The sequence below is a fragment of the Nocardia sp. NPDC057668 genome (genome assembly GCF_042799795.1).
In the GTDB taxonomy this organism is placed as follows: domain Bacteria; phylum Actinomycetota; class Actinomycetes; order Mycobacteriales; family Mycobacteriaceae; genus Nocardia.
Genome location: NZ_JBHVIC010000007.1, coordinates 115,344 through 170,021, shown reverse-complemented (window position 1 = coordinate 170,021; position 54,678 = coordinate 115,344). Strand labels below are relative to the sequence as shown.

At 68.8% G+C, this 54,678-nt stretch carries 56 protein-coding genes, 5 tRNA genes, 1 other RNA gene and 1 riboswitch (2 of these 63 running past the window's edge); of the genes, 24 read left to right on the top strand and 38 right to left on the bottom strand.

The window, feature by feature from the left end; translation table 11 throughout:
• The 9 genes from ACFVBH_RS34145 to ACFVBH_RS34105 form a co-directional block, all read right to left on the bottom strand.
• Nucleotides 1-427 carry the start of an ABC transporter permease gene (locus tag ACFVBH_RS34145; RefSeq protein WP_379008096.1) on the bottom strand. It extends 533 nt beyond the left edge of the window, so only the first 427 of its 960 coding nucleotides appear in the window; the start codon lies at nt 425-427; its stop codon lies off the left edge, out of view.
• Nucleotides 428-431: 4 nt separating this feature from the next.
• Complete coding sequence (locus ACFVBH_RS34140) at nt 432-2,036, bottom strand: ABC transporter substrate-binding protein (protein ID WP_354989357.1); 1,605 nt, start codon at nt 2,034-2,036, stop codon at nt 432-434.
• Complete coding sequence (locus ACFVBH_RS34135; protein WP_379008732.1) at nt 2,033-3,103, bottom strand: LLM class flavin-dependent oxidoreductase; 1,071 nt, start codon at nt 3,101-3,103, stop codon at nt 2,033-2,035. The genes ACFVBH_RS34140 and ACFVBH_RS34135 overlap by 4 nt, the downstream gene beginning before the upstream one ends.
• An 8-nt stretch (nt 3,104-3,111) precedes the next feature.
• Nucleotides 3,112-3,206, bottom strand: a riboswitch (SAM riboswitch).
• A 79-nt stretch (nt 3,207-3,285) separates the two neighbouring features.
• Nucleotides 3,286-4,464, bottom strand: coding sequence for a YeiH family protein (locus tag ACFVBH_RS34130; protein WP_379008094.1), 1,179 nt, complete (start codon nt 4,462-4,464; stop codon nt 3,286-3,288).
• Nucleotides 4,464-4,613, bottom strand: coding sequence for a hypothetical protein (locus tag ACFVBH_RS34125; protein ID WP_354989360.1), 150 nt, complete (start codon nt 4,611-4,613; stop codon nt 4,464-4,466). Before ACFVBH_RS34125 ends, ACFVBH_RS34130 begins: the two co-directional genes overlap by 1 nt.
• A 107-nt stretch (nt 4,614-4,720) precedes the next feature.
• Nucleotides 4,721-5,266: a flavin reductase family protein gene (locus ACFVBH_RS34120; RefSeq protein ID WP_354989361.1), complete on the bottom strand. Its 546-nt coding sequence runs from the start codon at nt 5,264-5,266 to the stop codon at nt 4,721-4,723.
• A gap of 152 nt (nt 5,267-5,418) precedes the next feature.
• A complete protein-coding gene (locus tag ACFVBH_RS34115) occupies nt 5,419-6,123 on the bottom strand; it encodes a hypothetical protein (protein WP_379008091.1) in 705 nt (234 codons plus the stop codon).
• A gap of 135 nt (nt 6,124-6,258) precedes the next feature.
• A complete protein-coding gene (locus tag ACFVBH_RS34110; RefSeq protein ID WP_354989363.1) occupies nt 6,259-6,972 on the bottom strand; it encodes a hypothetical protein in 714 nt (237 codons plus the stop codon).
• Nucleotides 6,973-7,087: 115 nt separating this feature from the next.
• Complete coding sequence (locus ACFVBH_RS34105; RefSeq protein ID WP_354989364.1) at nt 7,088-7,666, bottom strand: HhH-GPD-type base excision DNA repair protein; 579 nt, start codon at nt 7,664-7,666, stop codon at nt 7,088-7,090.
• Between the two features lie 115 nt (nt 7,667-7,781).
• On the opposite strand from ACFVBH_RS34105, the gene ACFVBH_RS34100 reads away from it, so the two are divergent.
• The 4 genes from ACFVBH_RS34100 (at nt 7,782) to ACFVBH_RS34085 (ending at nt 11,922) form a co-directional block, all read left to right on the top strand.
• Complete coding sequence (locus ACFVBH_RS34100; protein ID WP_354989365.1) at nt 7,782-8,141, top strand: YciI family protein; 360 nt, start codon at nt 7,782-7,784, stop codon at nt 8,139-8,141.
• A complete protein-coding gene (locus ACFVBH_RS34095) occupies nt 8,138-9,352 on the top strand; it encodes an RNA polymerase sigma factor (RefSeq protein WP_379008089.1) in 1,215 nt (404 codons plus the stop codon). Before ACFVBH_RS34100 ends, ACFVBH_RS34095 begins: the two co-directional genes overlap by 4 nt.
• Before the next feature lie 64 nt (nt 9,353-9,416).
• A complete protein-coding gene (locus ACFVBH_RS34090; protein WP_379008087.1) occupies nt 9,417-10,934 on the top strand; it encodes an alpha/beta fold hydrolase in 1,518 nt (505 codons plus the stop codon).
• 148 nt (nt 10,935-11,082) lie between these two features.
• On the top strand, nt 11,083-11,922 hold the full coding sequence (locus ACFVBH_RS34085) for a methyltransferase domain-containing protein (protein WP_379008730.1): 840 nt from the start codon (nt 11,083-11,085) through the stop codon (nt 11,920-11,922).
• A 69-nt stretch (nt 11,923-11,991) separates the two neighbouring features.
• On the opposite strand, the gene ACFVBH_RS34080 is transcribed toward ACFVBH_RS34085, so the two are convergent.
• On the bottom strand, nt 11,992-13,287 hold the full coding sequence (locus ACFVBH_RS34080) for an aminotransferase class I/II-fold pyridoxal phosphate-dependent enzyme (RefSeq protein WP_379008085.1): 1,296 nt from the start codon (nt 13,285-13,287) through the stop codon (nt 11,992-11,994).
• Nucleotides 13,288-13,421: 134 nt separating this feature from the next.
• Nucleotides 13,422-13,516, bottom strand: an RNA gene (gene ffs / locus ACFVBH_RS34075) — signal recognition particle sRNA small type.
• Between the two features lie 100 nt (nt 13,517-13,616).
• Here ffs and ACFVBH_RS34070 point away from each other — a divergent pair.
• Together ACFVBH_RS34070 and ACFVBH_RS34065 are read left to right on the top strand one after the other, a co-directional pair.
• Nucleotides 13,617-14,654, top strand: coding sequence for a hypothetical protein (locus tag ACFVBH_RS34070; RefSeq protein WP_379008083.1), 1,038 nt, complete (start codon nt 13,617-13,619; stop codon nt 14,652-14,654).
• 84 nt (nt 14,655-14,738) lie between these two features.
• A tRNA-Ser gene (locus tag ACFVBH_RS34065) sits at nt 14,739-14,823 on the top strand.
• 121 nt (nt 14,824-14,944) lie between these two features.
• Here ACFVBH_RS34065 and ACFVBH_RS34060 read toward each other — a convergent pair.
• Together ACFVBH_RS34060 and ACFVBH_RS34055 are read right to left on the bottom strand one after the other, a co-directional pair.
• Nucleotides 14,945-15,181 (bottom strand): hypothetical protein, encoded by a 237-nt coding sequence (locus tag ACFVBH_RS34060; RefSeq protein WP_354989371.1) that lies wholly within the window; start codon nt 15,179-15,181, stop codon nt 14,945-14,947.
• Nucleotides 15,182-15,587: 406 nt separating this feature from the next.
• Nucleotides 15,588-17,036, bottom strand: a complete 1,449-nt coding sequence (locus tag ACFVBH_RS34055) for a WS/DGAT domain-containing protein (protein ID WP_379008080.1) — start codon at nt 17,034-17,036, stop codon at nt 15,588-15,590.
• Between the two features lie 100 nt (nt 17,037-17,136).
• Here ACFVBH_RS34055 and ACFVBH_RS34050 point away from each other — a divergent pair, with 100 nt between their 5' ends.
• On the top strand, nt 17,137-18,771 hold the full coding sequence (locus ACFVBH_RS34050) for a cytochrome bc complex cytochrome b subunit (RefSeq protein ID WP_354991532.1): 1,635 nt from the start codon (nt 17,137-17,139) through the stop codon (nt 18,769-18,771).
• Nucleotides 18,772-18,867: 96 nt separating this feature from the next.
• On the opposite strand, the gene ACFVBH_RS34045 is transcribed toward ACFVBH_RS34050, so the two are convergent.
• Nucleotides 18,868-19,077 (bottom strand): DUF397 domain-containing protein, encoded by a 210-nt coding sequence (locus tag ACFVBH_RS34045; RefSeq protein WP_354991533.1) that lies wholly within the window; start codon nt 19,075-19,077, stop codon nt 18,868-18,870.
• Nucleotides 19,078-19,470: 393 nt separating this feature from the next.
• Here ACFVBH_RS34045 and ACFVBH_RS34040 point away from each other — a divergent pair, with 393 nt between their 5' ends.
• The 3 genes from ACFVBH_RS34040 (at nt 19,471) to ACFVBH_RS34030 (ending at nt 21,830) form a co-directional block, all read left to right on the top strand.
• A complete protein-coding gene (locus ACFVBH_RS34040; RefSeq protein ID WP_379008077.1) occupies nt 19,471-19,986 on the top strand; it encodes a DUF309 domain-containing protein in 516 nt (171 codons plus the stop codon).
• Between the two features lie 107 nt (nt 19,987-20,093).
• On the top strand, nt 20,094-21,014 hold the full coding sequence (gluQRS, locus tag ACFVBH_RS34035; RefSeq protein WP_379008074.1) for a tRNA glutamyl-Q(34) synthetase GluQRS: 921 nt from the start codon (nt 20,094-20,096) through the stop codon (nt 21,012-21,014).
• A 51-nt stretch (nt 21,015-21,065) separates the two neighbouring features.
• Nucleotides 21,066-21,830, top strand: a complete 765-nt coding sequence (locus tag ACFVBH_RS34030; RefSeq protein WP_354991536.1) for an RDD family protein — start codon at nt 21,066-21,068, stop codon at nt 21,828-21,830.
• Between the two features lie 121 nt (nt 21,831-21,951).
• Here ACFVBH_RS34030 and ACFVBH_RS34025 read toward each other — a convergent pair whose 3' ends face one another.
• Nucleotides 21,952-22,659: a DUF4190 domain-containing protein gene (locus tag ACFVBH_RS34025; RefSeq protein ID WP_354991537.1), complete on the bottom strand. Its 708-nt coding sequence runs from the start codon at nt 22,657-22,659 to the stop codon at nt 21,952-21,954.
• 49 nt (nt 22,660-22,708) lie between these two features.
• Here ACFVBH_RS34025 and ACFVBH_RS34020 point away from each other — a divergent pair, with 49 nt between their 5' ends.
• A complete protein-coding gene (locus ACFVBH_RS34020) occupies nt 22,709-23,479 on the top strand; it encodes a queuosine precursor transporter (protein WP_354991538.1) in 771 nt (256 codons plus the stop codon).
• Between the two features lie 56 nt (nt 23,480-23,535).
• Here the strand turns inward: ACFVBH_RS34020 and ACFVBH_RS34015 are convergent, their stop codons facing one another.
• The gene (locus ACFVBH_RS34015; protein ID WP_354991539.1) at nt 23,536-24,138 is read right to left on the bottom strand and encodes a YceI family protein; all 603 of its coding nucleotides are present in this window, start codon (nt 24,136-24,138) and stop codon (nt 23,536-23,538) included.
• Nucleotides 24,123-24,497, bottom strand: a complete 375-nt coding sequence (locus ACFVBH_RS34010) for a hypothetical protein (protein ID WP_379008070.1) — start codon at nt 24,495-24,497, stop codon at nt 24,123-24,125. The genes ACFVBH_RS34015 and ACFVBH_RS34010 overlap by 16 nt, the downstream gene beginning before the upstream one ends.
• Before the next feature lie 193 nt (nt 24,498-24,690).
• Here ACFVBH_RS34010 and ACFVBH_RS34005 point away from each other — a divergent pair, with 193 nt between their 5' ends.
• Nucleotides 24,691-25,602: a LysR family transcriptional regulator gene (locus tag ACFVBH_RS34005; RefSeq protein WP_379008068.1), complete on the top strand. Its 912-nt coding sequence runs from the start codon at nt 24,691-24,693 to the stop codon at nt 25,600-25,602.
• Here ACFVBH_RS34005 and tgt read toward each other — a convergent pair.
• From tgt to ACFVBH_RS33980, 5 genes are all read right to left on the bottom strand, one after another.
• Nucleotides 25,599-26,855, bottom strand: coding sequence for a tRNA guanosine(34) transglycosylase Tgt (tgt, locus tag ACFVBH_RS34000; RefSeq protein WP_379008727.1), 1,257 nt, complete (start codon nt 26,853-26,855; stop codon nt 25,599-25,601). The genes ACFVBH_RS34005 and tgt overlap by 4 nt on opposite strands.
• A gap of 231 nt (nt 26,856-27,086) precedes the next feature.
• Nucleotides 27,087-29,048 (bottom strand): ABC transporter ATP-binding protein, encoded by a 1,962-nt coding sequence (locus ACFVBH_RS33995; RefSeq protein WP_379008065.1) that lies wholly within the window; start codon nt 29,046-29,048, stop codon nt 27,087-27,089.
• Nucleotides 29,045-30,778, bottom strand: a complete 1,734-nt coding sequence (locus ACFVBH_RS33990) for an ABC transporter ATP-binding protein (protein ID WP_354990632.1) — start codon at nt 30,776-30,778, stop codon at nt 29,045-29,047. Before ACFVBH_RS33990 ends, ACFVBH_RS33995 begins: the two co-directional genes overlap by 4 nt.
• 62 nt (nt 30,779-30,840) lie before the next feature.
• Entirely contained in the window at nt 30,841-31,356 is a 516-nt protein-coding gene (locus tag ACFVBH_RS33985) for an Rrf2 family transcriptional regulator (protein ID WP_354990633.1), read from the bottom strand.
• Between the two features lie 34 nt (nt 31,357-31,390).
• Nucleotides 31,391-31,975: a helix-turn-helix domain-containing protein gene (locus ACFVBH_RS33980; RefSeq protein ID WP_354990634.1), complete on the bottom strand. Its 585-nt coding sequence runs from the start codon at nt 31,973-31,975 to the stop codon at nt 31,391-31,393.
• 202 nt (nt 31,976-32,177) lie between these two features.
• Here ACFVBH_RS33980 and ACFVBH_RS33975 point away from each other — a divergent pair, with 202 nt between their 5' ends.
• Nucleotides 32,178-34,484, top strand: a complete 2,307-nt coding sequence (locus ACFVBH_RS33975) for an MMPL family transporter (protein ID WP_379008061.1) — start codon at nt 32,178-32,180, stop codon at nt 34,482-34,484.
• An 86-nt stretch (nt 34,485-34,570) separates the two neighbouring features.
• Here ACFVBH_RS33975 and acpM read toward each other — a convergent pair whose 3' ends face one another.
• Complete coding sequence (gene acpM / locus ACFVBH_RS33970) at nt 34,571-34,876, bottom strand: meromycolate extension acyl carrier protein AcpM (protein WP_354990636.1); 306 nt, start codon at nt 34,874-34,876, stop codon at nt 34,571-34,573.
• A 71-nt stretch (nt 34,877-34,947) separates the two neighbouring features.
• Here acpM and ACFVBH_RS33965 point away from each other — a divergent pair, with 71 nt between their 5' ends.
• On the top strand, nt 34,948-35,871 hold the full coding sequence (locus tag ACFVBH_RS33965) for a MerR family transcriptional regulator (RefSeq protein WP_354990637.1): 924 nt from the start codon (nt 34,948-34,950) through the stop codon (nt 35,869-35,871).
• A gap of 2 nt (nt 35,872-35,873) precedes the next feature.
• On the opposite strand, the gene ACFVBH_RS33960 is transcribed toward ACFVBH_RS33965, so the two are convergent.
• The 4 genes from ACFVBH_RS33960 to ACFVBH_RS33945 all read right to left on the bottom strand — a co-directional run bounded on the left by ACFVBH_RS33960 (nt 35,874) and on the right by ACFVBH_RS33945 (nt 37,783).
• Entirely contained in the window at nt 35,874-36,392 is a 519-nt protein-coding gene (locus ACFVBH_RS33960; RefSeq protein WP_354990638.1) for a hypothetical protein, read from the bottom strand.
• 245 nt (nt 36,393-36,637) lie between these two features.
• Nucleotides 36,638-36,725 (bottom strand) — tRNA-Ser (locus tag ACFVBH_RS33955).
• Between the two features lie 54 nt (nt 36,726-36,779).
• A complete protein-coding gene (locus ACFVBH_RS33950; protein ID WP_354990639.1) occupies nt 36,780-37,235 on the bottom strand; it encodes a nucleoside deaminase in 456 nt (151 codons plus the stop codon).
• A gap of 8 nt (nt 37,236-37,243) precedes the next feature.
• A complete protein-coding gene (locus tag ACFVBH_RS33945; protein ID WP_354990640.1) occupies nt 37,244-37,783 on the bottom strand; it encodes a tRNA adenosine deaminase-associated protein in 540 nt (179 codons plus the stop codon).
• Nucleotides 37,784-37,841: 58 nt separating this feature from the next.
• Here ACFVBH_RS33945 and ACFVBH_RS33940 point away from each other — a divergent pair, with 58 nt between their 5' ends.
• On the top strand, nt 37,842-38,789 hold the full coding sequence (locus ACFVBH_RS33940) for a prephenate dehydrogenase (protein ID WP_379008056.1): 948 nt from the start codon (nt 37,842-37,844) through the stop codon (nt 38,787-38,789).
• 48 nt (nt 38,790-38,837) lie between these two features.
• Here ACFVBH_RS33940 and ACFVBH_RS33935 read toward each other — a convergent pair whose 3' ends face one another.
• The gene (locus ACFVBH_RS33935) at nt 38,838-39,440 is read right to left on the bottom strand and encodes a putative glycolipid-binding domain-containing protein (RefSeq protein WP_354990642.1); all 603 of its coding nucleotides are present in this window, start codon (nt 39,438-39,440) and stop codon (nt 38,838-38,840) included.
• A 166-nt stretch (nt 39,441-39,606) separates the two neighbouring features.
• Between ACFVBH_RS33935 and ACFVBH_RS33930 the strand changes: the two genes are divergently transcribed.
• The 4 genes from ACFVBH_RS33930 (at nt 39,607) to ACFVBH_RS33915 (ending at nt 42,838) form a co-directional block, all read left to right on the top strand.
• Nucleotides 39,607-40,749, top strand: a complete 1,143-nt coding sequence (locus tag ACFVBH_RS33930; protein WP_354990652.1) for a DNA (cytosine-5-)-methyltransferase — start codon at nt 39,607-39,609, stop codon at nt 40,747-40,749.
• Between the two features lie 127 nt (nt 40,750-40,876).
• Nucleotides 40,877-41,362, top strand: coding sequence for a very short patch repair endonuclease (locus ACFVBH_RS33925; RefSeq protein WP_379008053.1), 486 nt, complete (start codon nt 40,877-40,879; stop codon nt 41,360-41,362).
• A 25-nt stretch (nt 41,363-41,387) separates the two neighbouring features.
• Nucleotides 41,388-42,125, top strand: a complete 738-nt coding sequence (locus ACFVBH_RS33920; RefSeq protein WP_379008051.1) for a DUF998 domain-containing protein — start codon at nt 41,388-41,390, stop codon at nt 42,123-42,125.
• A complete protein-coding gene (locus ACFVBH_RS33915) occupies nt 42,122-42,838 on the top strand; it encodes a maleylpyruvate isomerase family mycothiol-dependent enzyme (RefSeq protein ID WP_379008049.1) in 717 nt (238 codons plus the stop codon). Before ACFVBH_RS33920 ends, ACFVBH_RS33915 begins: the two co-directional genes overlap by 4 nt.
• 120 nt (nt 42,839-42,958) lie before the next feature.
• On the opposite strand, the gene ACFVBH_RS33910 is transcribed toward ACFVBH_RS33915, so the two are convergent.
• The 3 genes from ACFVBH_RS33910 to ACFVBH_RS33900 all read right to left on the bottom strand — a co-directional run bounded on the left by ACFVBH_RS33910 (nt 42,959) and on the right by ACFVBH_RS33900 (nt 43,978).
• A tRNA-Arg gene (locus tag ACFVBH_RS33910) sits at nt 42,959-43,031 on the bottom strand.
• Between the two features lie 40 nt (nt 43,032-43,071).
• A tRNA-Ser gene (locus ACFVBH_RS33905) sits at nt 43,072-43,161 on the bottom strand.
• An 88-nt stretch (nt 43,162-43,249) separates the two neighbouring features.
• Entirely contained in the window at nt 43,250-43,978 is a 729-nt protein-coding gene (locus ACFVBH_RS33900; RefSeq protein ID WP_354990646.1) for a dienelactone hydrolase family protein, read from the bottom strand.
• A gap of 215 nt (nt 43,979-44,193) precedes the next feature.
• Here ACFVBH_RS33900 and hisC point away from each other — a divergent pair, with 215 nt between their 5' ends.
• A complete protein-coding gene (gene hisC / locus ACFVBH_RS33895; protein ID WP_354990647.1) occupies nt 44,194-45,267 on the top strand; it encodes a histidinol-phosphate transaminase in 1,074 nt (357 codons plus the stop codon).
• 84 nt (nt 45,268-45,351) lie between these two features.
• Here the strand turns inward: hisC and ACFVBH_RS33890 are convergent, their stop codons facing one another.
• The 6 genes from ACFVBH_RS33890 to ACFVBH_RS33865 all read right to left on the bottom strand — a co-directional run bounded on the left by ACFVBH_RS33890 (nt 45,352) and on the right by ACFVBH_RS33865 (nt 49,749).
• Entirely contained in the window at nt 45,352-46,410 is a 1,059-nt protein-coding gene (locus ACFVBH_RS33890) for an alpha/beta hydrolase family protein (RefSeq protein WP_354990648.1), read from the bottom strand.
• Nucleotides 46,411-46,432: 22 nt separating this feature from the next.
• Nucleotides 46,433-47,464 carry a HoxN/HupN/NixA family nickel/cobalt transporter gene (locus ACFVBH_RS33885; RefSeq protein ID WP_379008725.1) on the bottom strand — a complete coding sequence of 344 codons (1,032 nt, stop codon included), beginning with the start codon at nt 47,462-47,464 and terminating at the stop codon, nt 46,433-46,435.
• Between the two features lie 164 nt (nt 47,465-47,628).
• A tRNA-Ser gene (locus ACFVBH_RS33880) sits at nt 47,629-47,713 on the bottom strand.
• 12 nt (nt 47,714-47,725) lie between these two features.
• A complete protein-coding gene (locus ACFVBH_RS33875; protein WP_379008722.1) occupies nt 47,726-48,205 on the bottom strand; it encodes a MarR family winged helix-turn-helix transcriptional regulator in 480 nt (159 codons plus the stop codon).
• A 150-nt stretch (nt 48,206-48,355) separates the two neighbouring features.
• Entirely contained in the window at nt 48,356-49,528 is a 1,173-nt protein-coding gene (locus ACFVBH_RS33870) for an alpha-hydroxy-acid oxidizing protein (protein ID WP_379008045.1), read from the bottom strand.
• A gap of 83 nt (nt 49,529-49,611) precedes the next feature.
• A complete protein-coding gene (locus tag ACFVBH_RS33865; RefSeq protein ID WP_379008043.1) occupies nt 49,612-49,749 on the bottom strand; it encodes a hypothetical protein in 138 nt (45 codons plus the stop codon).
• 158 nt (nt 49,750-49,907) lie between these two features.
• Between ACFVBH_RS33865 and ACFVBH_RS33860 the strand changes: the two genes are divergently transcribed.
• Nucleotides 49,908-50,894, top strand: coding sequence for an NAD(P)H-quinone oxidoreductase (locus tag ACFVBH_RS33860; protein WP_379008042.1), 987 nt, complete (start codon nt 49,908-49,910; stop codon nt 50,892-50,894).
• Between the two features lie 3 nt (nt 50,895-50,897).
• On the opposite strand, the gene ACFVBH_RS33855 is transcribed toward ACFVBH_RS33860, so the two are convergent.
• Complete coding sequence (locus tag ACFVBH_RS33855; protein WP_354991870.1) at nt 50,898-52,100, bottom strand: cysteine desulfurase-like protein; 1,203 nt, start codon at nt 52,098-52,100, stop codon at nt 50,898-50,900.
• Between the two features lie 107 nt (nt 52,101-52,207).
• Between ACFVBH_RS33855 and ACFVBH_RS33850 the strand changes: the two genes are divergently transcribed.
• From ACFVBH_RS33850 to ACFVBH_RS33840, 3 genes are all read left to right on the top strand, one after another.
• Nucleotides 52,208-52,801 carry a bacterial proteasome activator family protein gene (locus ACFVBH_RS33850; protein WP_354991869.1) on the top strand — a complete coding sequence of 198 codons (594 nt, stop codon included), beginning with the start codon at nt 52,208-52,210 and terminating at the stop codon, nt 52,799-52,801.
• 240 nt (nt 52,802-53,041) lie between these two features.
• Nucleotides 53,042-53,860, top strand: coding sequence for an ABC transporter permease (locus ACFVBH_RS33845; protein ID WP_354991836.1), 819 nt, complete (start codon nt 53,042-53,044; stop codon nt 53,858-53,860).
• A gap of 7 nt (nt 53,861-53,867) precedes the next feature.
• Nucleotides 53,868-54,678, top strand: the 5' portion of a protein-coding gene (locus ACFVBH_RS33840; RefSeq protein ID WP_354991835.1) for an ABC transporter ATP-binding protein. It continues 5 nt past the right edge of the window; the window shows 811 of its 816 coding nt (coding positions 1-811); the start codon lies at nt 53,868-53,870; its stop codon lies beyond the right edge, outside the window.

The following is a 54,678-nucleotide window of genomic DNA, read 5'->3' as shown; positions in this document are numbered from 1 at the left end:
CCAGCGGAGGCAGGGCGGTCAGCAGCCCGCGCAGCCAGGGCCGGCGCGTGTAGGAGGCGGCCAGCGCCAGTGCCGTGCCACCGAGCACCGCGAACAGCAGGGCGGTGCCCGCCAGCGCCAGCGTGGCGGGCAGCGCCTCACCGAGCGCGCCGGTCACCGACTGCCCGCTGCCGATGGAATGGCCGAGGTCGCCGCGCACGGCGTGTGAGATCGCGGTCCAGTACTGCTCCCAGACCGGCTGGTCCAGACCGTATCTGGCGCGGAGTTCGGCCAGCGCCGCCGCGTCGACCGGGGTGCCCGGGGTGGAGTTGGCGACCAGCTCCACCGGGTCCGAGGGCAGCAGGTACAGCACCACGAAGGACAGGCTGAAAGCCGCCCACAGTACCCCCGCCGCCTGCAGGATTCGCCCGATCACGTAGCGGCGCACGGCGTTACCGCCGGATCCAGGTGTCGTGGAACTGCAGCCGGGCCGAGGCCTCGAACTTCACGTCCGCGACGTTCTTGCCGACGCCGATGGCCTGGGACAGCTCCACCGTGGGAATCCACAGGCCCTCGTCGAGCACCGCGCCCTGCGCCGCGCTCAGCAGGCGGGTGCGCTCGGCCGGATCGGTGGCCGAGAGCTGTCCGCTCAGCAGCGCGTCCAGCTTCTCGTTCGGACCGCGGCCGTTGAGATTGCGCTGGTCCACCCCGAACGTCGTGCGCAGGATGTCACCGTCGGCGCGCGTGGTGTTGTAGTAGTTGAAATCGAAGTTCTTGGCGTTCTGCCGGGCGGTCGACTCCGCCACCGAGACCTGCTCCAGTTTCAGCTCGAAACCGATACCGCGCAGCTGCTGCTGGGTCAGTTCCAGAATCGCCTGGTTGCCCGCGAACGCCGGGGCGTACATCACCGAGGCGGCCAGGCGCTGACCGTCCTTGACCCGGATGCCGTCGGCCCCGGGCGCCCAGCCCGCCCGGTCGAGGATCTTCTTCGCCGCGTCCTGATCGAACTTCAGCCGATCCGACAGATCGGTGTAACCCGGTGTGCGCGAAGCGAGCACGCTGCTCGCGGTCTTGAACTGCTTGCCCAGGACGGTGTCCACCAGTTCCTGGCGGTTGATGCCGGTCAGCAGGGCCGTGCGCACGGCCGGATCGGTGAGCGGGCCGCGCGTCACATTGGGCTGCAAACCGAACGGCAGCCCCGGGTTCGAGGTGAACTGCACCCGGGCGCCCGCGGCCTCGAGTTGCGGAACATCCTGCGGCAGCGCGTCACTGATGGCGTCGAGCTGGCCGGAGGCCAAGCTGCCGGTGCGCACGCCCGATTCCGGGACCACGGTGAAGACGATCTTGTCGAGGTACGCCTCGCCCTGCGTGGCGAAAACCGAGGAGCCCCAGTTGTATCCGATCCGCTTGGCCAGGGTCGCCGAGGCGCCCTGCTTCCACTCCGCGTAGGTGAACGGTCCGCTGCCGACGTTGCCGCCGAGGCAGCGGTCGTCGGCCGACTTGGCGAGGGTCGCATCACCCTGGATGCCCAGCTGCGACGTCGAAGTCGCCTGCAGGAACTGGGTATTGGGCGCGTTGAAGTCCACCTGCACGGTGCGCGCGTCGATGACCTTGCTGCCGGCGTAGCCGGAGAGGTAGCTCGCCGCCAGCGGCGCCTTCGCACCGCCCAGCGCGACGATGGAATCGAAGTTCTTGGCGACCGAATCCGCGGTCAGCGGGGTGCCGTCGCTGAAGGTCACGCCCTCGCGCAGCTGGAACCGGAACGATTTGGCGTCCTGGCTGACGAACCAGCTCGAGGCCAGCCACGGCGTGATCTTGCCCGTCTCGGGATCCTGATCGGTCAGCGAATCCACGATCTGCCGGGTCACGTAGATCGTCTGATTCGTCCCCGACTGCGCCGGATCCGAGCAGGACGGGGCCGTCGACAGACCGTAGCGCAGGGTGCCGCCGGGCTGTGGCGGTCCCGACGGCTCCCCGCTGCCGCCATCGGCCCCACCGCACGCGGCGAGGGACAGGGCGGCGGCTACGGTGCCGACGAGGGCGAGGGGGCGTTTCATCGAGGGTCTCCGGAGGGGTAGCGATCGGCGCCGAGCGGACGGCTCGGAATGTGGCGGCGCAATTCGGGCGCCACCTCCGCCTGGAACAGTTCGAGGCTTTCGCGGTGCTGTTTGTCGGTGCGACCGTCGCCATCGGCGCTGAGGTGAACCACCTCGTGCCCGAGCGCCTCGTGATAGCGGTGCAGTTTGTCCAGCACCTGCGCGGGACTGCCGACCAGGGCCGAGGATCGCTCGACGAAATCCTCGACGGTGTCGAAAACTATGGGGATATCGAACTTTCGCGCCGCGGCCTGCCGGGCGGCGAACAGCGGGCGGTAGGCGTCCACGGCCTCCTGCGAATCCCGGGCCACCAGGAAACCGGCGGTACCCGCGCCCACCAGGGCCTGCGCCGGGTCGTGCCCGTAGGCGGCCCAGCGCTCGCGGTAGTGCGCGACCAGCTCGGCGTACGGCTGCACGGGATTGGTGACATTGGCCGAGAACAGCGGATCACCGTGCTGGGCCGCGTAATCCGCGGACTCGTGACTGGTGGCGCTGCCGTGCCAGATGCGCAGGCGCGGCTGCAACGGCCGCGGCAGCGCCTTGGCCGCGGCCAGCGGCGGCCGGAACTTCCCGGACCAGGTGACGCTGTCGCTGTCCCACAGTCGCCGGAACAGGTCGTAGCCTTCGCGATTGCGCTCCCACTGGTCATCGACGGTGACGTGGAACAGCTGGGCCTGCGCGGCCCCGTTGCCCTTGCCGATGATCAGCTCCAGGCGGCCGTCCGAGAGATTGTCCAGGGTGGAGTAGTCCTCGAAGGCGCGCACCGGATCCAGCAGGCTCAGCGTGGTGACGCCGGTGAACAGCGCGATGCGGGAGGTGACGGCGGCGATATGGCTCAGCACCACCGGGGGCGCGGCCGAGATGAAGGGGTCCTCGTGCCGTTCCCCCACCGCGAAGCCGTCGTACCCGAGATCCTCGGCCAGGCGCGCGCTGTCGACGACCCGGCGCAGGCGCGCACGCGCGGTCTCGGTGACGCCGGTGACGGGATCCGGGGTGTGCGTGATCAGCGTCAGCAGCAGGAACTTCATCGAATGGTCCTCCATCGGTCCTGACGGAAGCACCCGCACCCGGGAGCCCGGGGGGTTGCTGCGACTTCTGCGAGCCAGGTCTCTCGGTCGCTCTGGATGGTGCCGATGACGTTACGAAGCTTCGCCGCCGCTGTCGCCGGTCCGGATCAACGTGAATTCAACCCGGCCGGCGACGTCCGGGATCAGGGCTGGAAGCTGTGGAACAGCAGCACCGAAAGGCCCAGGCCCACCGCCAGATTCACCAGCGTCGCGGCGCCGAAGACCACGATGGGGCGCGGACCCGCCTCACGAATCCCCTTGGCGGAGAAGCCGAGACCGATGGAGACGAAGGCGAAGATCAGGAACCAGGTGCGCAGATCGTTCACCGTGGCGATGACCGGCTTGGGCTTGTCGGCGTACTGCACGTACAGGGTGCCGATCACCGAGGCGGCGATGAAGCCCAGCACGAATTTCGGGAAACGGGCCCAGAATTCGCCGATCGAGGGGCGCGCGGCGGTGCCGGTGCGATCGACCCGCAGCGCGAAGTACGCGGTCAGGGCGATGGCGACCAGGCCGATCAGGGCGTTCTGGGTGGTCTTGACGATCGTCGCGATCTGCAGTGATTCCTCACCCGCCAGCGCGCCCGCCGCCGCGACCGCCGCCGTGGTGTCGATGTTGCCGCCGATCCAGGCGCCCGCCACCGCGTCCGAGAGACCGAACACATCGGCCAGCCAGGGCAGCAGGAAGATGGACGGCAGCGCGAAGATGACGACCATCGAGGCCGCGTACGCCAGCTGCTCGCGCTTGGCCTGCACCGCGCCCGCCGCCGCGATGGCCGCGCTCACGCCGCAGATGGAGACAGCGGAGGCCAGCAGTGCGCGCAGCCGATCGTCGATGCCGAGCACGCCGCCGAACCACCAGGTGAAGCCGAAGACGGTGGTGATGAGCAGCAGCGCCTGCAGGATCGCCGGACCGGCGGCGGTGGCCAGGATCTTCAGGTTGATCGACGCGCCGAGCAGTACCACGCCGGTCTTGATGAAGAACTCGGTCCGGAAGCCGGCCGACAGGCGTTCGCGCAGGCCGAGCTTCCACAGCAGGGCGTTGCCCAGCAGGCCGAGAATGATGGCGTAGATGGGGAACTCGACGCTCTTGGCGATCTTCGCGAAGGGGGTGTCCACCGCCCACTTGGGGACGTTGACCTCCAGATAGCGGGTGATCGCGCCGAGCAGCACGACCACCGCGATGCCCGCGACGGCCAGGCCGACGCGGTTGCCGCGCGAGAGCTCGTCCGCCCGTGGAGCAGCCGCGGGTTCGGTCGTCGCGGCGGTCTTCGGATCCGCTTCCGGTTGCGCCGGTGCGGTATTCGCGGTGGTCTCGCTCATCACGGCACCAGCCCGTCCGGCAGGATGCCGGTCAGCACCAGGGTCAGCAGCGTCAGCCCGGCGATGACGGCCAGCCAGTCCTCGCTGAGCCACGACCATCGGCCGGCCGGCGCCGCGACCGGCTCCCCGGCGGTTTCGTCCTGTGCCATAACCGGTTTCTCACTTTCGCCGAACTACCTTCTCGGTCCGGGCGAAAGTGCCTCCCGCCCGGCCTTTTCAGTGCAGCACCGGCGGTTTTCCGGGAACAGGTTTCAGCTCAGGCGGATCGCAACGAGCGGAATCCGCTCTGGTGGAACACCAGCGGCTCGGTGGCCGGATGCGTACTGAGTCGATGCACGCGCAGCAGCACGACGGCGTGGTCGCCCGCCGGAACCTGTTCGTGCACCGAGGTTTCCAGCCAGATGGTGGCCCCGCCGACGAACGCGGCGTTGCCGTGCCCGGTGTGCAGATCCACGCTCCGGAACCGGTCGCCCGAGCGCGAACTCAGCTCCTTGGCGACCTGGTCCTGCCCGGTGCCGAGCAGACTCAACCCGAGCCGGCTCGCCTTCTCCAGCCGCGGCCAGGTCTCCGAGGTGTACTGCACGCAGATGGCCACCAGCGGCGGGTCCAGCGAGACCGGCACGAAGGTGCTCACCACCAGACCGTGCGGCGCACCCCCGATTCGCGCGCACACCGCGACGATCCCGCTGGGAAAGTGCGCGAACGTCTTCCGCAACTCCACCCCCTCCACCGAGGTGAGTGCGGCGACGTCGCCGGAGGAGAGTGCGGCCGCTTCGCCGCGAATCGAGGTCAGCTCAGCCATCTCCCCACTCCACCATCCGGCCCTACCCGGCAACAGGTTTCAGCTCACGCGGATTCGAGCCGTGGAAAACGCGGAACCCGCCCGGTCACGAGGACCGAGCGGGTTCCGGTGGTCCGGCACACCGGACGTTGCAGGACCGGCAGTGCGGCGGACTACTTGGCCGCCACGAAGGGCTGGTTGATGGTGATGAAGTAGTTGGCCGCGGCGATGATCGCGACCGGGGCCGTGATCAGGATCTGCCCCGCGAGGGTGCCCAGGAAGCCGACCGTGGTGATACCGGTCAGGCAGCCCACGACCGCGCCGCCGAGCGCGCCGAACATCGCGGTCAGCGCGGCGGTCGCGAGACCGACGATCGAACCGCCGACGAGGCAGCCGATGGCCGCGCCGCCGAGACCACCGGTCAGGGTCGCGATGGCGCCACCCATGGAGATGGTGTCGACCATGCGCTTCCAGGCGGCCTGCTCACGGTCGTACTCGGACTTGAACGGTGCGACGTTCTCGAACGGGAGGTTGACCGGCTTGTAGACGGCCTTGTCGACATTGAGCTCGGGGGTCAGCGTCGCGACGTTGTCCGAGATGTTCGCCGCGATCGGGAACTCGAAATCGTCGACACGGAAGTTCAACTCGGTGCCGGCGACGGTGGTGCCGTTCGCGGCCTTGATCTTGAAGACGCCGTCCTCGACGACCATGGAACCCGCGTCGGTGCGGATGATGGTGCTGGTATCGGTGGTGGTGGCGGCGTAGTTGATGACGCCCTGATCGGCGGGGGCCTCGGGGGCCGCACCCGCGGTACCGGCGGCGATGCCCATGGCGGCGATCAGCAACGCCGCGGTGGCGGCGAATTTCTTCGAAAGCATGTTGTCGTTTTCCTCATCAGGCAGATCCGCAGGGGGAACGGAGGAATACAAACCGCAGGCAACGAACGGAATATGACTCGAGGGTGCCGCGACGATGAACACTCGTCGCGACACCCTCGAGAAGGTGCTGCCGAATTACTTGGCCGGCGGGGTGAAGGGCTGGTTGATCGTCGTGAAGTACTGCACCGCTGCGAGAATCGCTACCGGTGCGGTGACCAGAATCTGACCCGCCAGCACACCGAGGAAGCCCAGCGCGGCGATACCGGCGACGCAACCGACGGCGGCCGCGCCGAGCGGACCGAAGATGGCGGTGATCGGCGCGGTCGCCAGACCCGCGGTACCGGCGACAGCGCCGCCGAGGATGCAACCCACCGCCGCGCCGCCGATGCCACCGACGACGGTGCCGACCGCGGCGCCCATGCTGATGGTGCTGGTCAGGCGGGTCCAGGCAGCGACCTCACGCTCGTACTCGGTCTTCCACGGCGCCACGTTCTCGTAGGGCAGGGCCACCGGCTTGTAGACCGCGCTCGCCAGATCGAACTTCGGGGTCAGGGTCGCGGTATTGCCCGAGATGTCCGCGGCGATCGGGAACACGAAATCGTCGACACGGAAGTTCAATTCGGTGCCGGCGACCACGGTGCCATTGGCGGCCTTCACCTTGAAGATTCCGTCTTCGACGACCAGCGAGCCCGCATCGGTGCTGATGATCGACTGGGTCTCGGTGGTGGTCTGGGTGTAATTGATTACGCCCTCGTCAGCCTTGACCGGGGACGCACCGGCGGTCCCGGAGGCCAGGCCGAGCGCCGTAACTACCAGCGCCGCAACTCCGGCGAACTTCCTCATCTTCATTGGTACTGCTTCCTCGCCACTGCCGAAAACGAACTTGATAGCGGCAAGCATCAAGCAAACGACGCAGAACGAGGAGGTTAAAAACCAGCTTGATTCGATCGAGATATGGGCTTGACTACTTCGCCTTGGCGGCCGCCTTGGCCTGCTTCTTGAATTCGCGGACCTGGCCCAGGGATTCGGCGTCGGTGACGTCGGCTACCGAGCGACGGGAGTTCTGTTCGCCGTAAGCGCCGGCGGCTTCGCGCCAGCCGCGTGCCTGCAAACCGTCCTGTTTACCCAACAGGGCCAAGAAGATTCGCGCCTTCTGATCGCCGAAACCCGGGAGGGCTTTGAGGCGTTTCAGGACCTCTTTCCCGTCCGGATCGCCGTCGGTCCACAGACCTGCGGTTTTGCCGTCATAGTTCTCGACGATGAACCGGGCCAGCTCCTGCACCCGGCGGGCCATGGAACGGCCGTAACGATGAATTGCCGGAGGCGTCGCGCCCAGCTCCTCGAATTCGGCCGGATCGGCGTCCGCGATTTTGCGGATGTCGAACCCGCCCATTCGGTCGGCGATCTTCTGCGGGCCCCGGAACGCGTGTTCCATGGGGAACTGCTGGTCCAACGTCATGCCGACCAAAAGGGCGAAATCATCGGATGAAAGCAGGGCGTCGGCTTCCGGTTCCTGAGCGATACACAGCGCGCGGCTCACCATCGGCCAATCATCCCATCCGGCGCCGGGCGCGGTGACACGGGTCACGGAAACGGGTCCGCCGGTGGCCGCCGCGGCCGGTTGACCCGCTCACCGGGATCTGGGAGTTTGTCGAACCATGAAGTACCTGCTGCTCATCTACGGCAACACCGAGAAATGGGAATCGATCCCGCCCGCGGACTGGCCGCGGGTCGTGGCCGAGCAGGAAGCGTGGAACGCGCGCTATCGCGCGACCGGAGAATTGCTGGGCGCCTACGGCCTCGGCGACTCGGACACGGCGGAATTGGTGCTGCGCCGGGACGGGGCGCCGGTGGTGACCGACGGTCCCTACCTCGAGACCAAGGAGTACCTGGCCAGCCTCTACCTGCTGAACGTCACGAGCGCCGAGCGGGCGCGCGAGATCGCCGCGGACATACCCATGGCCGACCGATCCCCGGTGGAGGTGTGGCCGGTGCTGCACGAGTCGCCGGGACAGTGACCGGCAGCCCGATCGCGGCCGTCCTGCGCGAGCTCGCGCCGGGCGTACTGGCCACGCTGGTCCGGCGCTACGGCGACTTCGCCGCCTGCGAGGACGCCACCCAGGAGGCCATGCTCGCCGCGACGACCCAGTGGCCGCGCGAGGGCATGCCCGACAACCCGCGTGGCTGGCTGGTGACCGTCGCGCAGCGGCGGCTCATCGACGAGATCCGCAGCGAATCGGCCCGGCGCCGGCGCGAGGAGCAGGACGCGGCCGTCACCCCGGAGAGCGAGGAGACGCCCGCGCGGGACGACTCGCTGGCGCTGCTGTTCCTGTGCTGCCATCCCGCGCTCACTCCCCCGAGCCAGATAGCGCTCACCCTGCGCGCGGTCGGCGGCCTGAGCACCGCGCAACTCGCCGCCGCCTTCCTGGTGCCGGAAGCGACCATGGCACAGCGGATCACCCGCGCCAAACAGACCGTCGACAGTGCCGGTCGCGCCTTCGTCATGCCGCCGCCGGCCGAGCGCGCGGCCCGGCTGTCCGCGGTGCTGCACGTGCTGTACCTGATATTCAACGAGGGCTACACGGCCACCGCCGGAACGGATCTCACCGCGCCCGATCTCAGCGACGAGGGAATTCGGCTCGCGCGCATGCTCTTCGATCTGCTGCCCGAGGACACCGAGGTGGCGGGACTGCTGGCCCTGATGCTGCTCACCGACGCGCGCCGGGCCGCGCGCGTGGACGCGGCCGGGGATCTGGTGCCGCTCGACGAGCAGGATCGCGGGCGCTGGGATCACGCCCGCGTCACCGAGGGCGTCGAGCTGATCACCGCGACCCTCGCGCGCGGGGACGTCGGCCCGTACCAACTCCAGGCCGCCATCGCCGCCGTCCACGACGAGGCCGCCACCGTCGAGACCACCGATTGGCCGCAGATACTGGCGCTCTACGACCTGCTCGGGCGGATCGCGCCCAATCCCATGACCGCGCTCAATCGCGCGGTCGCCGTGGCGATGGTGCGGGGACCCGCGGCCGGACTCGCCGTCCTCGCCGAACTCGAATCCGACAAACGGCTGGCCCGGCACCACCGGCTGCTGGCCACCCGCGCGCATCTGCGCGAACTCGAGGGCGACCGCGCGGGTGCCGCGCGGGACTACCGCGCCGCCGCGGCTCGCGCCGACAGTGCCCCTGAGCAGCGCTATCTCGCGAAGAAAATTTCCGCGCTGACGATGTAGAGATTCCGGCGACGTCTCCGACCACCTCGCGAAAGCACCACAGGCCAACCGAGGGAGCACCGCCATGATCACCACCACCGAACCCGTCCTCGCCGCCGATATGACCGTGTCGCTGGACGGCTTCGTCTGCGGACTCGAAGCGCGCAAGCCGCCGTACCTGGATGACGGCTTCTTCCGCGTCACCGGCTGGGTCGTCAAACATTTCGTCTGGCAGGAGCAGCACGGACTGTCGAGCGACGCGGCGGCGACGGCTGTCACCGATCCCGAAGCCGAGTTGATCGCCGAACGCATCGAACGCACCGGGGCATACGTGCTGGGCCGGCGGATGTTCGATTCGGCGGGCGACGAATGGGACGTCGAGTCGCCGTACCACGTGCCTACCTTCGTGGTCACCCACCGGCCGCGGGAGTCACGAATCCTGGCCGACGGCACCATCTTCCACTTCGAGGCCGACGGCGTGGCCGCGGCCGTCGAAAGGGCGCGCGCGGTGTGCCGCGCGGCGGGCGAGGGCAAGGCCGTGCACATTTCCGGTGGCGCGTCCATCGTGCAGCAGGCGCTGGCCGCGGGCCTCGTCGACGAGCTGCACATCCACGTCGTGCCGGTCCTGCTCGGCCGAGGTACCCGCCTGTTCGACAACCTCCCCGCCGGAATCGTCGAACTCGAGCGCTACCGGGTCGTGGACTCCGCCGACGCCACCCACCTCAGCTTCCGGATCCCCCGCACCACCCCGGACCGTCCCGGCGGCACCGCCGCCACGACCGCCGACGATCCGGCCGGCACCACCGCGCGTACGTCCACCGTGACCTCGCGGGACGGCAGCACCATCGCCGTCGATGTCATCGGCAGCGGCGCACCGGTGATCCTCATCGGCGGCGCGTTCAACGACCGGTCCACCGTGGCCGCACTGGCCGCGGCACTGGCGCCGGACTTCACCGCCGTCACCTACGACCGGCGCGCCCGCGGCGGCAGCGACGACCGCGCCGCGGACTACGCGACGCAGTCCGAAATCGAGGACCTGACCGCCGTGATCGCCCATATGGGCGGGCGCGCAAGCGTTTTCGGTCATTCCTCGGGCGGCATCCTCGCACTGGAGGGGCTGATGCACGGCCTCCCGATCGATCGGGTCGCGGTCTACGAGACCCCGTACCTCACCGACGGGACCCGGCCCGCCCCGGCGGCGGGCACCCGCGAGCGGCTCGCGGAGCTGGTGCGCGCGGGCGAGAACGACGCGGCGGTGACGCTGTTCCTGGAACAGAACGTCGGCGTGCCCGCCGAGATGGTGGCGGGCATGCGCGCCGCGGACGACTGGGCGTTCCTCGTGGCCAACGCGGGCGGGCTGCCGTACGACGCCCTGGTCTGCGGCGACGACCTCGCCCCGCCGGCCGCCCGGCTGGCCGGGATCGCCGCGCCGGTGCTCGCGGTGTACGGCGATCGGACCTGGCCGTGGCTCGCGGCGGGCACCCGGGCGGTCGGCGCGACCGTACCCGGGGCCGAGACGCTCGGCATCGCGGGCGCGGACCACGGGATCCTGGCCGACCCGGAACGACTCGCACCGGTCCTGCGCACGTTCTTCGCCCGCTAGGAGCCGGTTCGCGTGACCGCCCGGACTCGGCGGCGTACGGGGGCAGCAGGGCGATGTGCCGCACCGCGGGCGGCATCGTTCGATCGTCCTTTCTGCCCGCGTTGCGGTGACGCGCGTCACGACTAGGCTCGGCGACATGCCCGACACCATGGCTGTAGACACAGCGGGAACCGCGCCGCACGATGGCGCCGGGTCCGGACTGCGACCGGACCGTTTCGATCGAGAGGGCCAGGATCAACTGGTCGACGTACACGACTTACAGGCCGCGCTACCCGGCATCCGGCGACTGCGGAACTGGGCGCACGACGCCCTCGCGACGCGGGCCGGAGAAAGCGCGGTCGACATCGGATCCGGCACCGGGTCCGAGGTCATCCGATTCGCCGAAGCGGTCGGGGCCACCGGCACCGCGGTCGGCGTGGAACCGGACCCGCGACTGCTGACCGCCGCCGAACGCCGGGCCGCCCAGACCGGATCGACCGCCGCCTTCGTCTCCGGCGACGCCTACGGACTGCCGTTCGGCTCGGACAGCTTCGACGTGGCGCTGTGCGAACGCGTGTTCCAGCACCTGACCTCCCCGGCGCGCGCGGTCGGCGAAATCGCCCGCGTGCTGAAACCGGGGGGCCGCGTCGTGGTCATGGACAGCGACTGGGGCACCGCCATCGTGCACCCGGGCGACCGCCAGGTGGTCGGCAAGGTCATCGAGACCATGATCGCCGGCACCACCAACCCCTTCGCCGGGCGCAGGCTCGCCGGGCAGCTCAGCGCCGCCGGTCTGGTGGTCGACGACATCGGCTCCCACGCGCTGATCCAGGACGGCGGCATCGGCGCGGGCGCGCTGGTGGCCCGCATCGCCGACCTGTCCGTGGCGCGCGGTTCCATCACCCAGGAACAGCGCGATCAGCTGATCGCCGATCTGGAGGCGGGCGCGCAGAGCGGCGACATCCACCTGTCGGTGACGATCTTCGCCGTACTGGCCCACAAGGCTTGACCGCCGAAAACAAAGGCGCGCACCGTGTTCGGTGCGCGCCTTCGATTCGACGGTGATTCGCCGGGGGGCCTATTCGGCGTCGGCGAGCAGCTTCTCGGTGGCGGCCAGCAGGACGCAGGTCGCGACGCCGTCCATGGCCTTCTCCAGATCGCTGAGCGAGGGGAAGCTGGGCGCGAGGCGAATGTTCTTGTCCTCCAGGTCCTTACCGTAGGGGAAGGACGAACCGGCGGGGGTCAGCGCGATGCCGGCCTGCCGGGCCAGCCCCACCACGCGGCTGGCCGTGCCCTCGAGCACGTCGAGGCTGATGAAGTAGCCACCCCTGGGCTCGGTCCAGGACGCCACCTTCGAGGCGCCCAGGCGATCCTCCAGAATGCGCAGCACCAGTTGGAATTTCGGCTCCAGGATGGCGCGGTGCTTCTGCATGTGGGCGCGCACGCCCTCGGCGTCGCCGAAGAAGCGCAGGTGCCGCAGCTGGTTGACCTTGTCCGGGCCGATGCTCTTCTTGCCCGCGTGCTTCAGGAACCAGTCCAGATTCGCGGTGGAAGCGCCGAAGAAGCTCACGCCCGCGCCCGCGAAGGTGATCTTCGAGGTGGACGCGAAAACGTAGGGCCGGTTGGCGTTTCCGGCCGTGGCGGCCAGGCCGATCACATCGATCACCGGATCGGCGATGTCGGTGAGCGGATGCACCGCGTAGGCGTTGTCCCAGAAGAGCCGGAAGTCGGGCGCGGCGGTCGGCATGGAGACCAGCTCGTGCGCCACGGCCTCGGAGAAGGTGACGCCGGTGGGATTGGAGTAGTTCGGCACCGCCCACAGGCCCTTGATGCTCGCGTCGGTGGCCACCAGTTCGGCGATGGCGCGCACGTCCGGCCCGTCGTGACCCATGGGAATCGGGATCATCTCGATGCCGAGCGACTCGGTGATGGCGAAGTGCCGGTCGTAACCCGGTGCGGGACACAGGAACTTGAGCACCGGCTCATCGGCCCAGCGCCGCTCGGAGTCGGCGTTGCCGTGCAGCATCGAGTACACGATCACGTCGTGCATGTACTCCAGGCTGGCGTTGTTGCCCGCGATGAGATTGGCGACCGGGATACCCAGCAGCTCGCCGAAGATGGCGCGCAGCTCCGGCAGGCCGTGCAGCCCACCGTAATTGCGCACATCGGTGCCCGAACCATCGCGGTAGTCGTCGTTGCCCGGCAGCGAGAGCAGGTCCAGCGACAGGTCCAGCTGCTCGGGCGCGGGCTTACCGCGCGTAATGTCCAGCGTCAGCTTTTCGGTCTGGAGCGTCGCGTAGTTCGCGGTCTGCGTCTCGTGTTCGGTTACGAGTTCCGCATGGCTCATCAAACCAATTTGCGTCTGCCGGGGCATTGTGCAGCCTTTCCAGGGGCTAGGGGTGTTTTGTCCTGTCTGCGCCAAAGCGCCGACCCGGATCACGTTACTTGGTAGCCACCGCCGACGGGGAGGTATCTCCACCGTCGCAACCGGGCGAAGACCCCGGAAATTAAAGGGGACCCAGCGCACCCGGCAGAGCCCGTTGACCCTTGCTGCCTTCCGGCCCTGGGGGAGTTCACAGGATGCGCGCCGCGCTGGATCCGTCGGCCAGTGTAGCGGCTCACCGAGACTCGCGCCGCATCGGGTCGTTACGATCCTTCCGACAGGCGGGGGGACCCGCTCAGCACCGGAGGGGAAAACCTGTAGTGACTAGCTCCAATCCAGGATCGGGCGACCCGCAGGACCCGGCCCGGCACCAGGAAACCGCCCAGTGGTGGGACACCCCGCCCACCGCCGCCGACGCGGGCGCACCGGTCACCGGCGTGGACCCGACCATGCTGAACTACTCGGGCGGCGCGGCGTACGCCCCTGCGCCGCAGCCCTTTACGCCGCAGCCGTTCACCGGGCAGCAGTCCGCGCCCCAGCCTTTCCCGGGACAGCAGTCCGCGCCCCAGCCCTTCGCCGGGCAGCAGTTCGCACCCGGGCCCCAGCCGTTCTCCGGCGGGTACGCCCAGCAGCCGCCCCCGCAACCGCCGATGGGCGGCTACGGCGGCTACTCGCCCCCGCCGTCGGGCGGCGGCTCCAAGACGGGCTGGATCATCGGCGGCGTGATCGGCCTGGTCGCGATCGTCGGCATCGGCGTGGTGGCCATCGGGCTGTCCGGCAAGAAGGACAATCCGCTGAGCCCGCTCGACGACAAGAAGTCGGCCATGGACGGCAATTACTCCATGGACAAGGTCACCAACGCCTGCAACCTCATCGACCCGTCCTCGATAACCCGCTGGGCCTCGACCTCCACCGGCGCCCCCGAGCACACCGAGACCAAGCCCACCGATTACTCCGGCGGCCGGCTCACCTGCACGGCCGGCTACGAAAGCCAGTCCGCCACCAGCAAGTACCACACCAATGAGGCGGACATCACCCTCGACGTCTCCTTCAACGGCGCCTACGGCAAGCCCGACTACGAGTCCTGGAAGTCCTACGACACCGGCACCACCGGCAGCGGCCGTACCTCCGGCGACGTCACCGGCATCGGCTCGGAGGGCTACTGGCACGCCGAGACCCGCGACTACTCCTCCTTCACCGTGCTCGATTACACGGTCGCCGTGCAGGACAGCAACGTCTCGGTCAAGGTCAAGATCAGCGTCGACCGCGGCGAGGGCGAAACCGTCAGCAAGGACGACGTCGCGCGCGTGGCCAAGGATCAGGTCCAGCAGGCCCTGAACGGCCTGAAGAAGAAGTAGCCCGCACCCCGGTCACCCGTCCGAGAAAGCGTCCCCGACCACCGAATTTCTTGTTACCGCCCCGGACCCGGTATATTCCTCCACGGAGGATTCGCCTAGTGGCCTATGGCGCTCGCCTGGAACGCGGGTTGGGTTAACGCCCTCAGGGGTTCAAATCCCCTATCCTCCGCTCACGAAAGCCTCGGCTGGACATCGTCCGCCGAGGCTTTCGTCATATCCGGGCACGGTCGAGCGCTCCGGCGGCGAGCCCCGCGGACTTCGCGGCCGGACTCGGCGCCGCGCGCGTCGGATCAGTCGTCCGCGCGAGCGTGACGGCCGGTCGGGGGCGGGACCGGCAGGGCGGCGAGGTCGGGATCGGGGACGCCGTGCCGCCACGGCGGGGTGGTGGTTTCGACGAACCTGGGGAGTTCTTCGGTGGGGTAGTCGAGTTCGCGGCGGGCCTGCGCGAGGAAGAGGTCCATGGTGCCGTAGGCGGTGAGGATCTCCGTGAGGAGGCGCAGGGCACTGGGGTGGGTTGTCTGCGTCACGTTCGTCATGGTCCTCCACTCGAGGGGCGAACCGCGGGCGCGCCACGCACCGGGACGGCCGCGGACTCGGGGACACCGGCCGGCGGATGGGGTTGGGTTGGGTACCCGCCGGCCGGTGTCGTGCTGCCGTGTACAGCGATCGGCCCCGTTTGCAGGCCGGGGCCCGAGTCGTCAGGGCGGGACGACCCCGGGTACCCGAACACGGGCGGCTGCCAGCCTGTAACTGCGCGCGGCCGGGAGTCCGTGCGCAGGATCCCGTGTTCGGAATACCCGAGGCCAAGTTATGCAGTTCCGCCAGGTCGCCGCGACACGACGCGCACGATGGCATGGAATGTCAGCGCATTCAGCACGACAGGTCACAGGTGACTAGAAAATAGCCCTTTGACCTGGCAACCCGTCCGGCAAATCACCGGGGAACATCCGACTCCGCCGGATCGCCACCCGCGCGCAGCGCGGTCACGACCTCGCCCAGTGCGGCGTCCAGCAGGGCCGCGTAGTCGTCGAGATCGGTCAGGACGGCCGGGTCGGCGTGCACCGAGACGGTGACCGTGTCACCGAGGCCGTGGATACCGTGCGTGAGGTGCATGACCGAGCCCAGGCCCGGAAAACCGGCGGTGAACAGGACGCGGCCGCCGGCGAAGGTGAGATCGGCCGGACCCCGGTGCACGCTGGAGATCACGGTGTGCCCCGAGACCGATTGCGGCAGCACGTCTATCGGGTACGACTCGATGTCACGGCGCAGGATCGGGGCCGGAACGACCGCGGTCGCCCGGCCGCGCGCCGCCTGCAGGGGATGCGCGGCGCGGGTGCGGCGCGCGGCCAGCTCAGCGGCGATGCGGGCGGCACGGCGCGCCGGATCATGCTCTCCCGCATACAGATTCACCGTCAGGTCGTGGTAGCTGTTGCGGGTGGATCCGTCCCCGGACACCGCCATGGGGATCTGTGCGAGCAACGGCGCGGCGGGCGCGTCCCGCGCTGCCGAATACCGTTCCAGGGCAAGCGATATCGCGGTGGCCGTCACCACCGTCACGGTATGGCCGGGCACGCGCAGACGGTGCGAATCGCACACCAGCATGCGCACCGCGTGCGCGGCGGGCGGCGTTCCGTCGCCGTTGAAGAGCGTGGGGGCCGCGGGTGCGGCGGGCGGCCCGATCGCGCCGGACGCGGTGAGATCGGCGAGCTCGCGCTCGGCCCGGAACGCCTCGATGCCCCGGAACACAGTGCGCGCCATATTTATCGGAATTCCCGGCAGCGCCAGCGCGGCCGCCGCCCAGGGTCGCGGCAGGATGGCGGTCAGCAGACCCGCCGCCGCGGCCCGGCCGCCCGTGACGAGGCGGCGCGACCATCGGGCGGGCTCGGGGCCCGGTCCGGCCGGCGGCTGTACCCCGGAGAACAGCGCCCGCGCCAGCTCCGCCGCGCGCCTGCCGTCCGCGAGCGCGTGCGAGAGCTGCAGGACCGCGATCAGCGCGGGCTCATCCGGCGCCGCGCCGGGCACACCGGTGATCCCGCGGAACAGATGCAGCCGCCACGGCCGCCACCGCGCGCGCAGCCCGGTGGCGAGCAACTCGCCCAGCGCCGCCGGAATCTCGCTCCAGGTCGCACCGCCCGGCGAGTGCTCGGCCACCTGCTCGTCGATGAACTCACAAGGCTCCCAAAGTGGATACGCAATGTTTGCAGGAGTATCCAGCACGCGTGCCAGCAAATCCGGAACGAGAGTGACTCGATTCGCGACGATTTCCCGGAGCTGCTCGACCGACTGCCCGGTATCGGCAAAGGCGTACAGCAGGAACAGATCATTGCGGGTCCGCGCCGACAGCCAGTACATGGTGGCGTCCCGGGGCGCCAGGGATTTCACCCGACGACCCTATCGAAAGGCCGTACGGTCCAGGCACTCTGGGTGCTACCGTGTGTAGTAGAAGGCTTGCAATACTCTCTTCTCGGGCCGGGTGACCACTATGGCAACTCGAAATCGACTCGCGGAACAGGCTGATGGGGCGGATCAGCGCTATCGGGCCGCGGCATTCCTCAAAAGATCCATCAATAAGGTATTTCCGACCCATTGGTCGTTCCTGCTGGGCGAAATCGCGCTCTACAGCTTCATCATTCTGCTGCTGTCCGGGGTATACCTGACCCTGTTCTTCGACCCGTCCATGACCGAGGTCGTCTACAACGGCTCCTACCAGCCACTACGCGGTGTGACCATGTCCCGCGCCTACGCCACGACGCTGGAGATCTCCTTCGACGTGCGCGGCGGGCTGTTCGTGCGCCAGGTGCACCACTGGGCCGCACTGCTGTTCTCCGCGTCCATGATCATTCACCTGTGCCGGGTGTTCTTCACCGGCGCGTTCCGCAGACCCCGCGAGGCGAACTGGGTGATCGGCGCACTGCTGCTGATCATCGCCATGTTCGAGGGCTTCTTCGGCTACTCGCTGCCGGACGATCTGCTCTCGGGCACGGGCCTGCGCGCGGCCTTCGCCGGCATCACCATGAGCGCGCCCGTCATCGGAACCTGGCTGCACTGGCTGCTTTTCGGCGGCGACTTCCCCGGGAACCTGATCGTGCCGCGGCTGTACGTGACGCACGTGCTGCTCTTCCCCGGAATCATGCTGGCGCTCATAGCCGTTCACGTCGCGCTGGTCTGGTATCAGAAGCACACCCAGTTCCCCGGGCCCGGGCGCAGCGAGAAGAATGTCGTCGGCACCCGCATCGTGCCGGTGTTCTCCCTGGACCAGGGCGCGTTCTTCGCCATCACCCTGGGCGTGCTCGCGCTCATGGGCGGACTACTGCAGATCAATCCGGTGTGGAACCTGGGGCCCTACAACCCCTCCCAGGTCTCCGCCGGCACCCAGCCGGACTTCTATCTGATGTGGACCGACGGCTTCCTGCGCCTGTTCCCGGCCTGGGAGCTCTATATCTTCGGGCACACGGTGCCCGGCGCGTTCTCGGTCGCGCTGGCCATGCCGCTGATCTTCGGCCTGCTCATCGTGTATCCGTGGATCGAGAAACGCCTGACCGGCGACCGCGCCCACCACAATCTGCTGCAGCGACCCCGGGACGTGCCGGTGCGCACCGCCATCGGGGCCATGGCGCTCACGTTCTACCTGGTGCTCACCCTGGCGTGCGTGAACGACATCATCGCGCTGCAGTTCCACATCTCGCTCAACGCCACGACCTGGATCTTCCGCATCGCGCTGCTGCTCGGCCCGCCGCTGGCGTACTACACGGCCTACCGGCTGTGCCTGGGATTGCAGCGCCGGGATCGCGCCGTGCTCGAACACGGCGTGGAAACCGGTGTGGTGCGCCGTCTTCCGCACGGCGAGTACATCGAGATCCACCAGCCGCTGGGCCCGGTGGACGCGCACGGCCACCCGATTCCGCTGGAGTACCAGGGCGCGCCGGTGCCCTTCAAGATGAACCAGCTCGGCAGCGCGGGCCGGCCCGGCACCGGCGGCTTCTTCCGTGCCGATCCGGCGAGCGAACGCGAGCAGCACGTCGCCACCGAACTGGCCGCCGAACACGCACAGCTCGCGGTCCTGCGGCGCGCGCAGCGGAACGGCGCCCCGCCCGCCGAGGACGCCCCGCCCGAGTAGTGGGCCGCGTGCGGAAAAGCGCAGGGCCGCGCGGAAATACGGAGAACCCCGAGTCTGGCATCGACTCGGGGTTCTCTGTTCGCTTTCGGCCGGCGGTCAGGCGCGCTTGAACTCGCCATCGGAGACGCCCGCTACGAAGGCGTCCCACTCACCCGGGGTGAAGGCCAGAATCGGGCCGTGGCCGTGATCCTTGGTGTCACGCACGCCCACGGCGCCGTTTGCGTGGAATGCGACCTCCACGCAGTTGCCGTTGGGGCCGCTGTGTTTGCTCTTGCGCCACACGGCGCCTGTGAAATCAACATTCACGGTACTAGCTCCTTTGCTGCGTCAAGCTCGAGATCTTGCTGGCATCGATCTAGGTGACGCTGGAATCCACGACGTTGCACGATTCCCGCGTACGCCGGGAGTTGCACGCAAACACCCCGTACAACCTACTTTCCGCACTTCACGATGGGAATGCACCCCCGATGGCCCTTCCCGCGCTAAAGACTAGCAGGGTTCGACATAAGGAGATCGCATTCTTTCGTTTTCAACCAGCAAATTTGCAGCAAGGTTAGCCAGCTAATTATTTGCCTAGAATTTGCCAAACTTCAGAGCACACGATTATTGAACCCCGCAATTTAGTTGTCGGTTTATTTGCTCACCTCCTGGCTAACTCGATTCCGGCCGCCCGCGGCCGCATCCGGGATCATGGACGGCATGGCCGAGCACATCCCGGACAAACCGGCGCCGGAGCCCGAAGCGGACACGCGCGATCGCGACGAAACGGGCCGCGCGCGCAACTCCCGACCCCGCGACCGCTTGGGCCGCCCACTGCCCTTCGGCAGTCCCGGCGTGCCACGCATACCCGATGACCTGCTGCTCTCCCCCGCCGACACCCTCGAATACGCCCAGCGCCTGCTGGACGACGGGCTCGCCTTCAACGCGCACGAGGTCCTCGAGGCCGCCTGGAAGAACGGTCCGTTCGCCGAGCGGATGCTGTGGCAGGGTCTGGCCCAATACGCCGTTGGCCTGACCCACATTCAGCGCGGAAATCCCAAGGGCGCGCGCACCCTGCTCGAACGCGCGACGCATCGGCTCGCCGCCTGCGAGCCCGTCCCCTACGACATCGACGCACCCGGTCTCATCGCACACGCCACCGCCGTACTGGCCGCCCTCGACGCGGAAAAGCCGCTGGCGGACGGCGATTTGCGAGTGCGGCTGCGAGTTCGCTGAGTTCGATGCCGGCCGTCGGCGCACACCGGATGTACGACCGCCGCCGGCCGAGCGTGACGTCGCGGCGCGAAGGCTGCGAATACGCCCGTCACCTACTATGAGCCGCTGTGTCCACCACCGGTTTCGGACGATTCGCACCCAGCCCCTCGGGCGATCTGCACCTGGGGAACCTGCGCACGGCACTGCTCGCCTGGTTGTTCGCCCGCTCGACCGGCCGCGGCTTCCTGCTGCGGGTCGAGGATCTGGATCGGGTCCGGGCCGGATCGCAGGAGCGCCAGCTCGCGGATCTCGCCGCGCTCGGCCTGGAGTGGGATCCGCCGGTCGTGCGGCAGTCCGAGCGACTGCCGCTGTACGAACGAGCCATTGCGCGGTTGACCGCCGCGGGACGCACGTATGAATGTTTCTGCACCCGCCGGGAAATTCAGCAGGCGGTCACCGCTCCGCACGGACCCATGGGCGCGTATCCGGGAACCTGCCGCGACCTCACCGAAAGCGAACGTGAGCAAAAGCGCGCGGCCGGGCGACCTGCCGCGCTGCGATTGCGTTCCGACATCACCGATTTCGAAATCACCGATCAGCTTATGGGCAGCTATCGCGGGGCGGTGGACGATCTGGTGCTGCGCCGCGGCGACGGCATCCCGGCCTACAACCTCGCGGTGGTGGTCGACGACGCCGACCAGCACATCGACCAGGTGGTGCGTGGCGACGATCTGCTGCCCTCCACCCCACGTCAGGCCTACCTCGCCACGCTACTGGACCTGCCGATCCCCACCCATGCCCATGTGCCACTGGTCCTCAACCCCGACGGGCAGCGCCTGGCCAAACGCGACGGCGCGGTCACCCTGCACGACCGGATCGAGCTCGGCGAGACACCGCGGCAGGTTTTCACCGCCCTATCGGCATCTCTCGGCTACCCCGAAGCAACCTCAACGTCGCAGTTACTGGCGCAATTCCGGCCGGAAAACCTTCCACACCAACCGTGGACACTCGATCCGAACGGCTTGTTGCAACCCAGTGCGTATCCGTAACGTACGGACTCGACCCAGATCCCGAACGAATTCGACGAGGACGGCGAAACAATGACAAGCGGTGGGTACGACCCCAACCAGTATCCGCAGGGCGGGCAGCCGTACGGCCAGCAGCCGTACCCGCCTCAGGGCCAGCAGCCGTACGGACAGCAGCAGCCTTACGGCCAGCAGCCGGACCCGTACGGCAAGCAGCCCGATCCCTACGGCCAGCAGCAGCCGCCGTCCTACGGCCAGCAGTCCGATCCCTACGGGCAGCAGCAGTACGGCCAGCAGCAGCCTTACGGGCAGCAGCAGCCCTACGGCCAGCAGCCGGACCCCTACGGCCAGCAGCAGCCGTTCCCCGGCGGCCAGCCCGGCTACGGCGCGCCCGCCTTCGGCGCCGGCGCGGTGCCCGCCGACCTGTGGACCCGCTTCGGCGCCCGCGTGATCGACACCCTGATCGCCGGCATCCCGGCCGCCATCATCGGCGGGATCCTGTCCGCGGTCATCGGCGGCATCGTCGGCAACATCATCCAGTCGCTGTTCATCGGCGTGGTCATCACCGCCTACTTCGTCGGCATGGAGACCTCGCAGAACACCACCCTGGGCAAGAAGATGCTGGGTCTGCGCATCATCCCGCCGAACGGCGCGCCCAAGATCACCCCGCAGCAGTCGCTGATGCGCAACCTGTACGCGGCGTGCAACGCTGTCTACTGCCTGGGCGGACTGGTCGGCTTCGGTCTGGCGATCTACATCGCCATCACCATCGAGCAGGACCCGAACAAGCAGGGCTGGCACGACAAGCTCGCCGGCGGCACGCAGGTCATCAAGGGCTGATAGCTCGCACGTCCCGCGTCGAGCCGGGGCGACAGCACGAAACGGGGCGCATCCGCGATGGATGCGCCCCGTTGTCGTTGCCGGACCCGGTTCGCCGCACGATCTTTCGCGGGACCGCCGGTCAGTAGCTGCTGGTTCCCAGGAAGGCCGCGCCGATGATCACCCACAGCAGGATGCCGAGCGCCAAACCGCCCGCACCGACCCAGATGCCGCCGAGCGCGAGCCCGCGGCCCTCCTGACCGGTCTGCTTGACCTGGTTCAGCGCCATCACGCCCAGGATCAGGCCCACCAGCGAACCGATCGGCAGGAAGCAGAAGAACAGGGTGGTCAGGCCGAGGATCGAGGTGATCAGCGCGCCGATGGCCAGACCGTTGGTGCCCATCGCGGGCTGCCCGTACCCGTAGGGCTGATATCCGGCGGGCTGGCCGTACCCGGGCTGCTGGTATCCGTAGCCCGGCGTCCCCGGCTGCGCGAACCCGCCCGAGGCGGGCTGGGCGAACCCGCCCGACCCCGGCTGGGCGTAACCACCCGAGGCGGGCTGCCCGTAGCCGCCCGGCGCGGGCTGGGCGAAGCCGCCGGAACCGGGTTGTGCGTAGCCGCCCGAAGCCGGATACGGCGTCCCCGGATTCGATTGCGGCGGCGGATAATTCGGATACTGCGGCGCGCTCGGCGGCGCGTCCTGCGGCTTGCTCAGGTCCGGCGCCGAGGGATAGCCGGCCGGCGGCGGTGTTCCCGGATTCGACCCCGCGCCCGCGGGCGTGGAATCCGGCGAGACCCCTTCACCGCCGTACTGTTTCCACCACTCGTCGGAACCGCCGGCATTCGTCATCAGCCCAGCCTATTCCACCCGAACCCGACACGGGTATCCTGTCTTGTTCGTGAGTGATGCACTATTACCGGCGGACACCGCCGGATCTGGACGCCCCGCTACCGAACACGCGGCATTCGCGAAGGCGGCGGGGGGTTACTACACACCGGTCGTGGCGCTGTTCACGGCAGTACTGATCATCTCGAACATCTGCGCCACCAAGGGCGTTCAATTCTTCACCGATCAGTCCCTGAAGCTCGGGCCGATCGAAATCCTGCCGATCACCACCGACGGCGCCTGGTTCCTGTTCCCCTTCGCCTACATCCTCGGCGACGTACTGAGCGAGGTGTACGGCTTCAAGGCCGCGCGCCGCGCGATCTACCTGGGCTTCGGGACACTGCTGGTCGCGGTGGTCGCCTTCGAGATCGCCATCGCCCTGCCCGCCATGGACTCCGCGTACCAGGAATCCTTCGCGGGGGTCATCGGGCACACCCCGCGCATGGTCGCCGCCGGGCTCATCGGGTTCTTCGTCGGTGAGATGCTGAACTCGGCCACCCTGGTCGCCATCAAGGAGCGCACCAAGGAGAAACACCTGTGGGCGCGGCTGATCGGGTCGACCGTCGTCGGCGAATTCGGTGACACGCTGATCTTCTGCTCCATCGCGGCCGGTGTCATCGGCATCTCCTCGTGGGGGCAGTTCTTCAACTACGTGATCGTCGGCTTCGTCTGGAAGACGCTCGCCGAGATCATCGTGCTGCCCATCACCTACCGGGTCATCGCGTTCCTGAAGAAGAACGAGCCCAGCTACCAGCCGCTGGGCAAGCCCGCGCTCGCGAGCTGACCGCGGCGGTTCGCGGTCCGCACCCCACGCGCGGACCGCGAACCCATTACCCGCGCTCAGCCCAGCGGCATCTCGGCCAGCAGGGCGGCGGGGTCGTATCGAATGAGCACGACGTCCAATTCCAGGGCCACCCGATCCTCGATCAACCGGATCGCGAGCATGGGCACCGTCGGTGCGATGATCCCGAAGTCGGCGAGCGAGAGACTGGCGACCGCCGAGAAGGCGATGTGCTCTTCGCCGTCCGCGAACGGGTCCGGGGCGCTGCCCAGCCAGGCGACCGTCAGGATCACCGTGCGGGTCACCCCGTGCACCGTCAATTGCCCGGACAGCGTGCCGCGGCCGTCGGCGTCCAGGATCAGGCCCGCGCCCTCGAAGACCACGTCGGGATAGGTCTCCACGTCGAGCAGTTCGGCCGAGATCAGATGCCGATCGCGTACGGCCAGCCCGGTGTGCACGCTCTTGGCGTCGATGGACACCGTGGCGGTGCTGTGCACCAGGCTGGTGGCCATGTCGAAGGTGCCGCGCACGCGGGTGAAGCGGCCCCGCACCCGCCCCGCGCCCCGGTGCACGGCCACGAACTGCGCGTTCGTGTGGAACGGGTCGATATGCCAGGTGCCCGGACTCGGCAGGCGGCCGGGCAGATTCACGAGGCGCCCCACTCGTCCGCGGGCTCCGCGACGGTGGCGATGACACCGGCCCCGGCGACGTTGTCCATGTAGCCGCTCAGGATTCGAGTCGCCGTGCCGGCGATCACCTCGACGATCTCCGCGTCGGTGAGCCCGCTCAGGCGGGCCAGCTCGAGCTGCGCGTCGGTGATCGCGCCGTGCGTGCGCAGCAGCGCCGCGGACAGGCCCCGCACCGCGGCCGCCCGCAGATCGATGTCGGCGGTCTCCGCATCCCGCCGGGCGGCGGCCGGATCGGGCGCGATGCGGAATCGCAGATGAACGGTGGCGCGTAACTCGGTGGCGGGCACGGGTTCCGGCGCGCGCGACGGTTCCACCCGCAGGGGAAGTCCCACGATCCCGTCTCCTTTCGTGCGTGATGGCGACCGTTCGATCCTCACGCGGGCGCGGGTGCGCGAACAATGACGATCTGCTGATGCATCGATTACCCAGGGTTATCGACCGAGGTGATGACGCCTGGAAGGTGCAGTACGATTCGCGGCGGCCGGCGTACGTGGCGGCCGCTGAACCGCTCGGAGGCCGGACGCTGTGGAACGACACGAGATCGAGGCGTTCCTGACCCTGGCGCAGGAGCTGCACTTCGGGCGCACCGCCGAACGCCTCGGACTGTCCCAGGGCCGCATGAGCCAGACCATAGCCAAGCTCGAAAGACAGTTCGGCTCACCGCTTTTCGAGCGCACCAGCCGCCAGGTCCGGCTGACCCCGGTGGGCAGGCAGCTGCGCGATGACCTGGAACCGGCCTTCCGGCAGATCCAGCGCGCGGTAGCCCGCGCCAAGGCCGCGAGCCGCGAGGTGTCCGGCGTGCTCCGGGTCGGTTACCAGGGCGCGGGCACCACCCCGATCCTGCGCGCGGTGATCGACGAGTTCCGCCTGGCGCACCCGGGATGCGACGTGCAGTTGCGCGAGTGCCAGCTCTCGGACTGGGTGCGCGGGCTGCGCGAGGACACCATCGACATGCTGTGCACGCTGAGCCCGATCAACGAACCGGATCTGCGGACCGGGCCGATCCTGCGGCGCGATCCGCGCGTGCTGGCCATCGCCAGCGATCATCCACTGGCACAGCAGGATTCGATTTCCATGGAACAGCTCGTCGATCTGCCGCTGCTCGGCATCGAAGGCGTGCCGGAGTACTGGATGCGCGCACAGAATCCACCGCGCACGCCGCAGGGCGCGCCGCTGCGATCCGGAATTCGCGCGGCGACCCATACCGAACTGCTCGCCCTGGCCGCCGAGGGGCGCGGGGTGTGCCTGGGCACGGATCTGATGGCCGAGCACTACCGCCATCCTCAGGTGTCCTGGATTCCGGTGCCCGACGGGCCGCGAATCTCGTGGGGCCTGATCTGGCGAGCCGCGGGCGAGGACGCGCGCATTCGCGCATTCGCCGGTGTCGCGGGCGAATTCGCCCGCGATCGGCCCTGGTCCGGGGCTGGTCCGGGCTAGTCCTCGGGCGACTTCACCCGCCCGCGCCACTGCCCCAGGAATTCGGTCTTGTAGTCCTGGAAGTAGCCGCCGTCGATGCTCTCGCGAATGCGATCCACCAGCCGCACCGTGAAGCGCTCGTTGTGGATCGTGCACAGCGTGGAGGCGAGCATCTCCTTGGCCTTGAACAGGTGATGGATGTAGGCGCGGGTGTAGTTCGCGCAGGTGTAGCAGTCGCAGGTCTCGTCGATGGGCGTGAAATCGCGCTTGAAACGGGCGGTGTTGATGTTGAACCGGCCCTTGTCCACGTACATGGCGGCGTTGCGGGCCACCCGTGAGGGATTCACGCAGTCGAAGGTGTCCGCGCCGTTCTCGACCGCGACGAAGACATCCTCGGGTTCGCTGATGCCGAGCATGTGGCGCGGCTTGTGTTCGGGCAGTTCGTCACAGCACCAGCCGACGATGGTGCCGAGATTGTGTTTCTCCAGCGCGCCGCCGATGCCGTAACCGTCGAATTCCGTTCCGCCCGCGCCGCGGAGCGCTTCGAGGTCGCGAGATGCCTTGCGCCGCAGGTCTTCGTACTGCGCGCCCTGGAGTACGCCGAACAGCGCCTGGTAGGGGCGATGCGAGCGCGCCGCGGTGAGCCGCTCGTGCTCGTCCAGGCAGCGCTGCGCCCACAGGCGGGTGCGTTCGAGCGACTCCTCCTGGTAGCCGCGGGTGTTCATGAGGGTGGTGAGCTCGTCGAAGGCGAACATGATGTCCGCGCCCAGCTGATGCTGGATGCCCATGGACACCTCGGGGGTGAAGCGATGCCTGGAGCCGTCCAGGTGGGAGCGGAAGGTGACGCCGTCGTCGTCGACGTGCGCCAGGCGCTCCTTGCCCTTGGCGATCACGTCGTCGTCCTGCACGCCGACCGCCTCCATGGCCAGCACCTTCTTGAACCCGACGCCGAGCGACATGACCTGGAACCCGCCGCTGTCGGTGAAGGTCGGTCCGGGCCAGTTCATGAACTTCGACAGGCCGCCCGCCTCGTCCACGATGTCCGAGCCCGGCTGCAGGTAGAGGTGATAGGCGTTGGCCAGCAGGGCCTGGGAGCCGAGGTCCTTCATGGTCTCGGGCAGCACCGCTTTCACGGTGGCCTTGGTGCCCACCGGAATGAACGCCGGGGTCGCGATGTCCCCGTGCGGCGTGCTGATCAGCCCGGACCTGCCGTGCTGACCGTCGATCCGGGTACCGACCTTGAACGAGAACTCCGAAGCTGCCACCGTGCCTATCTTGCCCTCCGCTTCGCTCCGGGCGGTTCGCGGCCCTGTTGGCCCGGTTCTTCCCTCCCTCCGCTCCTCCGCTTCGCTCCCCCGCTCCACTCAGTCCAGAACCGGGCGGGCCGCGAACTTCGGGGCGGACTTCCAGCGGGCTGGAGTTGACCCGCGCCATTGCCTACCGGGCGAACACGGCAGGCCCGCCCGCACCATCGGTGCGGGCGGGCCGACTGTTCGTGCGGTCCGCTAGGACTTGGTCAACTCCACCGCGTCCGCAGGCTCGTCGTCCTCCTCGATCGCCGCGGCGAACTGCGCCTGGTACAGGCGGTAGTACGGGCCGTGGTTGGCCAGCAGCTGATCGTGGGTGCCCGTCTCGACGATGTGCCCCTTCTCCATCACCACGATCAGGTCGGCGTCGCGGATCGTCGAGAGCCGGTGCGCGATAACGAAACTCGTGCGGTCCCGGCGCAGCGCCGCCATGGCGTGCTGCACCAGCAGTTCGGTGCGGGTGTCGACCGAGCTGGTGGCCTCGTCCAGGATGAGGATGGACGGCTTCGCCAGGAACGCGCGCGCGATCGTGATGAGCTGCTTCTCGCCGGCGCTGACGCCCGAACCCTCCTCGTCGATCATGGTCTCGTAGCCGTGCGGCAGGGCGTGCACGAAACGGTCCACGTACGCGGCCCGCGCGGCCTCGATGATCTCGGCTTCGGAGGCGTTGGGATTGCCGTAGGCGATGTTCTCCCGGATGGTGCCGCCGAAGAGCCAGGTGTCCTGCAGCACCATGCCCATGCGCGACCGCAGCTGGTCACGGCTGATGCGGGTGATGTCGACCCCGTCGATGGTGATGGCGCCGGAATCCACCTCGTAGAACCGCATGAGCAGGTTCACCAGCGTGGTCTTGCCCGCGCCGGTCGGGCCGACGATGGCCACCACGTGCCCGGGTTCGGCGACCAGCGACAGCCCCTCGATGATCGGGGTGTCCGGCTCGTACCGGAAGGACACGTCCTCGAAGGCCACCCGGCCGCGATCCAGCGGCCGCTTGTCCTCGACCTCGGGATCGGGGACCTGCTCGTCCGCGTCGAGGATCTCGAAGATGCGCTCGGCCGAAGCCACGCCCGACTGCAGCAGATTGATCATCGAACCGATCTGCGTCAGCGGCTGGGTGAAGCCGCGCGAGTACTGGATGAACGCCTGCACCTCGCCCAGGGACAGCTGGCCCGAGGCCACCCGCAGCCCGCCGACGACGGCGATCAGCACGTAGTTCAGGTTTCCCAGGAACATGATGGTCGGCATGATCAGCCCGGAGATGAACTGCGACTTGAACGACGCCTGATACAGCTTGTCGTTGGTCTCGTCGAAACGCTGCCCGACCTCGCGCACGCGGCCGAACGCGCTCACCACCTCGTGCCCGGTGAACGCCTCTTCGACCTGCGCGTTGACCTCGCCGGTGGTCTTCCACTGATCCACGAAGTGCGGCTTGGAACGCTTGGCGATCAGTGCGGTGGCGATGATCGCCAGCGGCACGGTGGCCAGCGCGATCAGCGCCAGCAGCCACGAGATCCAGAACATCATGCCGAGGATGCCGATGACCGAGAGCACCGAGATGAGCAGCTGACTCATGGTCTGCGACAGCGACTGCGCCACGTTGTCGACATCGTTGGTGACGCGGCTCAGCACGTCGCCGCGCGGAGCGGCGTCGAAGTAGCTCAGCGGCAGACGGTGGATCTTCTCCTCGATCTCGTTGCGCAGCCGCTTGACCGTCCGGTTGATGACGACGTTGAGCAGGTACGCCTCGAGCCAGCCGAAGACCGACGAGCCGATGTACAGCGCGAGCACGATGGCCAGCACATTGCCGACGGCGTGAAAGTCCACGCCCACACCGGGAATCACGTTCATGCTGGCGAGCATGTCGGCGAAGGTGTTGTCGCCGTTCTGGCGCAGCGACTCGACGGCCTGGTCCTTGGTGGTGCCCGGCGGCAGGCCCTGGCCCAGCTGTTTGCCGACCACGCCGTCGAAGATGAGGTTGGTGGCCCGGCCCAGAATCTGCGGGCCCAGGGTGTTGAGCACCACCGAGGCCACAGCGAGCACGAAAACGATTGTCAGATAGGTGCGCTCGGGCGCCAAACGGCGCAGCAGACGCTTGAGCGAAGGGCCGAAGGACCGCGCCTTGGCATCGGGCGCACCGGGATTCGGGGCTCCGGGCCTCATCGCACTTCCTCCGCGCTGAACTGCGACTCCACGATTTCCCTGTACTCCGAACAGTCCCTGAGCAATTGCTCGTGGGTGCCGATGCCGGCCATCGCGCCGTCCTCGAGCACCACGATCTGATCCGCGTCCCGGATGGTCGAGATGCGTTGCGCCACAATGATCACCGACGCGTCCGCGGTCTCGGGCCGGAGCGCGTCCCGCACCCGCACGTCGGTGGCGACGTCCAGCGCCGAGAAGCAATCGTCGAACAGGTAGACGCGCGGTTTGCGCACCAGCGCGCGGGCGATGGCCAGGCGCTGGCGCTGACCGCCGGATACCGTCGTACCACCCTGCGCGACAGGGGTTTCCAGGCCCTGCGGCATCTCCCGTACGAAGTCGGCGGCCTGCGCGATCTCCAGCGCGTGCCACAGCTCGTCGTCGGTCGCGTCCGGCTTGCCGTAGCGCAGGTTCGAGCCGACGGTGCCGGAGAACAGGTACGCCTTCTGCGGCACCAGGCCGATCTGGTTGCGCAGCAGCTCGAGATCGAGTTCGCGCACGTCGGTACCGCCGACGTAGACCGCGCCGTCGGTGACGTCGATCAGCCGGGGAATCAGGTTGACCAGCGTGGTCTTGCCGGCGCCGGTCGCGCCGACGATGGCGGTGGTGGTGCCGGGCTCGGCGCGGAACCGGATCGACCGCAGCACCGGCTTCTCCGCGCCCGGGAACTTGAACTCCGCGAAGCCCAGCTCCACCGCGGCCGGATCGCCCCGGAAGGGCTGCGGCCGCTCCGGTTCGGCCACCGAGGACTCGGTTTCCAGCACCATGGCGATGCGCTCGGCGGACACCGTGGCGCGGGGGGCCATCATCGCCAGGAACGAGGCCATCATGACCGCCGTCAGGATCTGCATGATGTAGGACAGCATCGCGGTGAGCGAGCCGATCTGCATGGTGCCGTCGTCGACCGCGTGCCCGCCGAACCAGATCACCCCGACCGCGGTCACGTTCGAGATCAGCATGACCAGCGGGAACATCAGCGCCATGTAGCGGCCCACGAACAGCGACTGCTCGGTCAGCTCCGAGTTCGCGACGCCGAATCGCCACGCCTCCTGGCGTTCGCGCACGAAGGCGCGCACCACGCGAATGCCCGTGATCTGTTCGCGCAGTACGCGATTGACCACGTCGATGCGTTCCTGCATGCGCCGGAATCCGGGCACCATGCGGGTGATGATGAAGGCCATCGACAACCCGAGCGCGGGCACCGCGATGAGCAGCAGCCAGGACAGCGCCATGCTCTCGCGCAGCGCCATGACGATGCCGCCCACGCACATGATCGGGGCCATCACCAGGATGGTCGCGCTCATCAGAATGAGCAGCTGCACCTGCTGCACGTCATTGGTATTGCGGGTGATGAGCGAGGGCGCGCCGAAGACGCCGACCTCGCGCGCGGAGAAGGTGCCGACCCGGTGCAGCAGGGCCGCGCGCATATCGCGGCCCGCACCCATCGCCGCCTGGGAACCCAGGAAGACCGACAGGCCCTGGGCGATGATCTGCACGCCGGTGACCCCGAGCATGAGCAGGCCGGTGCTCCAGATGTAACCGATATCGCCCTTGGTGACGCCTTCGTCGATGATGTCGGCGTTGAGGCTCGGCAGGTAGAGCATGGCGATGACCGAGATCAGCTGAAGCACTACGACCCCCGCCAGCTGGGGGCGATAGGGCGCCAGATAGGTGCGGAGAAGTCTGATCAACATGATATTCGCAGGCTACCGGCAAGGGGTGCGGCCCGGAACGATGGTTTCGGGCGCGCCCCTGGCTATATGTCCGATTGGTCCAGATCGGGCCAGCTCTGCGCGGCGTTCCCGCCGGTGGCACGGGTGCGCCGGGTCCAGGCATCCGGATCGTGCAGCAGTTCGTCCAGGAAGGACGGGAGCAGATCGTGTGCGATGTCGGCGATGGTCACGCGTTCCAGCACGGAACGGATGTTCACCCGCAGGCCGATCCACACCCGCTGCAGGGGTTCGGCCGCGCCCGCGTAGTCCACATCCTCGGGCCGCTGCCCGCGCACCGAGGCCAGCGGGCCCTCCACGGCGCGAATGACATCGGCGATGCTGATCTGGGCGGCGGGCCGGCCGAGCCGATAACCCCCGTCCGGTCCGCGGCGACTGGTGACCAGACCGCCCTTGCGCAGATCGGACACCACCGATTCCAGCACCTTGGGCGGGATGTCCTGGGCGCCGGAGATGGCGTCGGCTTTCACCGAATCCGATTGCGCCTTCGCGATTTCCACGAGGGTGCGCACCGCGTAATCAACCTTCGCGGTGATATGCACGGGTCCCCCTCACGAAATAAGTCGTCACTTTCTATCATTCCGGGCTCAGCACGCCGAGTGCGGCGTCGAGCAGTACGCGTTCGATGAGTTCTTCCGAGGCGTCGGGCACGCTGTCGCCGGACACCAGCGCGGCGCCCAGCACCTGGACCGCGGCGTGCGCGCGCAGCACCGCCTCGTCGCCGGCGGCCGGACCGGCCAGCCACGTGCACAGCCGGCGGCTCATCTCGATCAGGTCGGGATAGCGGTCACCGAGGGCGTTGAGGATGGCGACGGTGTCGCGCATGCACAGGGTGCCCGCGGTGCGGTGGCTCAGGCTCGACCGCAGATGCTCGGTGAGGACCGCGCGCACGCTGGCCGCGGAGTACACGCGGGCGTCCAGGCTCTCCACCAGGGTGCGCATGTCGTCGACCACGGGCTCGATGATCGCTTCGAGCAGATCGACCTTGGAAGCGTAGTGATAGTAGAGGGAGGCTTTTGTGATTCCTACCGCATCGGCTACCTCGCGCAGGCTGCTCTGCTCGAAACCTTTGCTGGCAAATAGCTCGATCGCGGCGTCCCGAATCGCAATTTTTGTGCTTCTACCTGCGGTAACAGTACCCGCCGCGCTCCGGACCACCATGCGATCATCCTCTCACCACTCGCCGGAGAGCGAGCCCCGTCGCTCATAATCGAGGTTGTTCCTCCGCTTAACTCCTCGGTAGTCTACCTACCGCACGGTAGGCAAATTTTCATGTGGAGGCGGGGAGCGTACCGACGAAGCTCCCGCGGCAGTGCTGTCTACCGCACATCAGCACATACACCAGCGCCCAGGAGAACCCGTCGTGTCCGTATACCTGTACCGGTGGGGCAAATTCGCCTTCCGCCGCAAATGGATCGTCCTGCCCGTCTGGCTCGTACTGTTCATGCTGCTCGGCGGGCTCGGCGCGCAGCTGAAAGAACCGATGAGCAATGACTTCAGCATGCCGGAGCTGCCGTCCGCTCGTGCCAACGAAATCCTCGACAAGCACTTCCCGGGCGCCTCGGAGGCGTTCAAGTTCGAGGCCGTGACCGGCACCTATGTCATCCAGGCGCCCGAGGGGCAGAAGCTCACCGACAAGAAGAACGTCGATGAGATCAACGCCCTGATCACCAAGATCGGTGAACTCGGCATCGTCGCCAAGGACAAGCCGATCGCGAACCCGGTCACCGAGGCGCAGGAGATGGGCTGCCTCGTGGACAAGCCCGACCTGTCCAAGTGCACCTCCGCACCGCTGAACGTGCTCAACACCACCGAGCCGAATACGGTCGCGACGCTGAACGTTCCGTTCACCATCGCCAAGTTCAACGACATCACCGCCGAGAACCGCGAGGCCGCCTACCAGGTGGCGCAGGCCGCGCGCGACAACGGCCTGACCGTGGAACTGAGCGGCTCCATCGCCATGGAGCAGGAACAGCCCAGCGGTAAGTCCGAGTTGATCGGCATGGCCGTCGCGCTGGTGGTCATGATGATCGCCTTCGGCGCGATCGTGGCCTCGTTCGTCCCGATCGTCACCGCCATCATCGGACTCGGCGCGGCCACCTCCCTCATCTTCGTCGGCACCTCGATCATCGAGGTACCGAGCTTCACCACGTTCCTCGCGTCGATGATCGGCATCGCGCTGTCCATCGACTACGCGTTGTTCATCGTGTCCCGGTACAAATCCGAACTGGCCGTGCAGGATTCACCCGAGGAGGCCGCTGGCGTCGCCCTGGGCACCGCGGGTTCGGCGGTCGTGTTCGCCGGTCTGACCGTCATCATCGCGCTCGGCGGCCTGAGCATGGTCGGCGTCGAGTTCATGACCTTCATGGGTCTGGGCGGCGCCATCGCGGCCGCGTTCGCGGTGCTCACGGCCATCACGCTGATGCCCGCGCTGATCGGCGCCATCGGCAAGTACCTGTTCAAGCCGAAGCTGCCGCTGGTCGCCAAGCACGACACGGCGGACGACACCAACGTCAGCAACGGCACCCGCTTCGCCCGCCTGATCGCCAAGGCCCCCGCGCTGACGCTGGGTCTGAGCGTGATCGTGCTGGGTCTGCTGGCGGCGCCGGCCGCCGGACTGCAGCTGGGCCTGCCGGGCGACGACAGCCTGCCCACCACCAGCACCGTCCGCAAGGCGTACGACGTGCGCACCGAGGGCTTCGGTGAGGGCAGCAACGGCGTGCTCATGGTCGTGGTCGATCTCGCCGACGTCGCCCCGGGCCAACGTGAGCCCGCGGTGAACGCGCTGCGCGAGAAGCTCGAGGGCTACTCGGGCATGGCGTACGTGACCGAGCCGCAGCTCAGCAAGGACGGCGCGGGCGCGATGCTCAACGCCGTGCCGGAGCGCGGGCCGAACAACCAGGACACCAAGGATCTGGTGAGCGAGGCTCGTGACGCGGAAAGCGCTCTCGCGGAACAGTTCCCGGGCATGGCGTACGGCATCACCGGCACCACCGCCATCTACGCGGATGTCGACCACGTGCTGCTGAGCAAGATCGTTCCGTACCTGGCGCTGGTCGCCGGCGCGGCGTTCGTCCTGCTCATCCTGGTGTTCCGGTCCATCCTGGTGCCGCTCACCGCCGCCCTCGGCTTCCTGCTCTCGATGGCGGCCACCTTCGGCGCGACGGTGCTGATCTTCCAGGAGGGCGCGCTCGGCCTGATCTCCGATCCGCACCCGCTGGTGTCGTTCCTGCCGATCATGTTGATCGGCTTGGTCTTCGGCCTGGCCATGGACTACCAGGTGTTCCTGGTGACCCGGATGCGCGAGGAGTTCGTGCACGGCAAGTCCCCGAAGGAAGCCATGATCAGCGGTTACCACCACGGCGCCCGCGTGGTCGCCTCGGCGGCGATCATCATGATCTCGGTGTTCGGCTCCTTCATCCTGGAATCCGATCCCACCGCCAAGACCTTCGGTTTCGCGCTGGCCGCGGGCGTGCTGCTGGACGCCTTCATCGTCCGCATGATCCTGATCCCGTCCCTGCTGGTCCTGATGGGCAAGTGGGCCTGGTGGATTCCGGCGTGGCTGGACCGGATCCTGCCCGACATCGACGTCGAAGGGACCAAGCTGCGCGAGCTGCAGCGCAAGCCCGACGCCGTCGTCCTGGACAAGGACCCGGCCCCGGTCGGCTGATCGAACAACCCGAAAACCACTCGGCCCCCGTCCATTCCGGACGGGGGCCGAGTGCCGTTCCGGGCGCGCCCGGTCACCTCACCCGTTCAATCGCCCTGCCCCCGCTCGAGTTTCGATGCCAGCCGCGCCGCCAGCTCCGGCCGCGCCACCGCCATCCGCTCGACGTATGCGACCGCGTCCCCCACGCTGCGCAGGCTCGCCATGTCCTCGTCCGGAATGCTCACCCCGTACTTGTCCTCGAGCTGCACGGCGATCTCCACCAGGGACAGCGAATCGATCTCGAGATCGGCCACGAAGGACTGCTCGATCGAGATGCCCGCGGCCTCGATGCCGGTGACCTCCTCCACGATCTCGGCGATGCCCGCGATGATCTCTTCTCTGGTTGTAGCCACGATTTCCTTTCGGCCGCACTCGTTTCCGCCGCTACGCTAGGAACTCCAGCGGGGTGGAGGTGCAACAGCCTGTGACGAACGGCACACGAACGCCGCGCATCGGCATCGGGGAGCTGGCGCGCCGGACCGGCCTGGCGGTGCGCACGATCCGGTTCTATTGCGACGAAGGGCTGCTCGAGTCCGAGCGCAGCGGCGGCGGGCACCGGACCTTCGACGCGGATACCGCCGCCGAGCGACTGCGCCTGGTCCGGCGGCTGCGAGCGCTCGGGCTCGGACTGACGGCCATCGCCGAAGTGCTGCACGGGAATCGATCGATCGCCGAGGCGGTCGCGGCCGAAAGCGCCCGGGTGGAAAGCGAATTCCGGGCACTGGCCTGGCGACGGGCCGCGTTGCGGGCGATGGACGCGGCCGCGCCGCACCAGCGGGACGCCCGGCTCGCGCTGCTGGAGGTGGCGGGCGACGGCGACGCCGCGCACGAGCGCCTCGTCCGCTTCTGGCACCGCGCGCTGCCCCGGATTCCCCGGTACGAGATCGACGCCTGGGTCTGCTGGAACGTGCCGGAACCGCCCGGCGAGCCGACGGTCGCGCAGCTGCTGGACTACGCCGAGCTGACCGCGCTCGCCTGCGACCCGGAGCTGACCGACGCTGTGCGGCAGCAGCTCTGGCGTGCGGACCCGGCGTCGGTGCGCGATCCGCACCGGCTCTACGCCGCGGTCGGCGATGTCATGTGCGAGGTCGTGCGGCACGTCGGGGACGGGGTCGGGCCCCGGGCCGGGGCCGAGCTGGACCGGTTCGTGCGGGCGCACGCGGCGGCGCACGGCGAACGGGACTCACCCGGATTTCGCGCGCGGCTGGCGGCCGGGGCCGCGGACGGCGACCCGCGGGCGCGGCGCTTCTGGGCGCTGACCGCGCGGCTGCTCGACGACCGGGTCACCGTGGGGACCGCGCACGGCTGGCTGCGCGCGGCGCTGGCGGACGCCGCGGTCGTGAACTGAGGTCAGTCCCGCGGGGGCGGGGCGGCGTCCGGATCGGTGGCCGGGGTGATGCGGCGGGGTTTGGCCATGCGGCGGATGCCGCCGAACGAGGTGGCGTCGTCGCCGGACCGTTTGCGGCGGAAGGCGGTGAGGTCGATGACGCCGGCGTCCGGGCCGGAAGCGGGCTCGGCCGGCGCGGCGGGCGCCTCGAAGCCGGGCGGCGGAGACGCGGCGGGCCACCAGCCGGTCTCGCGCTGCAACTCCGAGCGGGTGACGGGGCGGGTCGGTGCGGGATCGTAGAGGGGAACTCCGTCGGGCTGCCACTGCCGGCGCGGTGGCTCGGCGGGCTCCTCGGTCATGCGCCGGGGACGGCGGGGCAGGCGGGTCAGCCTGGCCGATGCGCCGTCATCGTCCGCGGCGGGCGGATCCGTCTCGGCCGGATCGGTTTTCGCGGCCTCGAGACGTTCGAGCTTGCGGCGTAGTCGTTCCACCGCGTCGAACCTGTTCGCGTCGGGCTCCGGTAGCGAACCCCGTCCCGGCATCTCCCACTCCGACATGGGATCAGCCGCCGGCGGGGGCCGTGGCATCGGTCGGCACCGCGGCCGCCGATACCCCGGACTGCTGTCTGAGTGTGCTGAACGTATTCGTCATGTCCGTATTCTCCCTCAGCCCGGCGACACTCGGTTCCACACGATCCGAACGATCGAGTTCCACACCGAAATCGGGCCTGCGGTATCCAGCATAGGAAAAGCCCCCCACCTGACCAGCAGGTGAGGGGCTTTCGCAGCGGTGGCGGAGGGATTTGAACCCTCGGAGGGGGGTTACCCCTCACACGCTTTCGAGGCGTGCTCCTTAGGCCGCTCGGACACGCCACCGCCGGTGACTTTACCGGACCCGACCGCGAATACCGAAATCGGCTGGAGAGAGCGCTAAAGACGCTGCGATCGGAAGAAATCGTCCAGGAGAGAGACACATTCGGACTCCAGGATTCCGCCCCGCACCTGAGGCCGATGGTTGAGACGTCGGTCACGCACCACGTCCCACAGCGAGCCGACCGCACCGGTCTTGGGTTCCCAGGCCCCGAAGACGAGTTTGCCCACCCGGGCGAGCACCAGCGCACCCGCGCACATGGTGCAGGGCTCGAGGGTCACCGCGAGGGTCGCGCCCTCGAGCCGCCAGCCGTCGCCCGCGACCCGGGCGGCCGCGCGCAGGGCGAGCACCTCGGCGTGCGCGGTCGGATCACCCAGGGCCTCGCGGGCGTTGGCGGCACGCGCGAGCTCGGTGCCGTCGGCGGCGAACACGACCGCGCCGACGGGCACGTCGCGATCGCCGGCGGCGGCCGCGGCGTCGATGGCCGCCCGGATCATCGCCTCGTCGGAGCGCATCGGCGGGATCAGCGCGGGAGTTTGTCCAGCACGGCCGACAGCTCGTTGGCGAAGCCCAGGCGCTGGGCGATCATGCCGAGCTGTTCGTCCGGGTAGAGATCGGTCTCGGCGAGGATGACGCTCAGCACCGGCTCGGGCAGGCCGAGATCGGACAGCACGCCGAGGTCGCCCTCCTCCCACGGATCGATGTCGTCGAGTTCGTCCGGATCGATGTCCGGGATCTCGATGTTCAATTCCTCGAGGACGTCGGCGGCGATGTCGTAGTCGATCGCCGCGGTCGCGTCGGAGAGCAGAATCCGGCTGCCGGTCGGCCCCGGTCGCAGGATGACGAAGAATTCGTCGTCGATATCGAGCAGGCCGAAGACCGCGCCGGAGGCCCGCAGCTCCCGGATCTCGTCCTCGGCCGCGGACAGACTGTGCAGTGCCGCCGCGCTCAGCGGCGTCACTTTCCAGTTGGCTTCTTCGCGGACAACCGCTACTGCGAACCCTTCCACGTCGTCGTACTCATCCGACGCCGCCCTGTTCGTGCTCGAGCGCTGTGCTGCCATGGGCGCAACGGTAGTCCGCTTCGGGGGAAATGTTGAAGTCGTATGCCAATCTGATCGCATGACGGGCCATTCCAAAGCTGCCGTGTGTGTCCTGGGCGCCGGTTTGATCGGCGGGTCGGTGCTGCGCGCCGCCACCGCGGCCGGATACGAGGCGTGGGGGTTCAATCGGTCCGAGGCCGGCGTGCGCGCGGCGCGGGCCGATGATTTCGACGTGCTCGGCGATATCGAGACCGTGCTGCGGCGGGCCGCGAAACAGGACGCGCTCATCGTCGTCGGGGTGCCCATGCCCGCGGTCGATCGAATCCTGTCCGACGTGAAGATCTTCGCGCCCGAGTGCGCGCTCACCGATGTGGTCAGCGTGAAGGCCCCGGTGGCCGCGGCCGTGCACGCGCACGAGCTCGGCGCCACCTACGTCGGCGGGCACCCCATGGCCGGGACCAGCGAGTCCGGCTGGGCCGCCACCACCCCGGATCTGTTCCAGCGCGCGGCGTGGGCGGTGAGCGTGGATCCGGGCGTGCCGCGCGACACCTGGGAGCGGGTGACCCGGCTGGCCCTGGACTGCGGCTCGGTCGTGGTGCCGGTGCTGTCCGAGGAACACGACCGCGCGGTCGCGCGGATCTCGCATCTGCCGCACGTGCTGGCCGAGGCACTGGCGATCGCGGGCGCGAACGGCGGTCCGCTGGCCCTGGGCCTGGCGGCCGGATCGTTCCGGGACGGCACGCGGGTGGCGGGCACCGCGGCGGACCTGGTGCGGGCCATCTGCGAACCGAACGCGGCGGCCCTGCTCGAGGTGCTGGACGACACCCTGCGGGTGCTGAACGACGCGCGCGCGAGCCTGCACTCCGGCGGGACCATCGCCCAGCTGGCCGAGGCCGGGCACGACGCCCGGGTGGACTACGAGGACAACAAGCGCTTCGCCATCACCGATATTCGCCCCGGGGACCCGGATTGGCGTGAGCGCCTGGCCGATGCCGGGCGCAGCGGGGGCGTCATCGAATCGCTCTGAGCCGCGCACCGGATCCGAGCCGCGTGCCCGAGCGGACGCCGAGCGGGCTCAGACCCGTTCGGCCAGACCGGGATAGTCGAGCACGAAACCGTCGGTGTCCACGGTGACGGTGGCGCTGGAGACGGGCGACAGCACGTGGATGCCGTCCGCACCGCTGCTGTAGGTGACGCTCGCCTCCTGCACGAGCAGATCCGGCAGGCGCACGTAGACGACCGGGACCTGCACGTCCTCGCTGGCGTGCGCCAGCCCGTACCGGCGGATGGGCAGGGTGTTGAAGAACGGGCTCAGCACCACGTCCACGTCGAGCGCGCCGCCGAAGGTGGAGCGCACGTGGGTGTTCCCCGCGTCGATCAGCCAGTAGTTCTCCTCGTCGCGGGCGATCGAGGCGTGTCTCTCCCCGGTGGCCAGGGTGCTGCGCAGCGAGAGCCTGCGGGTCACCCCGTTCTCGTCGGTGACCAGATCGTAGGAGGCGCTGAAGGCGGGGTGATCGGCGCAGTCGCCGGCGATGATGCGGCCCGCGGCGCGAATTCGATTGCCGCTCAGCACCACCCGAACCGATTCCATCCGGGACGCGTTGTGCGCCCGCCAGGTCAGGATCGACGGCCATTTGGCCGCCGCCGGTTTCGAGTCCTCGCTTCCGCTCTCCGTCACGCCTATAACCGTACGTGCAGGTGTTCTTGGTCCGGTGATCACGCGCGGGCCGGAGTAGTCCGTTGTGCCTGGTGTTGCGGGAGAGCGGCACGGGGACACTCGAGTAACGTATTCGCGGGCATACGGGGACACAGGGTCGGAAGGGAATGTTGTGGCTGGCGCGCGGATGGTCGGGCTGTTCGCCGGGATCGGCGGGCTCGAACTCGGACTCGCCGCGCACGGCTGGGACAGCGAACTGCTCTGTGAGATCGACGCCGGGGCGCAGGCGGTGCTGGCCGCGCGCTTTCCCGGGGTCGATCTGCACTCGGATGTGAAGCGCCTGCGCTCGCTGCCCGCCGGCACCGAATTGGTGGCCGCGGGCTTCCCCTGCCAGGACCTGTCCCAGGCCGGCCGCACCGCCGGAATCACCGGCGCCCGTTCGGGATTGGTGGACGAGGTGTTCCGCCTGGTGCGGCGCAGACGCGGACCCCGCTGGCTGCTGATGGAGAACGTGCCGTTCATGCTGCAGCTGGGTGGCGGCGCGGCCATGCGGCACATCACCGCCGCGCTGGAGGAACTCGGCTACACCTGGGCGTACCGGGTGGTCGACGCCCGCTCGTTCGGCCTGCCCCAGCGCCGCCAGCGGGTGCTCATGCTGGCCTCGCGCACCGAGGATCCGCGCCCGGTGCTGTTCGGCGCGGACGCCGGGCCGCACACCGTCGGCGATCCGGAACACGATCCGTGCGGCTTCTACTGGACCGAGGGCAATCGCGGGCTCGGCTGGGCGGTCAACGCGGTGCCGACCCTCAAGGGCGGTTCGGCGCTGGGCATCGCGAGCCCGCCCGCGGTGCGGCTGCCCTCGGGTGAGCTCGTCACCCCCGGCATCACCGACGCCGAACGACTACAGGGCTTCGATCGGGATTGGACCACCCCGGCGCTGGAGGTGCCCGGCGTGCGCGCGGGTCATCGCTGGAAGCTGGTCGGCAACGCGGTGAGCGTGCGCATGGCGGAATGGGTCGGCTCACGGCTGGCCGATCCGGCCGACGACGACTTCCCCGAGGGCATTCCGCACATCCGCCGGGCCTGGCCGGACGCGGCGTGGGGCCGCGACGGCGCGGTGTTCCGGGTTCCGGTGTCCACCTGGCCCGTGCACGCGCCGTACGAGGATCTGCGCTGGTTCCTGGACGATGTCCGGCTGCTCTCGGCGCGCGCCACCGCGGGCTTCCTGCGCCGCACCACCATGGGCACGCTGCGCTTCCCGCCCGGTTTCATCGCCGATGTGGAGAACCACCTCGATCGCATGGGCGGCTTCCCGCGCGAGGCCGCCTAGCCCGCACGCCGGAACCGCCCGGCACTTGCCGCGCCCGCGCGCCGCGTGTAACCAGGAGTGGCCCCGGCCATCGCGGGGCCCGTGCACGCAGGAGTCCCATGACCTTTCATCCGAGCGACCCGGCGCGGTGAGCGCGCGACCGGGGACCGATGCCGCGACCAGTGCGCGCATGGCCAAGCAGAAGCGGGCCGGGACCAAACCCGAGGTGGCCCTGCGGCGGGAGCTGCACCGGCGCGGCGCCCGGTATTTCGTGGATCGCGCGCCGTTGCCGAAGCTGCGCCGGCGGGCGGATCTCGTGTTCCCGCGCCGCCGGGTCGCGGTGTACGTGGACGGCTGTTTCTGGCACAGCTGCCCCGAGCACGCCACCTTTCCCAAGAACAACGCCGAGTGGTGGGCCGAGAAGCTGGCGGGGAACGTGGCCCGCGACCGCGATACCGACGCCCGGCTCGCGGCGGCGGGCTGGACGGTGGTGCGGATCTGGGAGCACGAGCCCGCCGCGGCCGCCGCCGACCTGGTCATGCGGATTGTGACCAGCGCGCCCGGTGGCCGTTCCGGACCGGTGGGCAACAATGGAGCTATCAGCGGACAGACCGACCGGTCCGGACAGGAGTGACGCCCACCGAAAGCGAGATCCGGCGATGACGCCCACCGAGCGACTCCAGGCGCAAACCGACTCCGCGGCCCCCGCCGCCTCCCGCATCCGCCGCGTCCTGCAGTGGTGCGTGGTCGCGTGCATCGCCCTGGCGGGCATCACGTACTCCTCCTGGGTCCTGGAGTTCGTGCTCCCGATCGACGCCGACCCCACCGACACCTTCCTGAGCCAGCTCGCCGAGGAGGGCGCGCCCTACAACTGGGTCTTCACCACCGGCGACACCGTGACCGGGGTGCTGCTGGCCCTGGCGGGCCTGGGCGGGCTGATCCTGTTCACCCCGCGCCGGCGCTACTTCACCATCGGCTGGATCGCCCTGCTGTGCTTCGGCCTGGCCACCATCGCGGACGCGCAGTGGTCGCTGAAGCCGGCCGACCCGAACTCGCCGCGGCCGGACGGCGGCCTGTTCCCGCAGCTGCACCAGGTGCACGCGCTCACCAGCAGCGTGTCGGTGTTCGCCATCTTCATCGCGATGGTGGCCTTCACCGTGGGCGCGTTCAAGTACCGAAAGTGGCCGGTACTGCGGCACACCGGGCTCTGGATCCTGATCCTGGGCTCGGCGGTGACCGCGTGGATGCTGATCGCGGACAACCTGCCCGGCGACTACGGCCTCGGGATCGCCCAGCGCATCCAGGTCGGCGCGATGTCGCTGTGGTTGCTCGCGCTCGCGGCGCAAATCGCTGTGGCCGAACGAGATTCGCCGGCTCCCGTTAGGGTCGGCTGGTGACCAGCGAAGCACCGGAACTCACCGGGATACCCGACCGGCTCGACACCGTCGCGGCCGCGACGGCCCGCCTGCTCCACACCGCCGAACACCTGCAGGACGCGGATCTGGTGGATCCCTCCCTGCTCCCGGGCTGGACCCGCGGGCATGTGCTGGCCCATCTGTCGCGCAACGCGGACAGCCTGGTGAATCTGCTGCTGTGGGCGCGCACCGGCATCGAAACCCCGCAGTACGCAAGCGCGTTCCTGCGCGAGGCCGATATCGAGGCGGGTGCGCCGCGCCCGCTGCGCGAGCAACTCGAGGATCTGGCCGCCGCCTCCGAACGCTGGCTGTCCCTGGCTCGCGTCATGCCCGCCGACCGCTGGCCCACCCCGGTCCGCAATCGCGCGGGCGGCGAGGTGCCCGCGACCCGAGTGCCCTGGATGCGCCTGCTGGAGGTCGAGATTCACCACGTGGACCTCAATAGTGGCTACACCCCGGCTGATTGGCCCTCGGCCTTCGTGGACCGCCTTTTGCCGGTCACCGTGGCGGACCGGGCGGCCGCCGGCGGCCCCGGATTCACCGTGCGGGCCACCGACACCGGCTACACCGGCGTCGTGGGCGAGCCCGAGACCGAGATCACCGGCCCCGCCGCGGCCCTGGCCGCCTGGCTGATCGGCCGCTCCCCCGGCACGGACCTCACCGGCGACCTGCCGCCCCTGACCGCCTGGAAGTGAGTAACGCCACACTCGCGTCGCCGGCGCGAAGGTGATTGCGCCGCAACGCGATCGAGGCGATCGAGACTCCCGGACACAACGAAAGCGGTCCCGCACCTGCTGGTGCGGGACCGCTTACTGTGCGCCCGAAGGGATTCGAACCCCTAACCTTCTGATCCGTAGTCAGATGCTCTATCCGTTGAGCTACGGGCGCATGGTTATTCAGTTGGTCTAGCAGCCCGGCGAACCGGGCTTGGCGGAGGCGAGAGGATTTGAACCTCCGGTCCCCGTGAAGGGACAACTCATTAGCAGTGAGTCCCATTCGGCCGCTCTGGCACGCCTCCTGGAGCCTTCTCTTACGAGGGCGCCGGTCCTTTCGAACCGCCGGGACGAAAGATTACACAGGGGTTGACCAATAGGCAAAACGGCTGGTCAACGCAGGTGACTGTCGAACCAATCGAAGATTCTGGCCTGTGCGTCGAGCACGCTGTCGTCCTCGCGGGCGGCGGGGTCGAAACCGGGATGGTCGGGACGGTGCGCCAGACCCGGGTAGGTGACGACCAGGGTGGCCACGTCCGCGCGGGCGGCCGAGTCGCGCAGGCGGTCGACCTGTTCGGGCGGGGTGCGCGGATCGTCGGCGCCGAAGAGCGCGAGCCAGGGCGCCTTGAGGCCGGGCGCGGCCGCTTCCAGGGCCACGGCCTGCGGGGTGAGCGGGGCGTCGATCCCGGGGGCGGCGATGCTGACCGCGGCGCCGAGCCGGCGATTGGTGGCCACCAGGGCGGCGGCGGTTCCGGCCGAGTCGAAGCCGATGACCCCGACGCAGTCCTGGAAGACCCCGCGACCGGTCAGCCATTCGAAGCAGGCGTCGAAATCGGCGAACAGGTCTGCGCCGAAGACCTGATCCGGATGCGCTCCGTTGATCACCGGCGAGTCCACCGGATCTGCCGCCCGCGGTTCCTCCCGATGGAACAGGTCCGGCGCGATGACGGTCCACCCGTCGTCGGCCAGCGACCGCATGAGTTCCAGCAATGGGTCGGTGAATTCGCGTGATTCGTGCAGGACGACGATGCCACCGCGCGCGTAACCATCGGGTTCGATCACGGTGAGGGGTACTCCGGTCGCGTCGTGCACGGGCGCTAGATCTCGGTAAATGCCCGCCATGGAGCCAGCGTAGTTGCGCTAGATAAATTCGCGATAAATCTTTTGAGAGGTGCTGGGATCCGGCGGAATTCCGCTACGGCCGATAGTGCGGCAACATTTCAGCGGCGTTGCCGCAATGCTGCCGGCGCGCCCCGGGGCAGGCCGCGCGGCGGCGTTCGGGACCGCTGCGAACACCACCCGGATATCGCCCGGACCCCGCAACATAGGGTGGAGGGGTGAGCGCGCACATCCGTCCGGACCTCGAAGCCATTCCGGCGTACGTCGCCGGCCGCAGCAATCCGGGGGCGGTGAAGCTGGCCAGCAACGAGACCACTTTCCCGCCGCTGCCCTCGGTCGCCAAGGCCATCGCCGAGGCCGCCGAAGTGGTGAACCGGTATCCCGATAATCAGGCCGTCGAATTGCGCACGGCCATCGCGGAATTCCACGGCGTCGGGGTGGAGAACGTCGCGGCCGGTTGCGGGAGTGTGGCCATCTGCCAGGAACTGGTGCAGATCACCTGCCTCGCACCCGAAGACGAAGTGCTGTTCGCCTGGCGCTCGTTCGAGGCGTACCCGATCGTGACCCGGGTGGCCGGGGCCAAGGCCGTGCAGGTGCCGCTGGACAGCGAGTTCACCCACGACCTGGACGCCCTGGCGGCGGCGGTGACCCCGAACACCCGCGTGGTGTTCGTCTGCAACCCGAACAACCCCACCGGTACCGCGCTGGGCCAGGCGGAACTGGCGCGCTTCCTGGATCTGGTGCCCGCGAACGTGCTGGTGGTGCTGGACGAGGCGTACTACGAGTACCTGCGGCTGCCGGATCAGCCCAACGGCGTCGAATTGGGCCGGACCCGGCCGAATGTGCTGGTGCTGCGCACGTTTTCGAAGGCGTACGGCCTGGCCGGGCTGCGCGTGGGTTACGCGGTCGGCGATCCGGCGGTCATCACCGCGCTCATGAAGGTGCACATCCCCTTCAGCGTGAACCGGCTGGCGCAGGCCGCCGCCATCGCCTCCCTGGAGGCCAAGCACGAACTCCTCGAACGCACCGATGCCGTTGTGGCCGAGCGTGATCGCATTCGGGACGCGCTGCTGGCGGCGGGCTACCGGGTCCCCGCCAGCGAGGCGAACTTCGTCTGGCTGCCGCTCGGCGAGCAGAGCGTGGCCTTCGGCGAGGCGAGCGCGGCGGCGGGCGTGCTGGTGCGGCCCTACGGCGCCGACGGCGTGCGGGTCACCGCGGGCGATCCGCACGAGAACGATCTGTTCCTGGCCTTCGCCACCGATCCGGCCGTCGCGGCGCGGTTCGCGGGCTGAGGGTCCCCGCGGACGCCCTCGCCGCCGCGCCCGCGGCGGCATGCGGCGGTCCGGACCCGCACCGGCCGATCCCCGGGTCCGGGGTCAGCCGATCCCCAGGCCGGCCGCCAGCGTCGGCCACGATCGGGGCAGTTCCTCGGCCCAGTACGGCCACGAATGGGTTCCGGTCAGCCGCCGGTTGACCGTCGCCGGGATGCCCAGCTGCCCGAGGCGCTCGGCGAGCTGCTGGGTGCACATGTCCGAACCGGCCTCGATCGGCCCGCCGAACATGATGGCGCTGCGCATGTCCGGATTGGCGGGTGTGTCGTACTGGCCGGGCAGCCCGCTGCCGGAGGACAGGTAGATGGCCTTGCCGCGCAGGCGGTCGGCCTGGTTCAGCACGTCGTGCGCCGCCCAGGCCGGATCCTCCGCGGGCCCGAACATATTGTCCGGATCGCCGCCGAAGGTGCCGATCACCGCGCGCGCCTGCGCCTGGCCGAAGTCCGAACTCATTGCGTAGCAGCCGCTGTGCGCCGCCACCGCCCGGTACAGGTCCGGGTGGCGCACCGCGAGCATCATGGCCGCCTCGGCGCCCATGGAGACGCCGGTGAGCGCGTTCACGCCGTTGCCGGCGAAGCGGGCGTCCAGCAGCGGCGGCAGCTCGCGGGTGAGGAAGGTCTCCCAGCGGTTGGTGCCGAGTTTGGCATCGGCCTGCTGCCAGTCCGTGTAGTAGCTGGCGGGCCCGCCGAGGGTGAAGACCACGTTGACGTTCTTGTCGGCGAAGAAATCCACCGCGCCGCCCTGCTGTGCCCAGTTGTTGGCGTCGGGGGCGGCGGCGCGGCCGTCGAGCATGTAGACGGTCGGGCGGGGGCCGGTGCGCTCGGCGGGTAGCAGCACCTGGACGTCGACCGTGCGGGCCATGGCCGGTGAGGACACCGAGACCTGGACCAGCCTGTCACCGATGTTCTCCACGCGGCGGATGGCGGCGCGGGTGGGGTGGGACGGGTCGAGTCCGGGTGGGGGTTCGTCGTTGGATCCGGAACCGCCCACGGGCGGTGGTTCCGCGAGCGAGAGCGGAGAGGTGAGTACCGCCGCACCGGCGAGAAGTGCGGCGCTGGCAAGGGCGCCGACGAGGCGACGCCGTACATGACGGCGGCTGTCCACCCGGCCATCCTGCCAGAAAATCTCACTCGGCGGCGAGGTCCCGCTCCCAGCGAGTCTCCACATCGGTGAAGCGCCACACCGCTATTGCCACCGCCCAGGTGCCCGCGAACAGGCCGACGATGACGAATCCGAGGTCGCCGAGATCGAGATTTCCGATCCAGCCGACGAAACCCGAAGTGATGTCGAGGCGTTCGACGAAAATGGAGATGATCTCCTGTACGCCGATGAGCAGCGCCACCGCCACGGACAGGCCGGTGATCACCAGGTTGTAGTAGATCTTGCGCACCGGGCGGGCGAAGGCCCAGTCGTAGGCGTAGCTCATGAACGAACCGTCCAGTGCGTCGAAAAGCGTCATTCCGGCCGAAAAGAGCACGGGCAGTACGAGAATCGAGTACCACGGCAATCCGGTCGCCGCCGCGCCGCCGGCGATGACCAGCAGGCCCACCTCGGTCACGGTGTCGAAGCCCAGGCCGAACAGCAGGCCCACCGGGTACATCTGCCAGGGCTTGCGCACCAGACGGACCACCGGGCCCAGCACGCGATTGAGCAGGCCGCGATTGTCGAGGGCGCGTTCCAGGCGCTCCTCGTCGAGTTCGCCCGCGCGCATGCGCCGGAAGACCTTCCAGATTCCCAGCAGCGCCGCCAGATTCAGCAGGCCGATGGCGATCAGGAAGAGCCCGGACACGCTGGTGCCCCACAGCCCGGTCCAGGTTTGCAGGGACGAGTTCTCGTCCTCGAGCGGTCCGATCAGCGCGCGCACGCCCAGGGCCAGCAACCCGACCATCAGGAAGACGATGCTGGAATGTCCCAGGGCGAACCAGAATCCGACGGTGTGGGTGCGTTCGCGCCCGTGTTCGGCGACGAGTTTGCGCGTGGTGTTGTCGATGGCCGCGATGTGATCGGCGTCGAACGCGTGCCGCATGCCCAGGGTGTAGGCGGTGACGCCGAGCCCGACCCCGAATACCGCGCCCTGCACCTGATAGTGCCCGGGGACCACGAACAGCAACAGGGTGCCCCACCCGAGCACGTGCAGCGCCGCCACCGCGAGACCCATACCGACCCAGCTACGCACAAGACACCTCGATACTTCCGAACCCGATGACGCCTACGGCGACACCCCGCTCGAAAAGCGATGTGCCGCCGTAGGTCTCGATTCTCGGCCGTAACCGAACGATCCGCGACTCGGCACGCGAGGGTTCGTGATCGCGGATCGGGCAGCGGAAGCGGAGGGATTTGAACCCCCGGTTGCTTTCACAACGCTCGCTTTCAAGGCGAGTGCATTCGGCCGCTCTGCCACGCTTCCAGGGGCTCGATCCTAACAGTGCCCCGCCGCGGGTCGCGCGCTCCCGTTTTCCGGGGCGGCCGCGGGCCGGGTGCGCGCCGGTCGGTCCGCCGGCTGATCGGTGGCGATATCGACCACCTCCAGCGCGGCGGCGACGGCGGCGAGCTGCTGCGGGGTGAGCATGTCGATGAAGTAGTGCCGGACCGCGGCCACGTGGCCGGGCGCGGCGGCGCGCAGGCGGCGCAGCCCCTCGTCGGTGAGCTGGGCCAGTACCCCGCGGCCGTCGTCCGCGCAGGCGGTGCGCAGGACCATGCGCTGCGCCTCGAGCCGCCGGATCTGATGGGTGAGGCGACTGCGCGAGGAGAGCACGCCGTCGGCGAGATCGCTCATGCGCAGCGCCCGGCCGGGCGCCTCGGAGAGCTTCACCAGAATCCGGTAGTCGGCCAGGGACAGCGCGCTGTCGCGCTGGAGCTGGCGGTTGAGTTCGGCCATCAAACGCTGACTGCCGTCCATGTACGCCCGCCACGCGCGCTGCTGTTCCGGGGTGAGCCACCTCGGTTCGGCCGCGACGCGGCCCCCGGGTTCGACAATCACGCGAACAGTCTAGCCAAGCGAACGTTCCGAGCCCGCCCGAGCAGCGAAAACAGCACGCCCGTAACCCTTTCAGGCACGACTGATCATGGTGCGGTTCAGTTCCGCCGGGGTGGTGCAGCCCGAGAGGCCCATGGCCGAATCGAAGTCCGCCAGCAGTGCGCGCAGCGCGTGCCGTACGCCGTCGCGGCCCGCGATGCCGAGCCCGTACGCCCAGGGCCTGCCGTAGAGCACGGCCCGCGCGCCGAGCGAGAGCGCGATCATGACATCGGAGCCGCCGCGCACCCCGGAGTCGAAGAGCACCTCGGCGCGGTCGCCGACGGTGGCCACGATGGTGGGCAGCGCGTCCAGCGCCGCGACGGCGCCGTCCACCTGGCGGCCGCCGTGATTGCTCACGATCACCGCGTCCGCGCCCGCGTCCACGCACTGGCGGGCGTCGTCGGGGTGCACCACGCCCTTGACCGCGATGGGCAGCGAGGTCCATTCGCGCAACCGGGAGATGTCGGCGGGCCGCAGGCCGTGATTGCCGAACAGGCCGACCCAGGTGAGGATCGCCGTGCGCATCGCCTCCTCGCTCTCCTCCGGCGGCGCGGGGAGTTTGGCGCGGAAGACCGGATCGGCGAGGTAGTTGGCGATGCCCTGCCCGTGCAGGAACGGCAGGTGCCCGAGTTCCAGATCGCGGGGCCGCCACCCCAGCGCGGGGGTGTCGACGGTGACGACAATCGCTTTGGCCCCGGCCTTTTCGCCGCGCTCGACGAACGAGCGGGCCAGCTCGGGGTCGTTGGGCCAGTACAGCTGGTACCACCACTCCCCCGCGGCCGCGCCGGCTTGTTCGATCGTGGTGGAGGCGGCGGTGGAGAGCACCATGCCGATGCCGAGTTCGCGGGTCACCTCGGCGACCACGGCCTCGCCGCGGTCGTGCAGCAGCCCCAGCACGCCGATGGGCGCGGTGAGAACGGGCGCGGCCAGCGTGGTGCCGAGCACCTCGACCGAGAGATCCCGTGCGCCCGGCGCGCTCGCGCCACGCAGGACCCGGGGCATGAGCCGGTATTTCTCGAAGGCCGCGACATTGGCGGCGGCGGTGCGCTCGGCCGACGCGCTGCCCGCCACGTAGGCGAAGGCCGCCGGATCCAGGACCTCCCGCGCGCGGCGCTCCAGACCCACCGCCGTCAGCGGTAGCGCGGGCAACACGCCCGCGAGTCCGGCGAGATATATCTCGTTCTGGAAGTCGACGAAACCGCTCATCGCGCACACGCTAGCGGGTGCCGCCCGCGCGCGCGGACTGTCGGAAATTCTTTCCCGGAGCGTAACTTCCGGAAAGGTTCCGGCTATCGGCCGCGGCGCGGATCGCGATCATTCGCGCGCACTCGAACCAGCGCACGCGGCTGGTCGGCGGCGATGAAACCGGAAATGGCCATCGCGGCCAACAGGGTCATGGCACCCAGAGCGGTCAGAAAGCCGATCATGGATTCTCCTTTCAGGGGCATTGATTCCCACGGCGCCGCACCAGCGCGTCCGGCATCGTGTTCGACTCCACCGTGTACCACGAAGCTGACAGGATGCTGTGCGCTCGCCGAGGACGGCCTGACAGTAATCGCCCGGACGCCGTCGTAGGCTCGTTTTCATGTATGCGGTAGCTCTCGACGGATTCGGCGATCCCGAGGTCATGGCCTGGACGCAGGTCGAGGACCTGCCCGCACCGGGGCCCGGGGAGGTGATTGTCGAGGTCGCGGCCGCCGGGGTGAATCGCGCCGACCTGCTGCAGCGGCGCGGGCTGTATCCGCCGCCGCCGGGGGCGAGCCCGATCCTCGGACTCGAGTGCTCGGGCACGGTCGCGGCGACCGGGCCGGGGGTCACCGAGCCGCGGGTGGGCGATCGGGTGTGCGCGCTGCTGTCCGGCGGCGGCTACGCCGAACGGGTCCTGGTGCCCGCGACGCAGGTGCTGCCGATCCCCGCGGGTCTGGATGTGGTTGCGGCGGCGGCGCTTCCGGAGGTGGCGGCTACCGTCTGGTCCAACCTGGTCATGACCGCGGGCCTGCACCGCGGGCAATTGCTGCTGGTTCACGGCGGCGGCAGCGGGATCGGCACCCACGCCATCCAGGTGGCGCGGGCGCTGGGCGCGCGGGTGGCGGTGACCGCCGGGTCCGATCGCAAGCTGGCGCGCTGCCGGGAATTGGGCGCGGACATCCTCATCAATTACCGCGAACAGGATTTCGTGGACGTGCTGGCGGCCGAAAAGCCCGGCGCCGACATCATTCTCGACAATATGGGCGCGGCCTATCTGGATCGCAATGTGCGGGCGCTGGCCGAGGACGGGCAACTGGTGGTGATCGGCATGCAGGGCGGGGTGAAAGCGGAATTGGATCTCGCGGCGCTGCTCGGCAAACGCGGCACCATCCACGCCACCAATCTGCGCCGCCGCCCGGCCGCCGGGCCCGGCGGCAAGGCCGAGATCATGATCGAGCTACGCGAGCACCTGTGGCCGCTCGTCGCCGAGGGCGCGGTCGCCCCGATCATCTCCGCGGAGCTGCCCATCACCGAAGTGGCACAGGCACATCGGCTGCTCGACTCGCCCGACACCGTAGGCAAGGTCGTACTGCGGATCGGGTAACTACTAATCCAGTGCGGCGAGGGCGCGGCCGAGCTGATCGATCTCGAAACGGGTCGTGTAGGGCGCGAGACCGATCGTGACCGCACCGCCCTCGTCGTTCACCCCGAGCGCGTCCAGCAGCCGGCTGCCGCCGTGCGAGCCGCTCAGCGTGCCGATGCGGGCGTCGGCGAGCTTGGCCGACACCTTCTCGGCCTGCATGCCCGCCAGGGTGAAGCTGACGGTCGGGATGCGGGTGGACGCGCGGCCGATCACGGTCAGGTTCGGCACCTGGTCGAGCACCGTCATGAGGTGTTCGAAGAGCTGATCGTGGTAGTCCTGCAGCGAGATGATCGACATCTCCAGGCGCTCGCGCCGGGTGCCGGTGGCGCGCTCGTCGAGGCCGGCCAGGTAGTCGATGGAGGTGGTCAGGCCCGCCAGCAGCGCGTACTGGTGACCGCCGACCTCGAGCCGCTCGGCGCCCTTGGCGTACGGGTTGAGCGACATCGACGGGATGCGGTCCAGGAACGCGGGATCGCGGAAGACCAGCGCGCCGATCTGCGGGCCGCCCCACGCGGGCGCGCTCAGCGCGATCACGTCGGCGTTGAGTTCGTCGATGTCGATGAGCGCGTACGGCGCGGCGCCGAAGCAGTCGGCAACCAGCAGCCCGCCGACCTCGTGCACGCGGTCGGCCGCCACCCGCACCGAGGGCGCGGAGCCCACGATCGGGGACGCGGCGGTCAGCGCGACCAGACGCGCGGTGGGGCCGATGAGCTCCTCGAACTGCCAGGCCGGCATCTCGCAGGTCTCGATCTCCACCTCGGCCCAGCGCACATGTGCGCCATAGCGATTGGCGATGCGCAACCAGGGCGCGACATTGGCCTCGTCATCCAGGCGCGACAGCACGATTCCGGTGCCAAGACCCAGCCGGGAGCTCAGCGATTCCGCGAGCCAGGCCAGCAGTACCGCGCGATCCGGGCCGAGCACGACGCCCGCCGGGTCGCCGCCGACCAGATCCGCGACGGCCTCGCGGGCGGCTTCCAGGATGGCGGCGCTGCGCTTGGCCGCGCCGGTCCGGTTGGTATGCGAGAAGGCGGAGGTCCGGAATCCCGTTGATACCGCGCGGGATACCGAATCCGGAACCAGCATGCCCGCTTGCGGGTCGAGGTGGATCCAGCCGTCGCCCAGGGACGGTATGAGGCCCCGCACCCGTGCGACGTCGTAAGTCATGCTGGTCACTCTAAAGGGAACGGGCACGCCACGGTAACGGTGTGGGGTGTTTGATGCACTCACCAGGGCATGAAGCAAAGGCGACTGCGTTGCGACATGATAGGGGCATGACGGAATCGGATGGGGCGCCGGAATCCATTGTCGTGATCGGCCCCGAGGGTAAGCCGCTGATCGTTCCGGCGAACGCCGGGCGCGGCGGTGAATCGGTGGAGTTCACCGGCCAGGTCGTCGGTGACGAAAACCCCGGCGAATCAGGCGAAAAGGAAGAATCGCTCGCCGATATGGTGGAGCAGCCCGCGAAGGTCATGCGCATCGGCACCATGATCAAACAGCTGCTCGAAGAGGTCCGGCACGCGCCGCTGGACGACGCCAGCCGCACCCGTCTGCGCGAAATCCACAAGACGTCCATTCGCGAACTCGAACAGGGCCTGGCCCCCGAACTCCGCGAAGAACTCGAACGCCTCGCGCTGCCCTTCAGCGACGACGTCATCCCCTCGGACGCCGAACTCCGGATTGCCCAGGCCCAGTTGGTCGGCTGGCTCGAAGGCCTGTTCCACGGCATCCAGACGGCCCTGTTCGCCCAGCAGATGGCGGCCCGCGCCCAACTGGAACAGATGCGCCACGCACTCCCCTCCGGCGCGAGCACGATCGATCCCCAGGGCCACGCCGGCCCCGCCACCGGTGGCGGGCAATACCTCTGAACAACCCCAACTCTGAGCTACCCCCGCAACAAGGTTCGCGGCCGTCTCGTTCTGGACCGAGTGGAGCGGGGGAGCGAAGCGGAGGAGCGGAGGGAGGGAAGAACGAGACTTCAGGGCCGCGAACCCCGCCGGAGCGGAGCGGAGGCAAAAGGCACTGCGATAGGGTCGGGTGCTGTGCCTGCTGCTGCTCCCCCCGACTCGGCAACGACCGAGGTACAACCGGACAATGATCCGGTGGTGCTGAAGTCCGATTCCCAGTCCTTCGGTCGCGCGTTCAAGGACTTTCGTGACGGTTTCTCCCAGCGCGAGTTGTGGTTGGCGCTGGGGTGGCAGGACATCAAGCAGCGTTATCGCCGCTCGGTGCTCGGCCCGTTCTGGATCACCATCGCGACGGGTCTGCAGGCGGCGGCCATGGGTGTGCTGTACGCCACCCTGTTCGGGCAGTCGCTGACCTCGTATCTGCCCTACGTCACGGTCGGGCTGATCGTCTGGAACGTGATCTCGGCCAGCATCCTCGAGGGCTCGGACGTGTTCATCGCCAACGAGGGGCTGATCAAACAGCTGCCCTCGGCGCTGAGCGTGCACGTCTATCGCATGGTGTGGCGCCAGTTCCTGTTCTTCGCGCACAACCTGATCATCTACGTGGTCATGCTGGCCGCGTTCAGCATCTGGCGCGATCTGGACTGGACGGTCCTGCTCGCGATCCCCGGACTCCTGCTGCTGTTCCTCAACGCGCTGTGGGTGACCATCGCCTTCGGCATCTTCAGCACCCGCTACCGCGACCTCGCCCCGATCCTGAGCAGCACCACGCTGATGCTCTTCGTGCTCACCCCGGTCATGTGGAAGACCACCGCGCTGACGGGCACCGCCAGCGATCGCGCCAAACTCGCCGAGTTGATCCCGACCTACCATTACCTGGAGATCGTGCGCGCGCCGCTGCTGGGCGATCCGATCGTGCTGCGCAGCTGGCTGGTGGTCCTGGCGATCACCGTGATCGGCTGGATCGTCGCCATACTTGCCATGAAGCAGTACCGTTCCCGCGTCCCCTACTGGGTGTGAAGGCTCAATGACCGACCATGTGAGTATCGAGACCCAGAACGCGTGGGTGGAGTTCCCGATCTTCGACGCCAAATCCCGGTCGCTGAAAAAGGCGTTCCTGGGCAAGGCCGGTGGCGCCATCGGACGCAATCAGTCCGACGTGGTCGTCGTGGAGGCGCTGCGCGAGATCAACCTTTCGCTGAAGGAAGGCGATCGGGTCGGTCTCGTCGGCCACAATGGCGCGGGCAAATCGACACTGCTGCGGCTGCTTTCGGGCATCTACGAGCCGTCCCGGGGCAGCGCGCGCATTCGCGGCCGCGTCGCGCCGGTCTTCGATCTCGGCGTCGGCATGGACCCCGAGGTCTCGGGCTACGACAACATCATTATTCGCGGTCTGTTCCTCGGGCAGACGCGTAAGCAGATGCTTGCCAAAATCGACGAGATCGCCGAATTCACCGAATTGGGCGAGTATTTGGCCATGCCGCTGCGGACCTACTCCACCGGCATGCGCGTACGCTTGGCCATGGGCGTGGTCACCTCCATCGATCCCGAAATCCTGCTGCTGGACGAGGGCATCGGCGCGGTCGACGCGGAATTCATGAAGAAGGCGCGAGTTCGCCTGCAGGAGCTGGTGTCCCGCTCCGGCATTCTGGTCTTCGCCAGCCATTCCAATGAATTCCTGGCGCAGCTCTGCGATTCGGCTATGTGGATCGATCACGGTCAGGTACGCATGCATGGCGGCATCGAGGAAGTGGTGCGCGCGTACGAAGGCCCGGAGGCGGGCGATCACGTGGCCCAGGTGCTGCGGGATCTGGAACGTGAACCCGAACGGAATCCCG

Excerpts from the sequence above, each read along its gene's own strand:
- ACFVBH_RS34140 (WP_354989357.1), bottom strand. The coding sequence starts at position 2,036 with ATGAAACGCCCCCTCGCCCTCGTCGGCACCGTAGCCGCCGCCCTGTCC.
- ACFVBH_RS34135 (WP_379008732.1), bottom strand. The coding sequence starts at position 3,103 with ATGAAGTTCCTGCTGCTGACGCTGATCACGCACACCCCGGATCCCGTC.
- ACFVBH_RS34130 (WP_379008094.1), bottom strand. The coding sequence starts at position 4,464 with ATGAGCGAGACCACCGCGAATACCGCACCGGCGCAACCGGAAGCGGAT.
- ACFVBH_RS34125 (WP_354989360.1), bottom strand. The coding sequence starts at position 4,613 with ATGGCACAGGACGAAACCGCCGGGGAGCCGGTCGCGGCGCCGGCCGGC.
- ACFVBH_RS34120 (WP_354989361.1), bottom strand. The coding sequence starts at position 5,266 with ATGGCTGAGCTGACCTCGATTCGCGGCGAAGCGGCCGCACTCTCCTCC.
- ACFVBH_RS34115 (WP_379008091.1), bottom strand. The coding sequence starts at position 6,123 with ATGCTTTCGAAGAAATTCGCCGCCACCGCGGCGTTGCTGATCGCCGCC.
- ACFVBH_RS34110 (WP_354989363.1), bottom strand. The coding sequence starts at position 6,972 with ATGAAGATGAGGAAGTTCGCCGGAGTTGCGGCGCTGGTAGTTACGGCG.
- ACFVBH_RS34105 (WP_354989364.1), bottom strand. The coding sequence starts at position 7,666 with ATGGTGAGCCGCGCGCTGTGTATCGCTCAGGAACCGGAAGCCGACGCC.
- ACFVBH_RS34100 (WP_354989365.1), top strand. The coding sequence starts at position 7,782 with ATGAAGTACCTGCTGCTCATCTACGGCAACACCGAGAAATGGGAATCG.
- ACFVBH_RS34090 (WP_379008087.1), top strand. The coding sequence starts at position 9,417 with ATGATCACCACCACCGAACCCGTCCTCGCCGCCGATATGACCGTGTCG.
- ACFVBH_RS34085 (WP_379008730.1), top strand. The coding sequence starts at position 11,083 with ATGGCTGTAGACACAGCGGGAACCGCGCCGCACGATGGCGCCGGGTCC.
- ACFVBH_RS34080 (WP_379008085.1), bottom strand. The coding sequence starts at position 13,287 with ATGCCCCGGCAGACGCAAATTGGTTTGATGAGCCATGCGGAACTCGTA.
- ACFVBH_RS34050 (WP_354991532.1), top strand. The coding sequence starts at position 17,137 with ATGGCAACTCGAAATCGACTCGCGGAACAGGCTGATGGGGCGGATCAG.
- ACFVBH_RS34040 (WP_379008077.1), top strand. The coding sequence starts at position 19,471 with ATGGCCGAGCACATCCCGGACAAACCGGCGCCGGAGCCCGAAGCGGAC.
- ACFVBH_RS34030 (WP_354991536.1), top strand. The coding sequence starts at position 21,066 with ATGACAAGCGGTGGGTACGACCCCAACCAGTATCCGCAGGGCGGGCAG.
- ACFVBH_RS34025 (WP_354991537.1), bottom strand. The coding sequence starts at position 22,659 with ATGACGAATGCCGGCGGTTCCGACGAGTGGTGGAAACAGTACGGCGGT.
- ACFVBH_RS33995 (WP_379008065.1), bottom strand. The coding sequence starts at position 29,048 with ATGAGGCCCGGAGCCCCGAATCCCGGTGCGCCCGATGCCAAGGCGCGG.
- ACFVBH_RS33990 (WP_354990632.1), bottom strand. The coding sequence starts at position 30,778 with ATGTTGATCAGACTTCTCCGCACCTATCTGGCGCCCTATCGCCCCCAG.
- ACFVBH_RS33980 (WP_354990634.1), bottom strand. The coding sequence starts at position 31,975 with ATGGTGGTCCGGAGCGCGGCGGGTACTGTTACCGCAGGTAGAAGCACA.
- ACFVBH_RS33960 (WP_354990638.1), bottom strand. The coding sequence starts at position 36,392 with ATGCCGGGACGGGGTTCGCTACCGGAGCCCGACGCGAACAGGTTCGAC.
- ACFVBH_RS33950 (WP_354990639.1), bottom strand. The coding sequence starts at position 37,235 with ATGCGCTCCGACGAGGCGATGATCCGGGCGGCCATCGACGCCGCGGCC.
- ACFVBH_RS33945 (WP_354990640.1), bottom strand. The coding sequence starts at position 37,783 with ATGGCAGCACAGCGCTCGAGCACGAACAGGGCGGCGTCGGATGAGTAC.
- ACFVBH_RS33940 (WP_379008056.1), top strand. The coding sequence starts at position 37,842 with ATGACGGGCCATTCCAAAGCTGCCGTGTGTGTCCTGGGCGCCGGTTTG.
- ACFVBH_RS33930 (WP_354990652.1), top strand. The coding sequence starts at position 39,607 with ATGGTCGGGCTGTTCGCCGGGATCGGCGGGCTCGAACTCGGACTCGCC.
- ACFVBH_RS33920 (WP_379008051.1), top strand. The coding sequence starts at position 41,388 with ATGACGCCCACCGAGCGACTCCAGGCGCAAACCGACTCCGCGGCCCCC.
- ACFVBH_RS33900 (WP_354990646.1), bottom strand. The coding sequence starts at position 43,978 with ATGGCGGGCATTTACCGAGATCTAGCGCCCGTGCACGACGCGACCGGA.
- ACFVBH_RS33885 (WP_379008725.1), bottom strand. The coding sequence starts at position 47,464 with ATGGGTCTCGCGGTGGCGGCGCTGCACGTGCTCGGGTGGGGCACCCTG.
- ACFVBH_RS33875 (WP_379008722.1), bottom strand. The coding sequence starts at position 48,205 with ATGGACGGCAGTCAGCGTTTGATGGCCGAACTCAACCGCCAGCTCCAG.
- ACFVBH_RS33870 (WP_379008045.1), bottom strand. The coding sequence starts at position 49,528 with ATGAGCGGTTTCGTCGACTTCCAGAACGAGATATATCTCGCCGGACTC.
- ACFVBH_RS33865 (WP_379008043.1), bottom strand. The coding sequence starts at position 49,749 with ATGATCGGCTTTCTGACCGCTCTGGGTGCCATGACCCTGTTGGCCGCG.
- ACFVBH_RS33860 (WP_379008042.1), top strand. The coding sequence starts at position 49,908 with ATGTATGCGGTAGCTCTCGACGGATTCGGCGATCCCGAGGTCATGGCC.
- ACFVBH_RS33855 (WP_354991870.1), bottom strand. The coding sequence starts at position 52,100 with ATGACTTACGACGTCGCACGGGTGCGGGGCCTCATACCGTCCCTGGGC.
- ACFVBH_RS33850 (WP_354991869.1), top strand. The coding sequence starts at position 52,208 with ATGACGGAATCGGATGGGGCGCCGGAATCCATTGTCGTGATCGGCCCC.